This is a genomic window from Curtobacterium sp. MCBA15_016, assembly GCF_001865105.1.
Lineage (GTDB): Bacteria > Actinomycetota > Actinomycetes > Actinomycetales > Microbacteriaceae > Curtobacterium.
In genome coordinates this window covers 7,347-63,020 of the sequence record NZ_MJGR01000017.1, presented here as the reverse complement: position 1 = coordinate 63,020, position 55,674 = coordinate 7,347, and the positions used below count along the sequence as shown (strand labels likewise).

Below are 55,674 nucleotides of genomic sequence, written 5' to 3'. Positions count from 1 at the left end.
CGGTGCGGGTCCGACCCGCACCGCGCCTCCCGTCCGTCCGTACGTCCAGAGCCGGACCCGCGTCGCGCGCGCAGCCACCGGTCAGAGCGCGGCGATCTCCTCGTCCCGCAGCCCGATGCTGCGGAGGTACCCGTCCACCGAGCCCCACCGCCGCTCGACGCGCTCGATGACCGTCGTCATGATCTCCGGCACGCAGCGGTGGCCGATCGCCGTCGCCACGGGGTCCGTGCTGGCGGCGCGCTCGGCGGCGAACCGCTCGACGAGCCCGGCGGCGCTGGCCGCGTAGTCGGCACCGACGGCGTCGAGGTCGGCACCCCAGTGCCGGGCGAGCAGAGCGCTCACGATGCCGGTCCGGTCCTTGCCCGCGGCGCAGCAGACGAGCACGTCGCCGTCCGCGGTGGCGATCGTCCGCAGCGCCGCGGCGATGCCGGAGCGGTGCCGGTCGAGCCAGTCGGTGTACTGGTCATCGAGCTGGACGGCCTCGGCGGCGGACTCGATCGCCGAGGCCGGGTCGAAGAGCGGCACGGAGCGGTAGGCGGGCGTGGCGGCGAGCGGGTGCGGCACCGCGTCCGTCTCGTCCACGCGGCGCAGGTCGACCACGGCGGCGAGGCCCGCCGGGTACGCGGCGGGAGCGACCGGGTCGGTGTTCGCCCGGTACACCGTGCGTCGGCGGCCGTGCTGGAGGCCGGGTCCCCCGACCTCGCGGAGGTTCGTGAGCGTGTTCGACGTCGTCGTCATGGCTCCACTCTGCCGGACGCGGGACGTCGGGCGCGTCCGCCGGCCGCGCGCCCGCCGTCGCGCCGCGTGCCCGGGCGCCCGGGCGCCTGCCGCGCCGCACAACCAAAGTCACCCCGAACCACGCGATCGCACGGTTCGGGGTGACTTCCGTTGTGCGAACCCGCGCCGCACCTCCGGCGCGCCCCACCCCGGCGCCGCGCCACGCGCGCCGGCGCCGCCCACGCGCCACTCGCGCCCCGCGCCCCGCACACGACGACGGGCCCCGCGCTGCTGTGTGCGCGGGGCCCGTCGTGACGGTGTGGCAGCGAGCTACCGGACGGAGACCGGGGTCTCGTCGCGCTCCTCGTAGAGGACGTAGCCCTCTTCGCCGTGGACCGCGGTGTCGATGCCGGCGACCTCGTCCTCGGTCTTCACACGGAAGCCCATCGTCTTCTCGATGATCCAGCCGATGACGAAGGCGAGGATGAACGAGTAGAGACCGACCACGCCGGCAGCGGCGGCCTGCTTGCCGAGCTGCGTGAACGAGCCCGAGTAGATCAGGCCGGTGTCGTTGGCGAAGAAGCCGAGGTACAGCGTGCCGACGATGCCGCCGACCAGGTGGACGCCGACGACGTCGAGCGAGTCGTCGAAGCCGAGACGGTACTTCCAGTCGATCGCGAAGCAGCAGATGATGCCCGCGAGGAAGCCGAGCAGGATGCCCCAGCCCGGGGTGAGCGCGGCGCACGCCGGGGTGATGGCGACGAGGCCGGTGACGGCGCCCGACGCGGCACCGATCGAGGTGGCCTTGCCGTCCTTGAGCTTCTCGACGAGCAGCCAACCGAGGATCGCGGCGGCCGGGGCGGCGAGGGTGTTGACCCAGGCGATCGCGGCGATGCCGTCCGCGGCGCCCTCGGAGCCGGCGTTGAAGCCGAACCAGCCGAACCACAGGATCGCGGCACCGAGGAGCACGAAGGGCGGGTTGTGCGGCTTGTGCGCACCCTTGGCGAAGCCGACGCGCTTGCCGAGGACGATCGCCAGCGCGAGACCCGCGGCACCGGCGTTGATGTGGACCGCGGTGCCACCGGCGAAGTCGATGACGCCCCAGGTCGCCGCCCAGCCGGACGTGAGGTTGAAGACCCACGAGGCGACCGGGAAGTAGACGACCGTGACCCAGACGCCGGCGAAGACCATCCACGCGCCGAACTTGGCACGGTCGGCGATCGCACCGGAGATGAGGGCGACCGTGATGATCGCGAAGGTCGCCTGGAAGCCGACGAACGCCATCGAGGGGTACGCGGCGTTGATCGTCGAGGCCTTGGCCTCCTCGAACGCCTGCCCGAGGCCGATCTGGTTCCAGTCGATGCTGAAGAAGCCGACGACACCGGACACCGCCGTGCCGTCACCGTGGTTCGCGAAGGCGATGGCGTAGCCGTAGACGACCCAGAGGACGCTCACGAGCGCGATCGCCCCGAAGGACATCATCATCATGCTGATGACGGACTTGGCCTTCACCAGACCGCCGTAGAAGAAGGCCAGGCCGGGTGTCATGAACAACACCAGCGCCGCCATGACCAACACGAACGTCGTGTTGCCCTGATCAAGCATCTGTTCACCTCTCGATTGCACCAGCGGCTCTTGGTCCGCGTCGGGTGTCACCGAGTCTGGCGAGGCGAGGTTTCACGAGGGAGCACGAAGTGTTTCGCGGGTGTAACGCGACGGCCCGGTGTGTAAACGTCGTGTTTCGTCCGTCGGGCAGTCCCCTGGACGGGGGCCACGAGTTCTCCCGGTCCGTCCGGACGGTGTCCGACAGCCGTCGCGGAACGGAGCCTGGAGGCGCGGCGCGGCAGGGCACCGGCTCCTCGCGACCGGCAGGCGGCTCAGTCCACGGCGCGGGTCAGCGCCACGACGCGGCTCGCCGCACGCAGGTACTTCTTGCGGTACCCACCGTCGAGCATCGACTCGGGGTACACCTGGTCGAGCGGGGTGCCCGACGCCACGATCCGGACCTGCGCGTCGTACAGCCGGTCCACCAGCGCGACCCACCGGAGCGCATCGGTCTGGTCGGTGAAGGGCTGCACGTCGGTGAGGCCGACGGCGTCGAGGTCCTCGACCATCGCGACGTACTTCGACGGGTGCACGGACGCGAGGTGCCCGACCACCGCCCGGAAGTCGTCGAGCGTGACGCGTCCGCCGGGGAGTCCCGCGGCGACGTCGGCCACCACGCCTGCCGACTCGTCGACCGCACGCCGGCGGAAGTCGAGCCCGTCGATGCGCATGGTGTCGAACCGGTCGGACATCGCCTGGATCTCGCGCAGGAAGTCCTGGGCCGCGAAGCGCCCCTCGCCGAGGGCACCCGGCGGCGTGTTCGAGGTGGCGGCGAACCGGGTGCCGGTCTCGGTGAGCTCCTTGATGAGGCGCGTCATCACCATCGTGTCACCGGGGTCGTCGAGCTCGAACTCGTCGATGCACACCAGCGCCGTCCCGCGCAGCAGGTCGACGGTGCCCTGGAACCCGAGGGCCCCGACGAGCGCCGTGTACTCGATGAAGGTGCCGAACGTCTTCCGACCGGTCGCGGCGTGGTAGGCGGCGGCGAGCAGGTGGGTCTTGCCGACGCCGAACCCGCCGTCGAGGTAGACGCCAGACTTCACGGTCGACTCCGCCACGGGCTTCCGGCGACCGAACAGCCCACGGCGAGGCTGGTCGGCGGGACCGGCGGCGACGAAGGCCTCGACCGCGTCGCGGACCGCCGCCTGCGAGGGGTACTCCGCGTCGGGTCGGTAGGAGGCGAACGACGCGTCCGCGAACTGGGGCGGCGGGACCAGCGACGCAGCCATCTGCTGCGGGGTCACCTGCGGGTCGCGGTCGACGAGGTGTTCAGGCGCGGTGTTCGCTGACAATCGGGGCAGTCCTTCGGGAAGCATGTCGTGGGGTGTCACGTTGCGTCAGGAGCACGGCACGCCCGCGTACCGTTGCCCACAGGCACCGACGACCGATCCTAGTCCGGTGCCGGATGACCACCTGGAGGTAGCCCACCATGACCGCACCGGTCGACACGTCCGAGAAGTTCACCGCCTACGCCCACCCGGAGCGGCTCGTCTCCACCGAGTGGCTGCAGGAACACCTGGACGCCGGCACCCCGGACCTGGTCGTCGTCGAGTCCGACGAGGACGTCCTGCTCTACGAGACGGGCCACGTCCCCGGTGCCGTGAAGATCGACTGGCACACCGACCTCAACGACCCGGTGCTCCGCGACTACATCGACGGCGAGGCCTTCGCCGAACTGCTCGGCAGCAAGGGCATCGGCCGCGAGACCACCGTGGTGATCTACGGCGACAAGAACAACTGGTGGGCCGCCTACGCCCTCTGGGTCTTCTCGCTGTTCGGGCACGAGGACGTCCGTCTCCTCGACGGCGGCCGGGCGAAGTGGATCGCCGAGGACCGCGCGCTCACCACCGACCAGACCGTGGTCACGCCGGTCGAGTACCCCGTCGTCGACCGGATCGACACCGAGATCCGCGCCTACAAGGACGACGTGCTCGCCCACCTCGGCAAGCCGCTGATCGACGTCCGCAGCGCCCCGGAGTACGCCGGCGACCGCACCACCGCGCCGGACTACCCGGAGGAGGGCGCCCTCCGCGCCGGCCACGTCCCCACCGCCGTGAACATCCCGTGGGCCACCGCCGCGGCACCGGACGGCACCTTCAAGACCCGCGAGGAGCTCGACGCGATCTACCGCGACGGCGCCGGCATCGGCGACGCGGACGAGGTCATCGCCTACTGCCGCATCGGCGAGCGGTCGAGCCACACCTGGTTCGTCCTGCAGCACCTGCTCGGGTACGAGAACGTCCGCAACTACGACGGCTCGTGGACCGAGTGGGGCAGCGCGGTCCGCGTCCCGATCGCCGTCGGCACCGAACCGGGTACGATCACCGACCGATGACCGACGCACTCCCCCAGTCCCTCGCCGAGATCCGCGACGACTTCCTCGAACTCTCCCAGCAGGACCGCCTGCAGCTGCTCCTCGAGTTCTCGAACGAGCTCCCGGCGCTTCCCGAGCGCCTGCAGGGGCACGAGGACGAGCTCGAACGCGTCGAGGAGTGCCAGTCCCCCGTCTTCATCACGGTCACCGTGGGTGCGGACGGCGACGCGCCCGGCATCGTCCGGATGCACGCCACGGCGCCGCGCGAGGCACCGACCACGCGGGGCTTCGCGTCGATCCTCGCCCAGGGACTGTCCGGCCTGACCGCCGAGCAGGTGCTCGCCGTGCCGGCGGACTACCCGCTGACGATCGGGCTGAGCGAGGCGGTCAGCCCGCTGCGGATCCGCGGCATGGTCGGGATGCTGGGTCGGGTGCAGCGGCAGGTGCAGGCGCAGGCCGCGGTCGCGTAGACGTCACCACACGTTGACGGGAGGCGCGGTGCCAGCTGGCACCGCGCCTCCCGTCCGTCTGTGGATGCGTCTACCGCGCGTTGGCCGCGCCGTCTCGCTGGACCACCTCGGTCAGCCACGCGAGGATGCGGGCGTCGAACCAGTCGGCGTCGTGGTTCCAGAGCTTGGTGTGCCGGGCGGTCGTCTGCACCTCGAGCCGCACGATGTCGGGCCGGGCCTCGGCGAGGGCGTGCGACGCAGAGGACGGGACGAACCCGTCGTCGTCGCTGTGCATGAGCAGGATCGGCACGTGCAGCTCGTCGGCCCGCGCGACCATGTCGAGCTGCCGCAGGTCGACCGGCTGCCGCAGGCCCGTGAGCCGGTGCAGGACCGGGGTGCGGAGGAGGCGCTGCGCGACCTTCCGGACCGGCCGCGGCAGGCGGAGCAGCTGGCTCTGCGACTTGAGCACCGCGTGCCAGTCGACCACCGGCGACTCGAGCACGACACCGTCCACGAGGTCCGCGAACGCCGAGCGGACCAGGGTCTGCAGCACGACCGCGCCGCCCATCGACCAGCCCATCAGGACGACGCTCGATGCGCCCTGCCCGGCGAGCCAGCGGAGGACCGCGTCGATGTCCTCCCACTCGGTGCTGCCGAGGCCGTAGCGGCCGTCGACGCTCCGCGGGGCGACGCCGTCGTTGCGCCAGCTCGCCAGCACCACGGAGTACCCCGCCGCCCGGAAGACCGGCACCGCGCGGATCGTCTCGGCGCGGGTCACCCCACGACCGTGCACGAGGACGGCCCACGGCGCGTCCGGGTCGTCGGCGCGGACCACCCAGGCGGGTGCGGGGCCGTTCGGGGTGGGGACGTCGATGTCCTCGACCGGGACGTCCAGCTCGCCCGGGGTCAGGTAGAACCAGCCGCCCCACCGACCCCGGCGGGCCGCGGTGGGGTCGCCGGCGTCGATCGCGATGATGCGGCGGGTGACGGTCGTGTCGGTGGTGCCGAGGACCTCGCCGACGCGCATGTGCCCGGTCCCGCCGCCGAACCAGAGGCTGTAGCGGCCCTGCAGTTCGGTGTCCGCGGTGCGCTCGAGCGTCACCGTCCGCCGCACGGGGTCGACGGCGTGGATCGGGACGCGTTCGGTGCGCTTGCGGTCGGGGGTGACCACCGCTCGGGCCACCGCCGCGACGAACCCGCCGATCACCGCGGTGGTGACGGCGGCCGCTGCGATGCCCGCTCCCAGTGCGACGAACCCGGCCGATCGTGCGGTCTCCTGGACGACGTCCTCGGCGGGTCGCGCGGATCGGGACATGGTCCGGAGCCTAGTCTGCATTCGTGTCCGAAACCCGAGAGCCCGACGCCTTCGCGCGGCTCCGTGCGTTCGTGGCGTCCGGCGGCGCGCGCGCCGAGACGACCGTCACCGAGATCCCCTCGCCGTCGCGCATCGCCCCGTTCTCGATCGCCCTGGCGGCGGACGTCTCGGGCGCGGCGCACGGCATCGACTCCGACCTCGGGACGGGCCGGTTCATCGCCCTGCACGACCCGGACGAACCCGAGGGCTGGGGCGGGTCGTTCCGCATCGTGACCTTCGCCCAGGCACCGCTCGAACCCGAGATCGGTGTCGACGAGTTCGTCGCCGACGTGACGTGGAGCTGGCTCGTCGACGCCCTCGCCGCGCACGGTGCGACCTACGACCACGCCTCGGGCACGGCGACCAAGATCATCTCCCGCGGCTACGGCGACCTCGCGGCGCAGGGCGACGGGGCGCAGCTCGAACTGCGCGCCTCGTGGACCCCGCGCGGGGACGACCTCACCGCACACGTCGAGGCGTGGGAGGAGATCGTGGCGATGCTCGCCGGTCTCCCGCCCGCGTCGGACGGCGTGACCCTGTTGGCCCCGAGGAGGCTCGCACGTGACTGACCCCGCATCTCCGGCCGGGGCGTCGCCCGCTGTCCCGTCGGCGTCGCCGGCTGTTCCGCCGTCGGCTGCTCCGTCCGCGGCGTCGCCGGCGTTCGAGGCGTCGCACGACGCGGTCCACGTGATCGCCTCGCGCGAGGAGTACCTCGACGCCGTCGCCGCCATCGCGGCGGGCCACGGCCCGGTCGCCGTCGACGCCGAGCGCGCGAGCGGCTACCGGTACTCGCAGCGGGCGTACCTCATCCAGGTGTTCCGCCGCGGTGCCGGCGCGTTCCTCTTCGACCCGATCCCGATCGGCGACTTCTCCGAGCTCCAGGACGCGATCGTCGACGAGGAGTGGCTCTTCCACGCCGCGTCGCAGGACCTCCCCTGCCTGCAGGAGGTCGGCCTCGTCCCGACCCGCATCTTCGACACCGAGCTCGGTGCCCGCATCGCCGGGTTCCCCCGGGTCGGCCTCGGTGCCGTCGTGGAGCAGCTGCTCGGGATCACGCTCGCGAAGGCCCACTCCGCCGCGGACTGGTCGACCCGGCCGCTCCCGCAGTCGTGGTTGGTGTACGCGGCACTCGACGTCGAGCTGCTCCCCGACCTCCGTGACGCGCTCGCGGCGAAGCTCGACGAGGCGGGCAAGACCCGCATCGCCGAAGAGGAGTTCGCCGCCGTCCTGACACGGGCGCCGAAGCCGCCGAAGGCCGAGCCGTGGCGCCGCCTGTCCGGCATGCACGCCCTCCGTGGCTCCAGGGCGCTCGCGATCGCCCGATCGCTCTGGACCGCACGCGACGCCTACGCCCGCGAAGCCGACATCGCGCCGGGTCGCACCATCCCGGACTCGGCGATCGTCGCGGCCGCGGCGGCGAACCCGGCCTCGAAGGGCGAACTGAGCGGGGTGAAGGCCTTCACGGGTCGTGCCAGCCGGTCCGAGCTCGACCGCTGGTGGGCCGCCGTCGACGAGGGCCGCACGACCGAGGACCTCCCACGGCTCCGCGGCACCGGCGAGGCCACGCTGCCGCCGCCCCGAGCCTGGGCCGACCGCAACCCGGCAGCCGACCGCCGGTACAAGGCTGCGCGGGCCGCCGTGGTGCAGCGTGCCGAGGAGCTCGACCTGCCCGTCGAGAACCTGCTCACGCCGGACACCCTCCGCACGGTGTCGTGGGAGCCGCCGATGCCGATCGCCACCGAGACCGTCGGTGCCGTGCTCGCCGCGCACGACGCCCGCCCCTGGCAGGTCGAGGAGACGGCGTCGATCATCGCGCACGCCTTTGTCGCTGCTGCACAGGAGCCTGCTGCCGAGAGCAACACCGAGTCGTAGGAACGCCCCAACGGGCATGCGTCCGCACAGGCTCGGGGCATAGCGTCGCTGGTGCACGCCGGGTCGGGCCCGGCCGGGCGGGGCGGGACGCGCCCAGCCTGATCAACGAGGATCTGGAGGCCCAGATTGCCAAAGGCAGCAGACGTCGTCTTCGTCGACGGAGTTCGGACGCCGTTCGGACGAGCCGGGGAGAAGGGGGTGTTCTGGAAGACCCGCGCGGATGACCTCGCGGTGCACGCGATGCGCGGACTCCTCGACCGGAACGCCTCGTTGGACGGAGCCGCGGTGGACGACGTCGCCGTGGCGGCCACCACGCAGCAGGGCGACCAGGGGCTCACCCTCGGCCGGACGGTCGGGATGCTCGCCGGACTCCCGAAGACCGTCCCCGGGTACGCGATCGACCGCATGTGCGCCGGTGCCATGACGAGCGTGACCACCCTCGCCGGCGCCATCGCGTTCGGCGCGGCCGACGTCGCCATCGCCGGCGGTGTCGAGCACATGGGGCGCCACCCGATGGGCTTCAACTCCGACCCGAACCCGCGCTTCATCGCCGAGCGCATGGTCAACGGCGACGCGCTCGTGATGGGCAAGACCGCCGAGCGCCTGCACGACCGCTTCCCCGCGATCACCAAGGACCGCACGGACGCCTACGCCGTCCAGTCCCAGCAGCGCTACGCCGCCGCGTGGGCCGCCGGCAAGCTCCAGCCGGACCTGGTGCCGGTCGAGGTGAACACCGGCGAGGGCTGGGACATCGTCTCCAGTGACGAGCCGCCCCGCCCCGGCACCACGCTCGAGGCCCTGGCAGCGCTGAAGACGCCGTTCCGCTCGCACGGACGCATCACCGCCGGCAACGCGGCAGGCCTGAACGACGGCGCCACCATGAGCCTGCTCGCCTCCGCCGACGCGGCGAAGCAGCACGGACTGCCGACGAAGATGCGCATGGTCTCGTTCGCGTTCGCGGGCGTCGACCCCGAGGTGATGGGCATCGGGCCGGTGCCCGCGACCGACAAGGCGCTGGCGAAGGCCGGGCTGTCGATCGACGACATCGGGCTGTTCGAGATCAACGAGGCGTTCGCCGTCCAGGTGCTCGCCTTCCTCGACAACTACGGGATCGCCCAGGACTCGACGAACGTGAACGCCTGGGGCGGCGCGATCGCCGTGGGGCACCCGCTCGCCTCGAGCGGCGTCCGCCTGATGACCCAGCTCGCTGCCCAGTTCGCCGAGCGCCCGGACGTCCGGTACGGCATCACGACGATGTGCATCGGGCTCGGCCAGGGCGGCACCGTCATCTGGGAGAACCCGAACTTCAGCAAGTCCGCGGCACGGAAGGCGGCGTGACCATGACCATCGTCGACAACGACCAGCTCCTCGCCCTCAGCGAGGACGAGGTGGTCACGCACTCGTACCTGAAGCACGTCGCGCTGCCGTCCGGTGGCACGCTCGCGCTCATCACGCTCGACAACGGCAAGGACTACAAGCGACCGTCGACCCTCGGGCCGCGCACGCTGCACGAGCTCTCCGGGGTCCTCGACACCCTGCGGACCGAAGCGTCCGCCGGGACGATCCAGGCCGTGGCGATCACCGGCAAGGAGTACTGCTTCGCCGCCGGTGCCGACCTCTCGCAGGCCGCCTCGGTGCCGTCGCGGGACGTCGCCCACGACCTGGCCGCCCTCGGACACGCCACGCTCCGGAAGCTCTCCGACCTCGGCGTCCCCTCCTTCGCGCTCATCAACGGGATCGCGCTCGGCGGTGGCCTCGAGATCGGGCTGCACTGCACGTACCGGGCGTTCTCGTCGGCCGCGCAGGGCATCGGGCTCCCCGAGGTCTTCCTCGGCATCATCCCCGGGTGGGGCGGCGCGACGCTGCTCCCCCGCCTGATCGGCCCCGAGAAGGCGCTCCGCGTCATCGTCGAGAACCCGCTGAAGAACAACCGCCTGATGGACGGTCCGGCCGCGGTCGAGCTCGGCATCGGCGACGCGCTCATCCCCTCGGTCACCTTCCTGCCGTCCGCGGTGGCGTGGATCGACGGCGTCGTGTCCGGTCGCACCAAGGTCGTGCGGAAGAACGAGCCCGGCATGATCGAGAAGGCCGCGTGGGGCACCGTCGTCAAGGTCGCCCGCAGCCAGGTCGCATCGAAGATCGGCACGGTCCCGAAGTCGCCGTTCCGGGCGCTCGACCTCGTCGCCGCGGCGAAGTCCGGCTCGCTCGACGAGCGGTTCGCCGACGAGGACGACGCCCTGGCCGACCTCATCTCGGGCGACCAGTTCGCCGCGTCGATGTACGCGTTCGACCTCGTGCAGAAGCGCGCGAAGAAGCCGGTGGGCGCCCCCGCGGACGTCTCGCCGCGCCCCGTCACGAAGGTCGGCGTCCTGGGCGCAGGCCTGATGGCGTCCCAGTTCGCGCTGCTCTTCGCCCGACGCCTCGGCGTCCCGGTCGTCATCACCGACGTGGACCAGTCCCGCGTCGACGCCGGCGTGGAGCGCATCCGCGGCGAGGTGGACAAGCTCCTCGACAAGGGCCGGGTCTCCCCCGACGACGCGAACCGCATCAAGGCGCTCGTGTCCGGGTCGGTGTCCTACGACGCCTTCGCGGACGCCGACTGGGTCATCGAGGCCGTCTTCGAGGAGATGAGCGTCAAGCAGGAGGTCTTCCGGAAGATCGAGCAGGTCATCGCTCCGGACGCGATCCTCGCCACGAACACCTCGTCGCTGTCGGTGTCCGAGATGGGCTCCGTGCTGTCCGACCCATCGCGACTCGTCGGGTTCCACTTCTTCAACCCCGTCGCCGTGATGCCGCTGCTCGAGGTCGTGCGCACCGCCTCGACCTCCGACGAGACCCTCGCCACGGCCCTCGCCGTCGCGAAGACCCTCAAGAAGACCGCGATCATCACGGCCGACCAGCCGGGCTTCGTCGTGAACCGGGTGCTCGCCCGTGTCCTCGGCGAGGCGATGCGCGGCGTCGAGGAGGGCACGTCGTTCGACGTCGTCGCCCAGGGCGCTGCGCCGCTCGGCCTGCCGATGTCCCCGTTCGAGCTGCTCGAGCTCGTCGGCCTGCCGGTCGGCGCGCACGTGCTCGACTCGCACCACGCCGCCTGGCCGGAGCGCTTCTACCCGGGTGACGGCCTGAAGAAGATCGCCGAGTTCGGGCACATCCTGACCCGCGACAAGAAGGGCACCGCGACCGGGTACGACCCCGCTGCCGTGAAGCTCGTCGCACCATCGAAGAAGGACGCGAGGCCGGTCGACGCTGCCGAGATGCAGCGCCGCTTCGAGGACGCCCTCGCCGACGAGCTGCACCGCATGCTCGAGGACGAGGTCGTCCAGCACGTCGAGGAGATCGACCTCGGGCTCATCCTCGGCGCGGGCTACCCGTTCCAGGCCGGTGGCATCAGCCCGTACCTCGACCGTTCCGGTGCGTCCGAGCGGGTCTTCGGCGGGGCGTTCCACGAGCCGCTGATCGTCGGGCCGGCCTCGCGCTAGCTGCGGCCGCTCGGCTCCGCACAACCGAAGTCACCCCGAACCACGGCGATCCGTGGTTCGGGGTGACTTGCGTTGTGCGGCGTACGGTCGAACCATGGCACAGGAGTGGTGGGCACCGAGGACGACCGGGCACCCCAGCGTCGTCGTGCCCGTGCCGCTTGACGAGGTCCCGGAGCTGCTCGACCGCGCCGTGCACGCCGTCCCGGGAGCAGCGGCGATGGAGATCCGTCCGGACGGAGCCGTCATCGGCCGCCGGACCTCGTTCGCCGTCCGCGCCGAGAACATCGTCATGACGTTCTCGCGCGAGGGGCCGACGTCCTCGCGCGTGGAGATCATCCGCGAGGGCCGCGACGGCCTGACGTACGGCCAGGTCCGCTGGGTGACGCCGATGGCCCGCGCGATCCTGCGCGAGCTCGTGTCCGCGGCGGCGGAGCCGCCCGCGCCGCACTGACCCCGCGCGCCCGTGCCGCGCCCGCACAACGAAAGTCACCCCGAACCACGGCGATCCGCGGTTCGGGGTGACTTGCGTTGTGCGGCGGCCGACCGAACCGCGCGCCGCCGGACCGGGCCGCGCCGCCGGGCCGGGCCACGACCGGCGCGCGGCGCCCGCGCCGCTCAGCGGTCGGCGGACTCCCGGGAGCGCGACGCCGCCCGCGCCGGCTTCGCCTGCGGCAGCTTCGTCCCGACGACCTGGTCGATGACGTCCCGGGCGATCGCCTGCGCGGTCAGCCCCACGTCCTCGAGGATCTGGGACCGCGACGCGTGGTCGATGAACGCGTCCGGCAGCCCGAGCTCGTTCACCCCGGTGTCGACACCCGCAGCGCGCAGGTCCTGCCGCAGCCGTGTCCCGACGCCACCGACCCGCACCCCGTCCTCGAGCGTGATCACGAGCCGGTGGTCACGCGACAGGTCGATGAGCGACGCCGGGATCGGCACCACCCACCGCGGGTCGACGACCGTCACGCCGATGCCCTGGGACTCGAGCAGCGCCGCCGCGTCGAGCGCCACCGGCACCATCGAGCCCACGGCGACGAACAGGACGTCGGGCTCCTGGTCGGACGACGGCGACCGCAGCACGTCCACCCCGTCCGGGAGTCGATGCTCCGCGACGATGTCCGGCCCGACCTGTCCCTTCGACCAGCGCAGCACGGTCGGTGCGTCGTCGACGGCGACGGCCTCACGGAACTCCTCGCGCAGGGTCGCGGCGTCACGGGGTGCGGCGATCCGGATCCCGGGCACGACCTGCAGCAATGCGAGGTCCCACATGCCGTGGTGCGACGGCCCGTCCGGCCCGGTGATGCCCGCGCGGTCGAGCACGAAGGTGACGCCGGCCCGGTGCAGCGCGACGTCCATGAGCACCTGGTCGAACGCCCGGTTCAGGAACGTCGCGTACAGCGCCACGACGGGGTGCAGGCCGCCGAACGCGAGTCCGGCCGCGGTCGTCACGGCGTGCTGCTCGGCGATCCCGACGTCGATCACGCGCGAGGGGTGCTGTTCCTGGAAGAGGTGCAGCCCGGTCGGTCGGAGCATCGCCGCGGTGATCGCCACGATCTTCTCGTCCGACGCACCGACCTCCGCCAGCGTCGAGGCGAACACCGAGGTCCACGACGGCCCCGACGACACGTCGAGCGACTCGCCGGTCTCCGGGTCGATGTGCCCGACCGCGTGGAACTGGTCGGCCTGGTCGCGCAGCGCGGGCTCGAACCCGTGCCCCTTCTCGGTGATGGCGTGCACGATCGTCGGCGCGCCGTAGGCCTTCGCCTGGCGGAGTGCAGCCTCCATCGCCCGCTGGTCGTGCCCGTTCACCGGCCCGATGTACTTGATGTCGAGGTTCGAGTAGAGCGCCTCGTTGTTCGTGAACCGCGAGAGGAACCCGTGCAGCCCGCCGCGCATCCCGCGGTAGAGCGCCCGCCCGGGTGCACCGAACCGCGCCGCCGCGGCCTGGGACTTCTCGAACAGCGCCCGGTACTCGCGGCGCGTGCGCACCGAGCTGAGGAACCGCGCCATGCCACCGATGGTCGGCGCGTAGGAGCGCCCGTTGTCGTTGACGACGATGACGAGTCGACGGTCGTTGCCGTCGGAGATGTTGTTGAGGGCCTCCCACGTCATCCCGCCGGTGAGCGCGCCGTCGCCGACGACCGCGACCACGGTCCGGTCGGCCTGGCCGGTCTGCACGAACGCGCGCGAGATGCCGTCCGCCCAGGACAGCGACGAGGACGCGTGCGACGACTCCACGATGTCGTGCTCCGACTCGCTCCGCTGCGGGTACCCGGCGAGGCCGCCCCGCTCGCGCAGCCGCGAGAAGTCCTGCCGCCCGGTGACGAGCTTGTGCACGTACGACTGGTGCCCGGTGTCGAAGACGAACGGGTCGTGCGGCGAGTCGAACACCCGGTGCATGGCCAGCGTGAGCTCGACGACGCCGAGGTTCGGGCCGAGGTGGCCGCCGGTCTTCGCGACCTCGGCGACGAGGAAGCGTCGGATCTCGGCGGCGAGGTCCGTCATCTGCGCGTCGGAGAGACGCTTCAGGTCGCGCGGCGACGTGATGCTCGAGAGCAGACTCACGGGCGCTCCTTTCGTGGGGCTGTCGGCCCACTCTATGCGCGTGACCCGACAACGGACGGGTGCGTCAGACGAGCGACCGCAGCACGTACTGCAGGATGCCGCCGTTGCGGTAGTAGTCCGCCTCACCCGGGGTGTCGATGCGGACGACCGCGTCGAACTCGATCGTCTCCTTGCCGGCGGGCGAGTGCTCGCTCGGCGCAGCCGTGACGTGCACCGTCTTGGGCGTGCGGCCCTCGTTCAGCTCGGTCAGGCCGGAGATCGAGACGACCTCGGTGCCGTCGAGCCCGAGGGACTCGACCGACTCGCCGACGGGGAACTGCAGCGGCACGACGCCCATGCCGATGAGGTTCGAGCGGTGGATGCGCTCGAAGCTCTCGGTGATGACCGCGCGGACGCCGAGCAGGTTCGTGCCCTTCGCCGCCCAGTCGCGGGACGAACCGGAGCCGTACTCCTTGCCACCGAAGATGACGAGCGGGATGCCCTGCTCCTGGTAGTGCTGCGAGGCGTCGTAGATGAACGACTGCGCACCGTCCGGCGTCGTGAAGTCGCGGGTGTAGCCGCCCTCCACGCCGTCGAGGAGCTGGTTGCGGAGGCGGATGTTCGCGAACGTGCCGCGGATCATGACCTCGTGGTTGCCGCGACGCGAGCCGTAGGAGTTGAAGTCCTTGCGGTCGACACCGTGCTCGGCGAGGTACTTGCCCGCCGGGCTGTCGGCCTTGATCGACCCGGCCGGCGAGATGTGGTCGGTCGTGACCGAGTCGCCGAGCTTCGCGAGCACCCGGGCGCCGGAGATGTCCGACACCGCGTCGGGCTGCATGGTCATGCCCTCGAAGTACGGGGGCTTCCGCACGTAGGTCGACTCGGTGTCCCACTCGAACGTGTCGCCCGTCGGGGTCGGCAGGTTCTTCCAGCGGTCGTCGCCCTCGAACACGGAGCCGTACTCGTGGGTGAACATCTCGGTGTCGATCGACGCGTCGATGACCTGCTGGACCTCGACCGCGTCGGGCCAGATGTCCTGCAGGAAGACGTCCTTGCCGTCCTGGTCCTGCCCGAGGGCGTCCTTGTCGAAGTCGAAGTGCATCGACCCGGCGAGGGCGTACGCGATGACCAGCGGCGGGGACGCCAGGTAGTTCATCTTCACGTCGGGGTTGATGCGCCCCTCGAAGTTGCGGTTGCCCGAGAGCACCGCGGTGACGGCGAGGTCGTTGTCCTGCACGGCCTGCGAGATCTCCTCCGGCAGCGGGCCCGAGTTGCCGATGCAGGTGGTGCAGCCGTAGCCGACCGTGTAGAAGCCGAGCTGCTCGAGGTAGGTCGTGAGACCGGCCTTCTCGTAGTAGTCCGTGACGACCTTCGACCCCGGCGCGAGCGTGGTCTTGACCCACGGCTTCGCGGTGAGGCCCTTCTTCGCGGCGTTCCGGGCGAGGATGCCGGCGGCCATCATGACCGACGGGTTCGACGTGTTCGTGCACGACGTGATCGCGGCGATCGCGACGGCACCGTGGTCGATCGTGAACGGGTCGGCCCCGTCCATCGCGACCTTCGTCGGCTGCGAGGCCGTCGACGGGGCGCTCGAGACGTACACGTGCTCGTGCAGCGCGGTGTCCTCGTTCGTGGAACCGGCGGCGATCGGGTCGGAGGCCGGGAAGGTCTCCTCCACCGCATCGTCGAGGTCGGTCTGCTCGCTCGGCGTCGTGTAGTTGCCGAGGTCGACCTCGAACTGGGTCTTCGCCTTCGAGAGCTCGATGCGGTCCTGGGGGCGCTTCGGGCCGGAGATCGAGGGGACGACCGTCGAGAGGTCGAGCTCCATGTACTCGGAGTAGTTCGGCTCGACCGCCGCGTCGTGCCAGAGGCCCTGGGTCTTGGCGTAGGCCTCGACGAGGGCGATCTGGTCCTCGGAGCGGCCGGTGAGGCGGAGGTAGTCGAGCGTCACGTCGTCGACCGGGAACATCGCCGCCGTGGAGCCGAACTCCGGCGACATGTTGCCGATGGTGGCGCGGTTCGCGAGCGGGACCTCGCCGACGCCCTCGCCGTAGAACTCGACGAACTTGCCGACGACGCCGTGCTTGCGGAGCTCCTGCGTGATGGTGAGCACCACGTCCGTCGCGGTCACGCCGGCCGGGATCGACCCGGACAGCTTGAAGCCGACGACCTTCGGGATGAGCATCGACACCGGCTGGCCGAGCATCGCCGCCTCGGCCTCGATGCCGCCGACGCCCCAGCCGAGCACGCCGAGCCCGTTCACCATCGTGGTGTGCGAGTCGGTGCCGACGAGGGTGTCCGGGTAGGCGTAGGTCTCGCCGTCGAAGTCACGCGTGTAGGTGACCTTCGCCAGGTACTCGATGTTGACCTGGTGCACGATGCCGGTTCCGGGCGGGACGACCTTGAAGTCCTCGAACGCGGTCTGGCCCCAGCGGAGGAACTGGTAGCGCTCACCGTTCCGCTCGTACTCGAGGTCGGTGTTGCGCTGGAGTGCGTCCTCGCGACCGAAGAGGTCGGCGATGACGGAGTGGTCGATGACCATCTCGGCCGGCGACAGCGGGTTGATCTTGTTCGGGTCGCCGCCGATCTCGGCCATCGCCTCGCGCATGGTGGCGAGGTCGACGATGCACGGGACGCCGGTGAAGTCCTGCATGACCACGCGGGCCGGCGAGAACTGGATCTCGGTGTCCGGCTCGGCGTCGGGCTGCCACGACCCGAGGGCGCGGATCTGGTCCTCGGTGACGTTCTTGCCGTCCTCGGTGCGGAGGAGGTTCTCGAGCAGCACCTTCAGGCTGTACGGGAGCTTCTCGTGCCCGGGCACCGTGTCGATCCGGTGGATCGCGTAGTCGACACCCCCAACCGACAGCGTGTCCTTCGAGCCGAAGCTGTTGACTGCAGCCACTGTGCCGCCTCCCTGGTTGATCGGTGTGCCCCCATCCAAGCGGGGCGCGAGGCGTCCCACCAGCAAGGCAAACCTAAACCCGCCAGCCCGGGAAGGGCTGCGGGGAATTATCTCGATGTCGAGACAACTCTACACCCGGGTGGCGTCACCCTCGCGCTTGAACACCGTCCGGACGAGCAGCCAGGTCACCCAGAGCAGGGCGGCGTAGAGCGGGACGCCCGTGATGAGCTTGATGCCGGCGAGCAGTTCCACCTGGGCGGTCAGGTACAGCGGCACCTCGATGAGGAGCCGGATCGCGAAGAGTCCGACCCAGAGCCAGGTCGCCACGGTGAGCACGCGGCGCTTCGCCGGGTCGCGACGCCAGTCCTGCGGGGTGCCGTCCTCGTTCGGCGGGAGCAGGAACCCGACGACCAGGCCGATGAGCGGCTGCCGGATGGCCAGCGTCACGAGCAGCCCGACGAGCCACACGGCGTTGATGACGATCCCGGGGATGAAGTTGCTCTCGGCCCGCCCGGTGATGAGCGCGAGGCCGGCGGAGATCGCCACGCCGAGGATCCCCGCGAGGCTCATCACGAGCGACTGGCGCTGCAGCAGGCGGAGCACCACGAACACGACGCCGATCGCGACCGGGATCAGGACGCTCGGGACGACCTCCTTCGTGATCGCGTAGACCACGAGGAACGCGAGCCCGGGCAGGACGGACTCGACGAGGCCGCGCACGCCGCCGATGGCCGCGACGAGGGCGTGCCCCGACGGCGCCTCGCCCGGAGCGACCTTGCCGAGCCCGGTGTTGGCGACGGCGGCACGCATCTGGTCGCTGAACGAGGGCAGCGCGTCGGGCGCGTCCGCCTCGGGACGGGTGGTGTCGTCGTGGTCCGGCACCGTGTCTCCTGGTTCGGGTCGCCGGTCAGATGGCCGACTGCGTCGACTTCGGCATGTGGAGCGGGATGAGGTCGCGCGGCGGCATCGGGGTGGTCCCGCGGACCACGACGACGCTGCGGAACAGGTCCTCGATCTCGGCGGCGTCGTCGGGCTGCTCGGCGGCCTTGCCGGCGATCACACCGCGCAGGAACCAGCGCGGGCCGTCGACGCCGATGAACCGCGCGGGGCGGGCCCCGTCGGTGACGCCCGTGCCGTCGGAGACGACCGGGACCTGGGCGCGGAGTTCGGGGCCGAACGGACCGTCGACCTCGGACACGATGCCGCCCTGGCGCTCGATCTGCTCGGCGATCTGGGCGCGGATCTCGTGCCAGAGCCCGGTGGAGCGGGGTGCGGCGAACGGCTGCACCTGCAGCGTGGACTCGTCGTAGTCGAGCCCGACCGCGACGACGCGCTGCGAGCCCTCCTCCACCTCGAGCCGCAGGTGGAGCCCCTCGCGCGGGAGGACCTTCACACCGCCGAGGTCGACGTACGGACGGACCAGGTTCGCCTCGGTCTCGTCGTGCGGGCCGCTCTCGGCACGGTCCTCGGGCGCGGACTTGTCGGTCGGCGCGACGGCGTCCACCTCGTCGAGGTCGGCGTCGGCGTCGATCGCGATGTCGACCTCCGGCGTCGTCTCGGCCACCTCGACCTCGTCGGCGACGGCGTCCGCCACCTCGACCTCGTCACGCTTGCGTCGGCCGAACTTCATGCGCGCGTTCCTTCCTGAGCGTTGTCCGCGGCGCCGCTGACGGCACCGCTCCGGTCACCGTAGCCCGACGAGCCGAACCCGCCCTGGCCGCGGACGCTGTCGGGCAGCTCGTCGACGCGGGTGAACGACACGCGCGGGACCGGCATGACGATCATCTGGGCGATGCGGTCGCCGACGTGCACCTCGTGCGCGGCGGCCTGGTCGGTGTTGAGCAGCGCGACCTTGATCTCGCCGCGGTAGCCGGCGTCGACGGTGCCGGGGGCGTTCACGATCGTGATGCCGTGCTTGGCGGCGAGACCGCTGCGCGGGACCACGAACGCGGCGTACCCGTCCGGCAGCGCGATCTTCAGGCCCGTGCCCACGAGCCGACGCTCGCCGGGCTGCAGGACGAACGCCTCGGTCGAGACGAGGTCCGCACCGGCGTCACCGGGGTGGGCGTATCCGGGAGCGTTCTCCCCGGTCCAGAGCACGTCGACTGGTTCGGTCACGTGTCGAGGGTAGTGCAGACCGTGACCGTTCCGTGACCTGCCCGGACTCGTGGTCGAATGGTGTCGTGACCCTGTACCGCGAACGACTGTGGGCTCCGCCCGTCCTCTACCTGGCGACGGCGCTCGTCATCCCCGCCAGCCTCCTCGTGTTCCTGCCGATCAGCGTGCTCGCCGGCGTCCTCGTGGCGGTCGGCATGTACCTCGGCGTGCTCGTGCTGCTCTGGGCGCTGGCTCCGACCATCGAGGTCACGGAGACCGAGTTCCGCGCCGGTCGGGCGCACCTCCCGCGGACGCTCGTGGGCGAGGTCGAGGGCTACGAGGGCGCCGAGGCCACCACGCAGCGCGGGCCGAAGCTCGACGCCCGCGCCTGGACGCTCTTCCGCGGCTACGTGCGCGGCGTCGTCAAGGTCGAGGTGCAGGACCCCGCGGACCCGACGCCCTACTGGCTGGTCAGCGTCCGCAACCCGTCGGCCGTCGTCGCCGCCCTGCGGTCCTGAGTCCCCACCTGCGATCCAGGAGGCGCGGTGCGGGCCCGACCCGCGCCTCCTGTCCGGCACGGCGCACGTCTGCCCGCCCGGCGCACGCAGAACGGCCCGTCACCTCGCGGTGACGGGCCGTTCTGGTTTCGTGCGTTCCCTAGAGCGCCGCGCACTCCGCGCAGACCGGGCCGAGCTTCGACTCGTGGTCGAGCTGCGAGCGGTGCTTCACGAGGAAGCACTCGACGCAGGTGAACTCGTCGACCTGGGGCGGGAGCACGACGACGTCGAGGTCGACGTCGCTGAGGTCCTGTCCGGCGAGCTCGAAGCTGCCGGGGTTGTCGGAATCATCGTCGACGACCCCCGACATCTTGTCGGGAACGCGCTCCTTGAGGGCCTCGATCGACTCCGAGTCGGAGTTGTCGTCGGTCTTCCGGGGGGCGTCGTAATCGGTGGCCATGCCCATCCATTTCTCGTATCGAGAGGTCGTCGCCGGTGATCGGCGGCGACAGTTTGCACCACGTCTCGCCAGAGCGCAAACCGAAGTCTCCGGCGGGTCGTTCTGGCGCTGCAACCCGTGTGCCCGCCCGTCCATTCCCGCTGTCCGGAAACGCTCGCACGGGAGTCCACGGCACGCCCGTGCGCCTCCGCGGGATCGGGTCCGGACGGCTGCATACTCACGGGGTACGAGGCACGACCGTACGCGACGCTCGGAAGGCGGAACCATGCAAGACGTGAGAGTCATCGGGGTGGAGTCCGGGGCACTCCTGCTCGCGACCGACGGCGGGACCGAGTTCCGACTGCCCGTCACCTCGTCGCTGCCCGGTCAGGTCCGGCAGGCGAACCCCGAGTCCGGTCCGCACAAGCGCGTGTCCCCCAAGGACGTGCAGGCGCGGATCCGCGGCGGTGCCGACGCCGCCGAGGTCGCCCTGGCGCTCGACGTCGACGTCGAGTACGTGCGGCGCTTCGAGGGCCCCGTCCTCGCCGAGCGTGCTTTCATCCTCGACGCCGCGCACCGCGTGCCGGTCACCCCGGTCGACGACGAGTCGCCCGACACCTTCGGCGAGGCGATCACCGCCAAGCTCGAGGCGGGCGAGGCCAGCGGGATCGCCTGGGCGTCGTGGAAGCACGTCGAGAGCGGCTGGCAGGTCCGCGTGCACTACACCGCCGCAGAGGTCGAGCACGACGCCCAGTGGCGCTTCGACCCGAAGACGTCGACGCTGACGCCCGACAACGGCGACGCGCACCGGCTCTCCCACACCGAGGACGAGGGCATCGCGCCGCGCCTCCGTGCGGTCGAGAACGACCACCAGGACACCGACGGGACGCGGTTCGACTCCGGCGCGTTCCGGGTTGACGAACCCGACGAGGACGTCACGAACCCCGAGGTGCAGGAGCGTCCGCTCCGCGCGCCGCTCCCCCGCATCGGAGCCGCCGTCGAGGAACGCGCCCCCGGCAACGAGACCGCCGACCTGCTCGAGGCGCTCCGCCGCCGCCGTGGCGAGCGCGAGGCCGCGGCCTTCGGCGAACAGCCGCAGGACGACGGACGACGGACCTCGATCAGCGTCGTCGACATCCCGCTGCAGGGGTTCGAGGACTCGTCGGACACCGCGCCGCAGCCGGACGCCCGACCCACCTCCGCCCCCGAGGCCGAGGCCGGGCGGCAGGACCGGAAGAAGCGGAACCGACGGTCGATGCCGAGCTGGGACGAGATCGTCTTCGGGACCCGGCCGGACGACGACCCGGCCTGATCCCCGGGCGCCATCGGGCTCGTGCTACTGCGCGAACGCCCCGGCGAGGCGCAGCGGCACCATGGTCTCCTCGTCGGTCATCGCCCCGTGCTGGCCGATCATCCGCTTCGGTGACTCGCCGTCGCGCAGGGCCCGGTCGTCGTTGAACGCCCAGGACCCCCGTGCCACGAGCACGACGTCCCCGATGCGCGGGACGACCTCGTCCGAGACGGCGCCGAACCAGCCGGCGGCGATCGCCTCGTCACGGCTCGCGACGGACGCCTTCTTGCCGTAGCGTGCCCGGAACTGCCCGACGAGGGAGCGGACGTCGGTGCCCGGTGCGACCGTGAACTGCCTGCAGCGCGGGTCGCCGGCGACCCCCACGACGTCGGTCAGCAGGAGCGGGTCGAGCGCGATGTTCGCGTGGTCGGGGACGTCGAGCACGCCGTGGTCGGCCGTCACGACGATCCCGACGTCGGCGGCGGCACGGCCCTCGAGCCGAGCGAGTTCGCCGTCGAGGAGTTCGAGCGCCGCGGTCCACCGGTCGGACTGCCAGCCGTGCTTGTGCCCGATCGAGTCGAGCTCCGGGACGTAGAGGTACACGAGTGAGCGACCCGTCGCGGTCTCGGCGAGGGCGGCGTCGACGCGCTGCGGGATCGAGTCGGCCGGGACGTAGCGCGCCCCGCCGAGGACGTTGGCGGTCATCCCCGAGGAGCGGTACCGGGCGGGTCCGACCACCACGGGGTCGACGCCGAGCGCCGGCGCCTCGGTGAACAGCGTGCGGGCGAGGAACCAGTCGGTCGGGACCTCGTCGTCCCAGCCGCTCAGCAGGTTCATCACCCGGCCGGTGTCGGGGTTCCAGCCGCTGTACCCGACCACGCCGTGGGTGCCGGGCGACCGACCGGTGGTCAGTGTGCTCAGTGCGGCCGCCGTCGTCGTCGGGAAGCCGCTGCGCAGTCGCTTCTTGCTGGCGGCGAGCCAGCGGGCGTGTCCAGCGCGCGCTGCCAGCGCGCCGGCACCGAGGCCGTCGACCAGCACGACGATCGCGGAACGGGCGGGGCGGAGGGTGATCCGCGCCTCCAGTCCGGTGGAACGCAACCAGGCGTCGTCCGCAGCGCCGAGCGCGACGAGGCAACTCGGGAAGACGTCGGCGAGGTTCGCGGTGGCGTCGGGGGCCGTCGGTACGCTTGTTCCCATCTCCCCCAGTCTCGCAGAAGGGTGCCATGGCACGCACGGAAGCAGTCGGCCTGCCCGACGGTGAACGCATCGAGGACGTCGACGTGTCCGAGGAGATGCAGGGCTCCTTCCTCGAGTACGCGTACTCCGTCATCTACTCACGGGCACTCCCCGACGCACGCGACGGCCTGAAGCCCGTGCAGCGGCGCATCCTCTACCAGATGGCCGAGATGGGGCTCCGGCCCGACCGCGGCCACGTGAAGAGCGCCCGCGTCACCGGCGAGGTGATGGGCAAGCTGCACCCGCACGGCGACGGCGCGATCTACGACGCCCTCGTGCGCATGGCGCAGCCGTTCACGATGCGCGTGCCGCTCGTCGACGGACACGGCAACTTCGGCTCGCTCGACGACGGTCCCGCGGCCGCCCGGTACACCGAGGCCCGCCTCGCCGAACCGTCGATGGCCATGACCGAGGGCCTGGGCGAGGACGTCGTCGACTTCGTCCCGAACTACGACAACCAGATCATGCAGCCGGGCGTGCTGCCCGCGGCGTTCCCGAACCTGCTCGTCAACGGCGCGTCGGGCATCGCGGTCGGCATGGCGACGAACATGGCGCCGCACAACCTCGGCGAGGTGGTCGAGGCCGCGAAGCACCTGCTCATGAACCCGCAGGCGACGCTCGACGAACTGATGGAGTTCGTGCCGGGCCCCGACCTGCCCTCCGGCGGCACCATCGTCGGGCTCTCCGGCGTGCGCGACGCCTACGCCAGCGGTCGCGGCTCGTTCCGGACGCGCGCGAAGGTGAGCGTCGAGAACCTCACCCCGCGCAAGGTCGGCCTCGTGGTCACCGAGCTGCCGTACCTGGTCGGCCCGGAGCGCGTGATCGAGAAGATCAAGGACGGCGTCCAGTCGAAGAAGCTCGTCGGCATCTCCGACGTGAACGACCTGACCGACCGCAACCACGGGCTCCGGCTCGTCATCGGCATCAAGAGCGGCTTCAACCCGACCGCGGTGCTCGAGCAGCTGTACAAGCACACCCCGCTCGAGGACGGCTTCGGCATCAACAACGTCGCGCTGGTCGGCGGATCGCCCAAGACCCTCGGGCTGCACGAGCTGCTCGACGTCTACGTGCAGCACCGGCTCTCGGTCGTCACACGTCGGTCGCAGTACCGCCTCGCGCGCAAGAAGGAGCGACTGCACCTGGTCGAGGGGCTGCTCATCGCGATCCTCGACATCGACGAGGTCATCGAGGTCATCCGCTCCTCGGACGACTCCGAGGCGGCGCGCTCCCGCCTGCAGACGGTGTTCGACCTGTCCGAGGTGCAGGCCGAGTACATCCTCGAACTGCGGCTCCGGCGCCTGACGAAGTTCTCACGCCTCGAGCTCGAGGGCGAGCGCGACCAGCTGCTCGCCGACATCGCCGCGCTCGAGGAACTGCTCGCGTCCGACGAGCGGCTCCGTGCCCAGGTCGCGCTCGAGCTCACCGAGGTGTCCGACCGGTTCGCGACGCCGCGCCGGACCCTGCTCACCGAGGCCGACGCCCCGGTCAAGGGTGGTCGCAAGGCCGCGGTCGACCCGGAGTCCCTGCAGATCGCCGACTCGCCGTGCCGCGTGCTGCTCTCGACCACCGGGCGGCTCATCCGCGTCGACATCCCGACGTCCGAGCTCGGCATCGTCCGGGTGCCGAAGCGGTCCAAGCACGACGCCGTCCGCTCGTCGATCGTCAGTTCGGTCCGCGGGCAGGTCGGGGCGCTCACCTCGACCGGGCGCGTGATCCGGCTCTCCCCCGTCGACGTCCCCGCCGTGCCGCCAGCCGCGGTCCGGCTCGACGCCGGCGTCCGCGTGACGGACTTCCTCGGCATCGCCCGCGGCGAGACCGTGGTCGCCCTCGTCGACCTCTCCGGCGCCTCGTCGGACTCGCTCGCCATCGGCACCGTGCAGGGCGTCGTGAAGCGCGTCGTGCCCGGAGCCTGGCCGGACAAGCCCGAGTTCCCCGCGATCGGGCTGAAGCCCGGCGACGCGGTCGTCGGTGCCGCCCAGGCGCCCGAGTCGGACGACCTGGTGTTCATCACCTCGAACGCGCAGCTGCTGCGGTTCCCCGCGTCCGGCGTCCGTGCGCAGGGCCTCCCCGCCGGTGGAGTCGCCGGCGTGGCCCTCGCCGCGGGTGCCTCGGCGATCTGGTTCGGATCCGTCGCCCGCTCCGACGACGCCGTGGTCGCGACCGTCTCGGCGTCGTCCTCGGCCCTGCCCGGCACCGACACCGGCCGCGCCAAGGTCTCGGCCCTGTCGGAGTTCCCGGCGAAGGGCCGTGCGACCCAGGGTGTGCGGGCGCACGCGTTCCTCAAGGGCGAGGACGGCCTGACGGTGGCGTGGGCGGGCATCGCTCCCCCGCACGCGGTCGGGTCGGACGGCGCTGCCCGGACGCTGCCGGACTGGCTGTCGAAGCGCGACGGGTCGGGGGCGCCGCTCGACGCCGTGATCGACTCGATCGGTGGGAGTGCGGCGGCGCTCGACGGCACCGCCGGCGAGGCGTAGGCGCGCGGCGCGGCGCGCCGGCGGCGACTTTTCGCGCCAGCCGACAGTTCACGGGGCCCTCGCCCCGTGAGCTGTCGCCCAGCGCGTGAGCACGCGGCCGCGCCGCGGCGGACGCCGAGACTCGGCCCCGCGGACAGTCCTCGCGCCGCCGCGGCGCGAAACCGTCCGCCCAGCCGAGACTCGCCCTCGCGCGGCCGCGCCGGCGGCGGCTTTTCGCGCCAGGCGACAGTTCACGGGGCCCTCGCCGCGTGAACTGTCGCTCACCGCGTGAGCACGCGGACGGGAGGCGCGGGACGGCCCCGCACCGCGCCTCCCGTCCGACCATGGGGACGACCACCGCCCCGACCACCCGACCGCGCTGCGAACTCACGCGGCTGGCGACACGTCACGGCGCCAGCGCCGCGTGACGTGTCGCCAGGCGCGTGAGGTCGCGCCGCACGGCGGCGCCGAGACTCGGCCTCGCGGACAGAACTCGCGCCGCCGCCGCGCGAAACTGTCCGCTGAGGCGAGACTCGGCGGCGCCGCGCGCGGCGCGCGCCGCGCGCGCAGCGCGCCGCCGCCTACGCGTCGATACGGTCGCGGTCGAGGCCCTCGCCGGCGAGGATGAACTCCTTGCGCGGCGCCACGTCGTTGCCCATGAGCAGCTCGAAGACCTTCGCAGCACCCTCGGCATCGGTGATGTTCACCCGGCGCAGCGTCCGGTGCGTGCGGTCCATCGTGGTCTCCGCCAGCTGGTCGGCGTCCATCTCGCCGAGACCCTTGTACCGCTGGATCGGCTCCTGGTACTTCTTGCCCTGCTTCTCGAGCTTCTTCAGCACGGCCTGCAGCTCGGCCTCGGAGTACGTGTACAGCGTGTCGTTCGCCTTGCCGCGGTTCACCACGACGACCCGGTGCAGCGGCGGCACGGCGGCGAACACCCGACCCTGCTCGATCATCGGCCGCATGTACCGGAAGAACAGCGTGAGCAGGAGCGTCCGGATGTGGGCGCCGTCGACGTCGGCGTCGGACATGATGATGACCTTGCCGTAGCGGGCCTGGTCGATCTCGAACGTCCGGCCGGAGCCGGCGCCGATGACCTGGATGATCGAGGCGCACTCGGCGTTCGAGAGCATGTCCGAGACGGACGCCTTCTGCACGTTGAGGATCTTGCCGCGGATCGGCAGCAGCGCCTGGTACTCGCTGTTCCGCGCGAGCTTGGCGGTGCCGAGCGCGGAGTCGCCCTCGACGATGAAGAGCTCGGTGCCCTCGGCGTCCTGCTTGCGGCAGTCGGCGAGCTTCGTCGGCAGCGAGGAGTTCTCGAGCGCGTTCTTCCGGCGCTGGGTCTCCTTGTGCGCCCGGGCCGAGATGCGCGTCTTCATCTCGGCGACGACCTTCTCGAGCAGGGTCGCTGCCTGGGCCTTCTCGGTGCGCTGCGTCGACGTGAGGATCTCGGTGAGGCGCTTCGACACGACCTGGTCGACGATCTTCCGGACCGCCGGGGTGCCGAGGACCTCCTTCGTCTGACCTTCGAACTGCGGCTCGGGCAGGCGGACGGTGAGCACCGCGGTCATGCCGGCGAGCACGTCGTCCTTCTCGAGCTTGTCCTGCCCGACCTTGAGCTTGCGGGCGTTCGCCTCGACCTGGGCGCGCACGGCCTTGACCACGCCGGACTCGAAGCCGGCCTGGTGCGTGCCGCCCTTCGGAGTCGCGATGATGTTGACGAAGCTGCGGAACACCGTCTCGTAGCCACTGCCCCATCGCAGCGCGAGGTCGACCTCGCATTCGCGCGACACCGAGGTCGACACCATGTGGCCCTTGTCGTCGAGCATCGGCACGGTCTCGGTGAAGGTGCCGGTCCCCTGGATGCGCCAGACGTCGGTGACGGCGGAGTCGAGGGCGAGGTGCTCGACGAACTCACCGATCCCGCCCTCGTACCGGAAGCGCTCGACGACGGGACCGGGCTCGACAGGAGTGCCCGTGGCCTCCGCCCGCGCGGCCGCTGCCTCGATCGAGGCGGGCCGCGCATCGGTGATGGTGATGCCGAGCCCTGGCACGAGGAAGGCCGTCTGGCGCGCCCGGCTGACGAGGTCGCTGGTGCTGAACTTCGCGTCGGAGGTGAAGATCTGCCGGTCGGCCCAGTACCGCACGCGGGACCCGGTCACGCCCTTCTTCACCTTGCCCGCGACGCGCAATTCGCTGCCGGAGGTGAAGGGGGTGAACGGCGCGTCCGGCCCGTCGCCGGCGAACGTGCCCGGCTCACCGCGGTGGAACGACATCGCGTAGGTCTTGCCGCCGCGGTCGACCTCGACGTCGAGGCGCTCCGACAGCGCGTTCACGACCGAGGCACCGACACCGTGCAGCCCACCGGACGCGGCGTACGACCCGGACCCGAACTTGCCACCGGCGTGGAGCTTCGTGAACACCACCTCGACCCCGGTCAGACCGGTCTTCGGCTCGACGTCGACGGGGATGCCACGAGCGGTGTCGCGGACCTCGACCGAACCGTCGGGGTGCAGCAGCACGCCGATCTCGTCACCGTGCCCGGCGAGGGCTTCGTCGACGGAGTTGTCGATGATCTCCCACAGGCAGTGCATGAGCCCGCGGGAGTCCGTCGACCCGATGTACATGCCCGGACGCTTGCGGACCGCCTCGAGCCCTTCGAGGACGGAGAGATGGCGTGCAGAGTAGTCGGAGCTCACCTTCCGATGCTAGCGATCCGCACCGACACCACCGCGCGGACACTCGGACTGGGGACAGCCGATCCGCGCTGAGCGAAACGGGCGATCACAATGCGCCACTCTCAGGCATCACGTGTTGAAATAGGTGGACCAAGCCGCACCACCTGCGATCCGTGAGGAGCACAGCAATGACCCAGACCGTGCAGGACCTCTCCATCGACGAAGTCAGCAGCCACCAGCTCACCGCTGCCGACCGTTGCGACAGCTGCGGCGCGCAGGCGTACATCCGGGCCACCATGGCCAGCGGTGAGCTGTACTTCTGTGCGCACCACGGCGCCGAGTTCAAGGACAAGCTCGCGGCGACCGCCATCGAGTGGCACGACGAGAGCAGCCGACTCTACGAGTCGAAGTAGCGCGCACAGACGCGAGCGCTGAACACACAGGAGGCGCGGTGCCAGCTGGCACCGCGCCTCCTGTCTGTCTGCGGGTCGGGTCAAGCGATCCGCTTGAACGCCTTGTCGACGTAGCGGTCGACGGTTGCCCGCGCTTCGCGCGCGTAGCGGTCGATCGACGCGGTGCGCTCCGGGTCCGGTGCGTACTCGCGGCCGAGCCGAGCGGTGGCCGCGGCGAGGACGCCGTCGGTCAGCTGCGGGTTGAGCGGCAGGATCGGCCCCTGCGTGTGCGTGCCGAAGGAGTTGCCGACGATCGCGCCCTCGACCGGGGCGCCCGCCTGGTTGCCGCCGCCGGAGACGACGTCGGCGAACGGACGGACACCGGCACCGAGCTCGATGCGCGTCGCGTGGTCCTCGAAGCCGGCGAGGCGCGACGGGGCTCCGGGGAGCAGCGGGTACGCGGTCTCGAGCACGAAGTAGTTCACCCGACGCTCGGCGCCGCGGACGGCACGCGCGTCGAAGACCCCGAAGCCGGTCACGGGAGCACCGTCCGTCGGCACGACCTCGGTCGTGGCGAGGTCGAACCCGCCGCCGACGGCCACCACGGGCACCCCGGCAGCGGCGAAGTCGCGGAGCGGAGCACCGATGCGTGCGATGTCGTCACCGAGCGACCGCATCGCGCTGAGCGGTCCGTTGCCGATCACGACGACGTCCGCCGCGGCGGGGAGCTCGTCACCCGGCGCGTACTCGAGCACCTCGGTGGCGATGTCCGCGGCTGCGGCACGACGGACCAGGGCCGCCACGTTGCCACGGTCGCCCGAGACGCCCATCTGGCGGGGGTAGACGTGCAGGATGGTCAGCCGGTCGGCCGTCATGCGGTCTTCTCCATGTCCGGGTGGCCGAGGGCCTTGCGGGCGATCATCATGATCTCGTAGTTGACGATGAAGTTCTTCGTCCCGGAGGTCGTCGAACCGAGCTGCTCCATCTGCTTGATCGCGGCCTCGACGTCGGGCTCGACCCGGCCGATGCGGACACCGGCGTGCTCGAGGGCGATCGCGATCTGCCAGGCCTTGTCGCCGGAGACGACGTCGACGTGGTCGAGCTTCGAGAAGTCGATGTCGTAGATCCAGGAGATGTCCGGCGTGCCCTCGTCGATCGCCATGAGCACCTGTTCGGGGTGGTCCGGCAGGGCGTCGAGGTTGAGCTGGAGGCTCGCGGCGTTCTTGAACATCGTGAACTCGGCGGACTCGCCCGCGATGGGGAGTCGCTCACCGCGTCCGTACGCCGGCTTCATCGTGCCGAAGGCCGTCGTCACGGCGTCGGCGCGGAACTGCGCACCGAGTGCGGCACTCGCCGTCGCGGTGGCCGCTGCCGCGTCGACGGCGTAGTGCAGCCCGCGAGCCGGCAGGCGGACGGGGATCTCGGCACCGTCGAAGCGGATGGTCGCTCCGTCGCCGGTGTTCACCACGACCTCGGCGTCGGCCACGTTCGGCACGGCGTCCTGCCGGTCGAAGTCGTCGGCGTTCTGCAGGCCGTTCGGCGCGGCGGCGACGACCTCGGCGCTGGCACCGAAGCGCAGCACGCGCTGGCCGTCCGTGCCGACGTACGCGTCGAGGAACTGGTCGTCACGGTTGGTGATGACGTTCGCGGTCGACAGGGCCGCGGTGTCGAGCATCATCGTCGCGACGCGTTCGGTCTCGAAGAACCGGTAGAGCTGGTCGACCTGGACGTTGAGCATCGTCACGGTGGACGGCGACAGGATCCCGGCGAGCTCGACCGCGAAGGCCTCGTCCACCTCGAGGATGCCGATGTCCGCCTTGAGCTTGCCGGTCAGCGACACCTCGGACAGCAGCGCCGAGGCGATGCCCTGCGGCAGGTTCGCCCCGGACGGGTTCGTGAAGACCCGCAGCCCGTGCGCCCGCACGATGTCGGAGATCATGTGGGTCGTCGTCGACTTGCCGTTCGAACCGAGCACGAAGACGACGCCGTTCGGGAACTGCGCGGTGACGTGCTGGAGGAAGTTCGGCACCAGCTTGAGCACGATGTACCCGGGGTAGGCGGACCCCCCGCCCCGCGCACGTGCGAGGGCGCGGAGGATCCGCCCGACGAGGATCGGGATGACGAAGCGCATCGGCCTACTCGAGGTAGTCGCGCAGCGACTGCGACCGCGACGGGTGGCGGAGCTTCGCCATCGTCTTGGACTCGATCTGACGGATGCGCTCACGCGTCACGCCGAAGGTGTCACCGATCTGGTCGAGCGTCTTCGGCTGGCCGTCCCCGAGACCGAAGCGCATGCGGATGACGCCCGCCTCACGCTCGGAGAGGGAGTCGAGCAGGCTCTCGAGCTGCTTCTGCAGCATCGTGAACCCGACGGCGTCGGCCGGGACGACCGCCTCGGTGTCCTCGATCAGGTCGCCGAACTCCGAGTCGCCGTCCTCACCCAGCGGGGTGTGGAGCGAGATGGGCTCGCGGCCGTACTTCTGCACCTCGACGACCTTCTCCGGGGTCATGTCGAGCTCGCGGGCGAGCTCTTCCGGAGTGGGTTCGCGACCGAGGTCCTGCAGCATCTGGCGCTGGACGCGGGCCAGCTTGTTGATGACCTCGACCATGTGGACCGGGATGCGGATCGTGCGGGCCTGGTCGGCCATGGCACGGGTGATCGCCTGACGGATCCACCAGGTGGCGTAGGTCGAGAACTTGAAGCCCTTGGTGTAGTCGAACTTCTCAACCGCACGGATCAGGCCCAGGTTGCCTTCCTGGATGAGGTCGAGGAACTGCATGCCGCGGCCGGTGTAGCGCTTGGCGAGCGACACGACCAGGCGGAGGTTCGCGCCGAGCAGGTGCGACTTCGCGCGCTGACCGTCACGGGCGACCCAGCGCAGCTCGCGCTCTTCCGGCTTCGAGAGCCCGGTCGAGTGCTGCAGCTTGTCCTCGGCGAACAGGCCGGCCTCGATGCGCATCGCGAGCTCGACCTCCTGCTCGGCGTTGAGGAGGGCGACCTTGCCGATCTGCTTGAGGTAGTCCTTCACCGGGTCGGCGGTGGCACCGGTGATCGTCGTGGAGTAGACCGGCGCCTCGTCGTCGTCGGACTGCGAGATGACGAGCGCACCCGCGGCGACCGCTGCTGCGGCGTCCGGCTTGGTGTCCTTCTCGTCGGTCTCGGTGTCGGCGTCGTCGGTCGCGTCGGCCTCGGCGACCGGGGTCTCCTCGTCGATGTCCTCGTCGTCGTCGGCCTTCTTCTTCGCCTTCGGGGCGGCCTTCTTCGGGGCGGCCTTCTTGGCGGTGGTCTTGGTGGCGCGCTTCTTCGGCGCGGCCGTCCCCTCGGCTTCCGCAGCGCTCTCTGCTGCGGTGCCCTCGGGCTCGGTGTCCTTCGTGGGATCGATCGTCGTGCTCCGGGCAGCCATGCGATCACCTCTCTCGTCGTGCCACGTTCGTGGGGTCGTGGCCTCCCTCGCCGCCCAGGGCCTGCGCCGCGGTCTCCCGCGTCATCAGGTCCTACCGTTCCGGGCAGCACTAGGACCCATGTCAAGTCCCCCGGTTTCTGCGGCGCACTGGAGTGCTCCGAGACACAGGAGGCCCGAACGGGTCCGCGTTCATTATTGCACGCTCCGCTTCCGCAGGCGCGCAACGAGTGCAACCCAGAGCGGCCCCACCCGTATTCCGTCCTGGGCGTGCAGCACCCGGCGCGTGCGACGACGGGCGTGCAGCAGCATCACGACGCCGATCCCGACCACGACGTACTGCACGGTGAGGGCCAGCCGGAAGTTCGTCCACGCGAACACGGTCTGCCCCGACGCCGACGACGCGAGGTCGAGGATCGTGCCGATCAGGAACATCATCACGAACGCGGCGAGGAACCCGCCGACGTTGACCACGCCGTTCGCCGACCCGAGGGAGCCGACGGGGTTGAAGGACCGCGCGAAGTCGAACCCGATGAGCGACCCCGGCCCGCCGATCCCCATCACGACGACGAGCACGATCAGCAGCCACGTGGGCGGCTGCCCGGGCCACACGAGCACGGCGGTCCACACCACCGCGAGGGCGACGACGATCCCGAGCACGAGGTTCGACCGCCGCAGCGGGAACCGGGCGCAGAGCACGCCGAGCACCGGCCCGACGACGAACCCGGTGACGACGATCACGGTGAGGAAGCCGGCCGCCTCGGACGGGGAGTACCCCAGCCCGCGCAGCATCGGGACTCCCCAGAGCAGCGAGAAGACCGTTCCGGAGGACTGCGTGACGTAGTGGGACCAGAAGCCGAGCTGGGTACCGGGACGCCGCAGCGCGTGCCCGAAGGTGTGGAACGCGCCCCGCCAGGTGTGCGGCAGCGGGATCGTGTCGGTGCGCACCGGCACCGGGCCGTTCCGGACGAAGACGAACGCCAGCACGAGCCCGACGGCGCTCGCGGCCGCGGCGACGCCGAACGCCGGCGACCACCCGGCGGTGTGCAGCAGCACGGCGAAGGGGAACGCCGACAGGATCTGCCCGACCTGGCCGAGGTTTCCGGTCCACTGCGAGATCTGCGGCAGGATCGGCCCGCTGAACCACATCGGCACGAGGCGGATCACGGAGATGAAGGTCATCGCGTCCCCGGCGCCGACGAGGACACGCCCCGCGATCGCCGGCCCGATGGTGGGCGACACCGCCACCACGGCCTGGCCGGCGACGAGCAGCGCTGCCCCCAGCAGCACGAGTCGGCGCGGCCCGACGCGGTCGAGGGCGATCCCCACCGGGATCTGGAGTCCGGCGTAGACGGCGATCTGCACCACCGCGAGCGTCGACAGCACCGCCGCCGACACCGCGAAGCGGTCTTGCGCGTCGACCCCGGAGACCCCGAGCGAGGACCGCTGCACGACCGCGAGGACGTACGCCAGCACCGCGACGCCCCACACGAGGAAGGCGCGGCGGGAGTTCACGTCACCAGGCTAGCGGGGGCGGCACCGCCGCCGGGACGGGCTGTGGAGAACGTGACGAGCGGGGCGGACGGGTGTCGCGCCTCCCGTCCGACGGTCCAGGAGGCGCGACCCGCCTCCGCCACGTCGGTGCGGCTGATCGGTACGGCTAGTCGCCGCTCGCGTCGCCGTCGGTGCGGCGGTCCGCCAGGAAGCGTTCCAGCTCCGCGGCGATCGCGTCTGCGGTGGGGACCTGCCCGTCGACGCCGGTGAGCGGCGAGGCGATCGGGTTGCCCTCCATGTAGGTGTCGTGCCGTTCCTCGAGCACCCCGACCAGACGCTGCAGCTCCTCGTTGCCGGCGACCTGCTCGTCGACGCGGGTGCGGAACTCGCGTCCTTCTTCGCGCAGCTCGTCGGAGGGGAAGATGAGGCCGGTGGCGGCGGAGATGCCGGAGAGCGCCGCGACGGCGGCGTCCGGGAACTCGGTGTCGGACAGGTAGTGCGGGACGAGCAGGACGAGTCCGGTGACCTGTTCGCCGAGCTCGGACAGCCGGTGCTCGACGAGGTGCAGGACGTTCGCGGGCGCTTGGGTCTCGGGCTTCCAGACGCTCATCTGCTCGACGAGGTCGGCGCGCGTGCCGGAGACGGTGAGGCTGATCGGGCGCGTGTGCGGAACGGGCATCGGGATCGACTGGACCCAGGTGGTGTCGGCGACCCGGAGCTGGGCGGCGAGGTCGGTGACCGCGCGGACGAACCGGTTCCACTGGAAGTCCGGCTCGTACCCGGAGAGGAAGAGGAACGGCTGGCCGATCTCGTCGCGCACGAGGTGCAGCCGGAGCCGCGGGGGCTCGACGGCGGCAATGTGGTCGTGCTCGAAGGTGATCACCGGGCGGCGTGCACGCCAGTCGAGCAGGACGTCCGGGTCGAACTCGGCGACGAGCTCCGTCTCGAGGTCGTCCAGGACGGCGGTCGTCACCTGCGCCACGGCCGAGCCGGCGTCGGCGAACCCGGTGAGTCCGGCGACCAGGTGCAGCCCCTCGGGGACGGACGGCGCGTCCTCGGCGAAGGTGTAGAGCTCCTCGGGGTGGTTCACCGTCCCCATGCTAGGCGGGGAGCCGGTGTCCCCCGGTGCCGGGCGGCCACGCCGACAGCGAACACCTGCTGGATAGGGTTGGGGCATGGTCCGACCGACGCTCTCCACTGACTCCTCCGCTCCCGCCTCGATCTCCGCCGACGTCCTCGTGCTCGGTGTCCGGCCCGGGTCCGACGGCGCTCCCGCGACCATCGCGACGCCCGCCACGACGCCGTTCTCCGCGCTCGACGGCATCGACCTCGCTGCCATCGGTGCGACCGGTGCGAAGGACCAGCTGGTGCGCATCCCCGCCGTCGGTGTCGACGCGCAGGGCATCGCGCTCATCGGGCTCGGCTCCGGCACCGACGCAGCGGCACTCCGCTCGGCCGCCGGCAGCGCGGTCCGCCAGCTCCCCCTCGCGTCGTCGATCGTCCTCGCGCTGCCGACCGACACGACCGAGCTCGTCGACGCCGCGCTCGAGGGCGCCGCGCTCGGTGCCTACTCGTTCACCCGACACAAGGGCGCCGGCACGACCGGTCCTGCCCGCGGGGACCAGCAGGTGACCGTGCTGGCACCCTCCGCCGCGGCCGACGCCACCGTCCGCCCGGCGATCGTCGGCGACGCCGCCACGCTCGTGCGCGACCTCGTCAACACCGCTGCCGGTGACCTCGGCCCGGCGGACGTCGCCGACGTCGCACGTGCGCAGGCCGAGGGGCTCCCCCTCACCGTCGAGGTCCTCGACGAGACCGCGCTCGAGGAGCAGGGCTTCGGCGGCATCCTCGGTGTCGGTCGCGGCTCGGAGCGCCCGCCGCGGCTCGTCGTCGTCCGGTACGCGCCGGAGTCCGCGACGAAGCACCTCGCACTCGTCGGCAAGGGCATCACGTTCGACTCGGGTGGTCTCTCGCTCAAGCCGGCCGCCTCCATGCTCGGCATGAAGACCGACATGACGGGTGCCGCCACCGTCCTCGCCGCGACCGTCGCCGCCGCGCGTCTCGGACTCGACGTCCGCGTCACGGCGTGGCTGTGCCTGGCGGAGAACATGCCCTCCGGCTCGGCCACGCGCCCCGGCGACGTCCTCACGCTGAAGAACGGCAAGACCGTCGAGGTCACGAACACCGACGCCGAGGGCCGACTCGTGCTGGGTGACGGCATGGCCGCCGCGTCGCTCGAGCAGCCCGACGCCATCGTCGACGTCGCGACGCTGACCGGGGCGCAGGTCGTCGCGCTCGGCGACCGCACCACCGGGCTCATGGGCAGCGACGACCTCGTCGCGCAGGTCCGCGCGGTCGCCGGGGCCGTGGCGGAGCCGATCTGGCCGATGCCGCTCCCCGAGGAGCTCGACGCCCGACTCGCGAGCGAGGTCGCCGACATGGTCAACGCCACCGTCGGCAACCCGGCGGGCGGCATGCTGCTCGCGGGCAAGTTCCTCGAGCGCTTCGTCGGCGAGGGCATCCCGTGGGCGCACCTCGACATCGCCGGTCCGTCGGAGAACAAGGGCGGCGGCTACGGGTGGCTCGGCAAGGGCGCGACCGGCGCCATGGTCCGGACGCTCATCTCGCTCGCAGAAGAGCTCCAGGCCAAGTAGTAGGTTTGACTCCGGCGGGACGGCGCGCTCGACGCGCCCCCGCCGGAAACCAACGGGACGGGACCGGAACCATGCGGTCCGACCGTCGGACGCCGCCGCCGCGGTGTCCAGTGGGGCCCGATCGGTCCCGACACGCACGAGGGAGTTGCACCAGGTGACGGAACAGACTTACGACGTCGTGGTCCTCGGTGGCGGCAGTGGTGGCTACGCCGCTGCGCTCCGGGCCGCCGAGCTCGGCATGAGCGTCGCGCTCATCGAGGGAGACAAGCTCGGGGGGACGTGTCTGCACCGCGGCTGCATCCCGACGAAGGCGCTGCTGCACGCGGCCGAGGTCGCCGACGCGACGCGCGACGCCGAGAAGTACGGCGTCATCGCCGAGTTCGCCGGTGTCGAGGTCCCGAAGGTCATCGAGTACCAGCAGGGCGTCATCTCGTCGAAGTACAAGGGCCTCCAGGGGCTCATCAAGGCGCGCGGGATCACCGTCGTCGAGGGCTGGGGCCGCCTCACCTCGCAGAACACCGTGCAGGTCGGCGACCAGACCGTGACCGGCAAGAACATCGTGCTCGCGACCGGCTCCTACTCGAAGTCGCTCCCCGGCCTCGAGATCGGTGGTCGCGTGATCACCTCCGAGACCGCCCTGCGCATGGACTACGTGCCGAACAAGGTCGTCATCCTCGGTGGTGGCGTCATCGGCGTCGAGTTCGCCAGCGTCTGGAAGTCCTTCGGTGCCGAGGTGACGATCGTCGAGGCGCTCCCCCACCTCGTCCCGGCCGAGGACGAGTCGATGTCGAAGCAGCTCGAGCGTGCGTTCCGCAAGCGCGGCATCGAGTTCTCGCTCGGTGTCCGGTTCCAGGGCGTCGAACAGCACGAGAACGGCGTGGTCGTCACGCTCGAGGACGGCAAGACCTTCGACGGCGACATCCTGCTCGTCGCGGTCGGCCGTGGCCCCGTGACGCAGAACGTCGGCTACGACGAGGTCGGCGTCGCGATGGATCGCGGGTTCGTCACCACGAACGAGCGCCTCGCCACGAACATCCCGAACGTGTACGCCGTCGGCGACATCGTTCCGGGCCTGCAGCTCGCGCACCGCGGCTTCCAGCAGGGCATCTTCGTCGCCGAGGAGATCGCCGGGCTCAACCCGGTCATCATCGAGGACAAGAACATCCCGAAGATCACGTACTCCGACCCCGAGGTCGCATCGGTCGGTCTCTCGCAGGCCAAGGCCGAGGAGCAGTACGGCGCCGACAAGGTGGACTCGTACGAGTACAACCTCGCCGGCAACGGCAAGAGCCACATCATCGGCACGTCCGGTTCGGTCAAGGTCGTCCGTGTGGTCGACGGCCCCGTCGTCGGCGTCAGCATGATCGGCGCCCGGGTCGGCGAGCTCATCGGCGAGGCACAGCTCGCCGTGAACTGGGAGGCCTACCCCGAGGACGTCGCGCCGCTCGTCCACGCGCACCCGACGCAGAACGAGGCACTCGGCGAGGCCTTCCTGCACCTCGCGGGCAAGCCGCTGCACGCACTGTGAACACCATGACCACCACCACGAACCACCCCTGCGAAGAGGAGTCCACCCGATGAGCGAATCCGTCAACCTCCCGGCGCTCGGCGAGAGCGTCACCGAGGGCACGGTGACCCGATGGCTGAAGAACGTCGGTGACCGGGTCGAGGTCGACGAGCCGCTGCTCGAGGTCTCGACCGACAAGGTCGACACCGAGATCCCGTCGCCGATCGCCGGCGTCGTGGAGGAGATCCTCGTGCAGGAGGACGAGACCGTCGAGGTCGGCACCGCGCTGGTGAAGATCGGCGACGGGTCGTCCGACGGTGGTTCCTCCGACGGCGGCTCCACCGAGTCGGACGAGTCCTCGAACGAGGCCGCCGCCGACGCCGAGGAGCCCGAGGCAGCCCCGAGCACCGAGCAGGAGTCCGAGACCCCTGCCCCGGAGCCGACCGAGCCCGAGCCGGCCCCCGCCGGTCAGACGCAGCCCGCTGCGCCGCAGGCCCCGGCAGCACCGCCCGCCGCCGCCCCGGTGCCGCAGGCCGCTCCGGTCCCGCCGCCCGCCGCTGCCCCGCCGGCAGCGGTCCCGGCTCCGGCTGCCGCTCCGGCTCCGGCTGCCGCCTCGGGTGGCTCGGCCGCCAGCGCCTCGGTGCCGAACCCGACGCAGGACGCCTCGGCCTCCGGCTACGTCACCCCGCTCGTGCGCAAGCTCGCGAACGAGCAGGGTGTCGACCTCTCGACCGTCACCGGCTCCGGTGTCGGCGGACGCATCCGCAAGGAAGACGTCCTCGCCGCTGCCGAAGCCGCTGCGAAGGCCCCGGCCGCCGGTGGTTCCGCCGCTGCGGCCCCGTCCGGCCCCTTCGTCGCCGAGGTGTCGCCGCTGCGTGGCACCCGCGAGAAGATGACCCGCCTCCGCAAGGTCGTCGCCGAGCGCGCCGTGCAGTCGATGACCTCGACCGCGCAGCTCACCAGCGTCGTCGAGGTGGACGTGACCAAGGTCGCGCAGTTCCGTGACGCGCACAAGGCCGAGTTCCTCGAGAAGACCGGTTCGAAGCTCTCCTTCATGCCGTTCTTCGCCCTCGCGGCGTCCGAGGCGCTCAAGGCGCACCCGAAGATCAACTCGACCGTCGAGGGCGAGGAGATCGTCTACCCGGAGACCGAGAACGTCTCGATCGCGGTGGACACCGAGCGCGGCCTGCTCACCCCGGTGATCAAGGACGCGGCGTCGCTGAACCTGGCGCAGTTCTCGCAGTCGATCGCGGACCTCGCCGAGCGCACCCGCAACAACCAGCTCAAGCCGGACGAGCTCGCGGGTGGCACGTTCACGCTGACGAACACCGGTTCGCGTGGCGCGCTGTTCGACACCCCCGTGGTGTTCCTGCCGCAGTCGGCGATCCTCGGCACGGGCATCGTGACGAAGCGTCCGGCGGTCGTGAAGGTCGACGGGCAAGAGGCCATCGCGATCCGTTCGTTCGTCTACCTCGCGCTGTCGTACGACCACCGCATCATCGACGGCGCCGACGCGTCGCGCTACCTCGTCGCGGTGAAGAACCGCCTCGAGGAGGGCAACTTCGGCCCGAACCTCGGGTACTGAGCCCAGCGCTCGTCGTACTCCGGACGGCCCCGATCCCACTGTGGATCGGGGCCGTTCCCCGTTTCTGGCGTGTTCAGCCGATCGTGAAGGCCACCGCCGCGGTCAGCCCCGCCGCGACCACCATCCCCACCAGCGCTCGTCGGAGCGGCAGCCGTCTCCCACCGCCGATCGGGAGGCCGTGCTCGACGACCCCGCGCAGCGCCGTCTCGAGGGAACCAGCCGGCCCCGGTGGCATCGACGTGCGCTCGGGCAACCCGACGAGCAGGTCGTCCGACGGCCGTTCCCAGCGGATCGGGCGCGGCGCCGCGGCGGCCCGGACCACCGCCAGCGCCGCACGCAGCGCCGTCGTGTCGCCGTCGAGGGCCTCGGCGAGAGCGCCATCGACGGCCGGACGGTCCGGCGCACCTGCCTCGGTCCGCTCCCACACCAGCCGGGCCGCGAGGACCAGGACCCTCGCGCCGCTCTGGTCGGACCGACGGACGCCGTCCGACCCGGGTGGCCGGTCGCACAGCACGACCGCACCGGCATCGTCCACCAGGACGTCGTCGAGCCCCGCGGAGCCGATCTGGACCGCGCCGGACCGTTCGGTCACTGCGAGCTCGAGCATCGGCACGGTGAGCGTCACGGCGACACCGGTGGTCGGCGTGCCGAGGGTGTCGAGTGCCGCGGACAGCACCGTCCCCGCGGGACGGAGGACGTCGACGGCGAGCCGTCCGTCCGCCAGCCGGCCGACGCCGACGACCGGGACGAGGTGCCGCGCCGAGGGATCCGGGGCGACGGCGGCGCGGTCGGCGAACCAGGCGAGCAACGGCTGCTCGTCGTCCACCGCGTGCCACCGGACGTGATCGGAGAGCGTCTGCATCCGGACAGCCTGGCCGGGCCCGCCCAGCCTCCGGCGGACGGGACGCCGTCCTGTGGAGAACGCTGTTCGCCCACAGCCAGAGCATCGACGGTCCTCGGAAGTCGGGACAGGCCGTATCCTGGTCGCATGGCACGCAGCAGTTCTCAAGGTACGACGGCGAAGGAGCCGGGTCGTCTCAAGCAGATGTACCAGGTCTTCACGATGACCCGTCGGGCGGACCCGAGCTCCGTCTGGTGGTTCGCCCTGGCGTTCGTCGTCCCGGTGGTGCTGGGCGTCCTGCTCGCCCTGCTGCTGCCCGGGCAGAACTGGCTCGCGATCATCCTCTGGATCGTGGCCGGCGTGCTGCTGGGTGTACTGCTCTTCCTGATCGTCCTCGGTCGGCTGGCCGAACGTGCCGCCTACTCGCAGATCGAGGGGCAGCCCGGTGCCGTGGGTGCCGTGCTGTCGAACTCGCTCCGCCGTCAGTGGCGCTCGAGCGAGATGCCGGTCGCGGTGCACGGTCGTTCGCAGGCCGCTGTCTACCGGGCCGTCGGCACCCCGGGTGTCGTGCTCATCACCGAGGGCCAGCGCGGCAACCTCAACCGCCAGGTCGACGAGGAGCGCCGCAAGGTCCAGCGCATCGTCCCGAACGTCCCGGTGCACGTCGTGCACGTGGCCAGCGGCAAGGACGGCGACGGTGACGACTCCGTGACGCTGCACAAGCTCCCCCGTGCGATGAACAAGTTCAAGAAGGCGCTCAACCGCAACGAGGTCCTGGCGGTCGCGAACCGGCTCGACTCCCTCACGCAGAGCCCGGCCGCGGCGATCCCGAAGGGGATGGACCCGATGCGGGCCCGCGCGGGACGTCCGCGCTGACGGACTCCCCCACAGACGACGAACGCCCCCGACCGTGCCAGGTCGGGGGCGTTCTGCGTCGGCGGGCCGCGTGGCGGGGTGGGCGGTGGCGCGGTGGGGTCAGCGGCGTCGCGCAGTACGGCTCTCGCCTGTCGGTGCGAGGTCGACCACGCGGTGCGGGCTCGAAGTGCGGCACCGAGTGGGCAACTTCATGCCCGGCGAAGCACCTCGCACCGTGCAGCGCGGGTCCCGTGCGCTGGCGGTCCGAACGTCGGCGATGGGTCGATCGCGCACCGTGCGAGGTTCGGCGCACCGTGGGACGGGCGCCTGCTCGCACGGAGGACGGAACCTCGCACCGTGCTGCGCCGCGCTCTCACGCCGCCCGCTCCGCGCCGCTGCGCGCTCAGCGCCCCGCGCCGCCGCGCTCTCGCGCCGCCCGCGCCACGCGCTCCGCGCCGCAGCCCCCTCAGCGCCGCACCAACACCGTCCCCGCGATCCGGTCGTGCGCCCCACGGCTGTCGCGGTCGATGATCAGCGCCGGCACGACCAGGCACAGCAGTACCGTCCGCACCACCGGTCGCCACACCCCGACGTACCCGCCACGCATCGGCACCACCCGGAGCCCGACGCACACGTGCCCGAACGACCCCGACAGCAGGCAGATGAACAGGATCTGCAGCACGGCGAAGATCGCGATCTGGATCCACGAATGCGCGATGTCCCCCGATCCGTTCACGGGCGACCACACACCGGTCACGTACGCCACGAGGTCGGCCAGCGCACCGTCGATCAGCAGGGCCACGATCCGGCGGCCGATCCGCCCGACGCTGCGGGGCCCCTCTTCCGGCAGACCGAGGTCCTTGCCCGGCCAGCCGTCGGGATGCCCCGATCCCCCGGAGGACGACGCGGACGACGAACTGGTGCTGCGGGCCATCGTCCCAGCGTAGGCGAACGGGTCGACGTAACACGCACGAAACAATCCAGTCATGTCCGGGAAACTCGGTGTCAATAGCCTCGTCGAAGGGTGCCGAGATGGACCCTCCGACATCACCCAACCCATTGGAGATCGGCCCACATGTTCAGCGATTCCTCCGAGGTCCTGGCCTTCATCAAGGACACCGACGTCAAGTTCCTCGACATCCGGTTCACGGACCTGCCGGGTGTGCAGCAGCACTTCAACATCCCGGCCTCCACCGTCGACGAGGACTTCTTCTCGGTCGGCCAGCTCTTCGACGGCTCCTCGATCCGCGGCTTCGCGTCGATCCACGAGTCCGACATGCAGCTCATCCCCGACGTGACGACGGCGTACATCGACCAGTTCCGCGCCGAGCGCACGCTGATCATGATCTTCGACATCTACAACCCGCGGAACGGCGAGATCTACGGCCGTGACCCGCGTCAGGTCGCCAAGAAGGCGGAGAAGTACCTCGCGTCGACGGGCATCGCGGACACCGCGTTCTTCGCCCCCGAGGCCGAGTTCTACATCTTCGACGACGTGCGCTACTCGGTCACCCAGAACAAGTCGTTCTACTCGGTCGACTCCGAGGAAGGCGCCTGGAACACCGGTCGCGAGGAAGAGGGCGGCAACCTCGCCAACAAGACCCCCTACAAGGGCGGCTACTTCCCCGTGTCGCCGGTCGACAAGACGGCCGACCTCCGCGACGACATCACCCTCAAGCTGATCGAGGCGGGCTTCGAGCTCGAGCGCTCGCACCACGAGGTGGGCACCGGCGGCCAGCAGGAGATCAACTACAAGTTCGACACGATGGTCCACGCCGCGGACGACATCCTGAAGTTCAAGTACATCGTCAAGAACACCGCCGACCAGTGGGGCAAGGTCGCCACGTTCATGCCGAAGCCGCTCTTCGGTGACAACGGTTCGGGCATGCACACCCACCAGTCCCTCTGGAGCGACGGCAAGCCGCTGTTCTACGACGAGAACGGCTACGGCGGCCTGTCCGACCTCGCCCGCTGGTACATCGGTGGCATCCTCAAGCACGCCCCGGCGCTGCTCGCCTTCACGAACCCGTCGATCAACTCGTACCACCGTCTGGTGAAGGGCTTCGAGGCCCCGGTCAACCTGGTCTACTCGGCCGGTAACCGCTCCGCCGCGATCCGCATCCCGATCACGGGCACGAACCCCAAGGCCAAGCGCATCGAGTTCCGCGCGCCGGACGCCTCGGGCAACCCGTACCTCGCGTTCGCCGCGCAGCTGATGGCGGGCCTCGACGGCATCCAGAACCGCATCGAGCCGCACGAGCCGGTCGACAAGGACCTCTACGAGCTCCCGCCGGAAGAGGCGAAGGGCATCCCCCAGGTCCCCGGCTCCCTCGACGAGGCGCTCGAGGCGCTCGAGGCGGACCACGAGTTCCTCACGAAGGGCAACGTCTTCACCGAGGACCTCATCCAGACCTGGATCGACTACAAGCGCGAGAACGAGATCCTCCCGCTCGCGCAGCGCCCGCACCCGTTCGAGTACGAGCTCTACTTCGGCGTCTGACACGCACCGCACCACGAACGCCCCCGCACCGGTTCTCCGGTGCGGGGGCGTTCCGCTGTGTCTCGGCGGCGGACCCGGCCACCGGGTGCGAACGTGCCTGCCTGGAGGCGCGGCGCACGCCCGGCGGGCCGGCACCGCGCCTCCAGGCGGTCGCCTCGCACGTTCCTTCCCACGACACGCGCGCTGCCATGACGAATCGGGCGTACCTGGTCGGAACTTCCGACCAGGTACGCCCGTTTCGACCAGGTGCGCCCGAACGCGCCGGGCACACGAGAACGGGGCCCGTGCCGCCCCGGCACAGACCCCGCTTCGCGTCCGGGTGACTACCGCGCGGTGGCCACCGCGTCGTTCGTCCCCGCAGCGACGCTCACGGGTGCACCCGTGACCGGAGTGGGCCGTCCCAGGGAACGGACGGTCCAACCCGCCTTGACCCAGTCGGCGACCGGGAGGCAGTTGCGGGCGTCGATCACCGTACGACGCCCCACGATCGAGGCGAGCGCCGCGGGATCGGCGGCGATGACCTCGTCCCACTCGGTGAGGACGAGCACGACGTCGGCGTCCTCGATCGCACCCTCCATCGACGACGAGTAGGTGAGCGTCGGGAAGGAGCGGCGGGCGGTCTCCATCGCCTCCGGGTCCCACAGGGTGACCTGGGCGCCGCGGAGGTGCAGCGCAGCGGCGACGTTGAGCGCCGGCGAGTCGCGGACGTCGTCGGTGAGGGGCTTGAACGCCGCCCCGACCACGGCCACGCGACGGTTCAGCACGGAGCCGCCGAGCGCGTCGATCGTCATGTCGATGACGCGCTCGCGCTGCCCCATGTTGATCTCGTCGACCTGCTGCATGAGCCCGACGACACGACCGGCACCGAGCTCGTTCGCGCGGTGCATGAGCGCCCGGATGTCCTTCGGCAGGCAACCACCGCCGAAGCCGAGGCCGGCGTTCAGGAACTTCCGGCCGATGCGGGCGTCGTGCCCGAGGGCGTCGGCCAGGGTGGACACGTCCGCACCGGTGATCGCGCACATCTCGGAGATCGCGTTGATGAACGAGATCTTCGTGGCGAGGAACGCGTTCGCGCTGACCTTGACGAGCTCCGCCGTGGCGAGGTCGGTCGTGATGACCGGGGTGCCCTCGGCGATGGGTGCGGCGTAGACCTCGCGGATCACGGCGTCGGCCGACGCGGAGGCACCGCCCCAGACGAGCCGGTCCGGGTGCAGCGTGTCGTCGACGGCCTTGCCCTCGCGCAGGAACTCCGGGTTCCAGATGAGCTCGGCGTCGATGCCCGACGGGGTGAACTCGCGGACGATGCCGCGGAGCCGCTCGGCCGTTCCCACCGGGACCGTCGACTTGCCGACGATGAGGCCGGGGTGCGTGAGGTTCTCGGCGACACCGCGGGTGGCGTTCTCGACGTAGGTGAGGTTCGCGGCGTGCGACCCGGCGCGCTGCGGCGTCCCGACGCAGACGAAGTGGACGTCGGCCGCGGCCACGGCCTCGGGCAGCGACGCCGTGAAGCGGAGCTTGCCGCTCGCGACGTGCTTCGTGATGAGCTCCGGCAGGCCGGGCTCGTAGAACGGGACCTCGCCGGCCGACAGGGCCGCGAGCTTGGCGGGATCGACGTCCACGCCGATGGTCTCGAAGCCCATCTCGGCCATGGCGGCCGCGTGGGTGGCACCGAGGTAGCCGGTGCCGATGACGCTGATGACGGGTGCCGGACGGGAGTCTGCGGTCTTCTTCTGAGCGGTCACTGCTTGACCTCCTGCAGGTCGTAGTCGGTGTCGGTGCGCGAGATGCCGGCCACGAAGGCCTGGAGGCTGTCGGCGCGGGAGTTGAGTCGCCAGTCGTTCGTGGTGCGGACGCCGTCCACGACCGTGGTCGCGGTCTCGCTGAAGTACGAGAAGCCGATGACGTCGTCGTTGGCCGGTTCCGCGAGGCCGTCGAAGAGCGAGGTGATCCACTTCGCCTTCTGCCCGTTGGTCACGCTCGTCCCGGTCTCGGTCGCACCGATCTCACTGAGGAGGATCTTCTTGTCCGGTGCGATCTGGCGGAGCTGGGCGAGGGTCTTGCCGAACGTGTTGTCGAAGGTCGGCGACTCGGAGGCGGTGCGGTAGTACCCGCTCATGCCGACCCAGTCGACGTACTTCGACTCCGGGTAGTACTCACGCAGGTAGTCGAACTGCATGTACTTGTCGTTGCCGAGCTTGTCGATGCGGCTCGGCGCCCAGTTCCAGATGACGTACTTGTTCGCGCCGCTGGCCTGGAAGACGTCGTGCACGTGCTGCCACATCGCCACGTAGGACCCGGCCGCGTTCTGCTGCGCCGTCCCCTCGGACCAGTTGTACCAAGAGCCGTTCATCTCGTGGTCGAGCCGGATGACCATCGGCTGCCCGTTCGCCGCGAGGGCCTTCGCGTACTTCGTGAGGTAGGCGTCGAACTTGCCCGAGACGATGTCCTCGTTCGTGTACCCGGGGACGTACTTCGCGTCGTTGCCCGTCTTGGCGGGTGCGGACTCCCAGGTCATGAGCGGCAGGCGGCCGTTCGCCCACGCGCGCTGGACGGCGGTGGCGTTGAAGTCCTGGTCGAAGCCCTGGAAGAAGCCGACCATGTTCGTGGCCTTGCCCACCTGCTGCGAGACCTCGTCGTACTCCGCCCAGTTGAAGGGGGACTGCGCGGTGTAGAGGCCGTACCAGCGAGCCGGCTGCGCCATGATCTGCGCCTTGGTGGGGACGGAGATCGGGGTCGTGCCGGGGTCCTTCGAGGGGCCGCCGTTCGGGTTCGTGACGCCGTGGTTGCCGGAACCGTTGCCGGAGCCACCGGAGCCACCGGAGCCGCTGCCCGAACCGGAGCCACCGGAGCCACTGCCGGAACCGGAGCCGCCGGACCCGCCGGAACCGTCGCCCGACCCTCCCGAACCCGACGCGCCGTCACCGGACCGCGCCCCGGCGGCCTTGGCGGCCCCGAGGTCCGACTGCAGCGACGCGATCTGCGCCTTGAGCTCGGCGATCTGGTCGGCACGCGAGCCGGACTGCGCGGTCGAGGAGTCGAGCTTGCCCTCGAGCGCCCAGATCTTCTCCTGGGCGGCCGTGAGCTTCGTCTGGAGCTCGGCCGCCGAGATCTTCTTCTTCGGCGGCGTCACACCGAGCGCCTGGTGGACCGCGGTGGACACCGAGCCCGCCGGGGACACCCAGACGTTCCAGGTGATGAGTCCGAGGACGAGGACGATGGCGGTGGTCCCGACCGCGGTGAGTCGTGCGTGCTTGCTGGACTGGGCCCACCAGGCACCTGAGGAGCGGATGAGGTCAGACAATGAGGAAGGCCTCCAGGGCGAAGATCGCGAAGCCGATGCAGTACGGGATCGCGGCGTACGGGTTGTACCGACGGACGCGTGCCGGGGCGGGGGCCGCCGCGGTCGCCGACTGCGACTGCGCTGCAGTGGCTGCCGAGCGGCGGGTCGCGAGCACCGTCGCGGTGGAGTTGGTGGTGGCGTCCGGGCCGAACAGGTCGTCGAACGCCCGGTCCACGGCGCGCTGGTCGTCGCCGTAGCCGGCTCCACCGGCCGGGGCCGGGGCCGCCGCGTCGATCGGGCTCACCGGGGTCTGGGTGGCGACGGCCGAGGGCTGCACCGCGTCCGCGGGGTCCTCCTCCATCGGTCCACCGGCGTACGCACCGGCACGGGTCCCCCAGCCGGACGCGTGCGCCAGGCGGAAGAAGCCGATGAGCCGGATCGGCATGAGGAAGAACGTCGACACGATGATGAACATCGGCAGGCGGAAGAAGTCGCTCGGCTTCTCGGCGAGGTGCCGCATCTGCCGGATCGCCATGCTGAGCACCGACGAGACGACCATGAGGGCGGCGACGTAGACGAAGCCGGTCGAGAAGCCGTACTGCTGCAGGATCCCCTGGTAGAGGTTCTCGCCCTGCCCGGTGAAGGCGCGGTAGATCCAGCCGGCGATCACGCCGAACAGCATGAACGGCAGGATGATGTCGGTGAGGAAGAACACCGCGAGGATCGGCGCGTGGCCGAGCATCCACGGGAGCATCCGGAGCGTGTTGTACTGCGAACCACGGGCCCAGCGGAGCTGCTGCTTGAACAGCTTCTTCACCTGCAGCGGAGCGTCCGTGTAGACCAGCGACGTGTACTGGTAGACGGTCCGGTACCCCTCCTTGAGCGTGAGGTTCGTCAGGGTCCGGTCGTCGGACACCTCGAGGAACACGCCCATGAACTTCTCGTGCATGAAGCGGTCCATGACGCGCACGAGGATGTCGCGGCGGAAGGCGATCGTGCGCCCGGGCAGGCAGCCGATCTGGCCGAGGACGCTCTGCGCAGGCATCGAGTACAGCGCGCGGGAGTTCTCCAGCCAGTCCGCCCAGCGGGTGATCCAGCTGCGGGTCGGCTCGAGGATGCGCTGGCGCGTCGTCACGCCACCGACCGAGGCGTCCGCGAACGGCTTGAGCAGCTCGTCGAGGGTGCCGGGCGTCCACACCGTGTCCGAGTCGACGAGCACGGTGATGTCGCCGTTGGACATCTCGGTGCCGACCTTGACGGCGTTGCGCTTGCCCGGGATGGGCGTGTGCGTCCAGCGGACGAGTGGGGCGAACTCGTCACAGACCGCTTCGAGGGCCTCGTTGCGGGCGCCGTTGATGACGACGATGATCTCGCCGGGACGCTGCTCGACCATGCGGCCGATGACGTCGCGGAAGAGGTCGAGCGGTTCGTCCACGACGGGGACGACGACGCTCGTGGTGCCGGTGTAGGTGCCGGTGTAGGGGCGGTAGCGGGCGGACAGGATGACCTTGAGCAGCCAGAGCAACCAGATCACCGCGGAGTACACGGCGAACAGGTAGAACTCGGGGTGCCCTTCGACCATCTGCCTGATCTGCAGAATGAAGGTGAACATCGATCCCTGCTTCAACGTTCGAGGTGGAGATTCCGCGTCGTTGGGGAATCAGGGCCGGTTCGGGTGACCCCATTGATGCAGAACCGTGACCCGGTGCGCAACGCGACCCCCGACCGGGGGCGTTACGGGCACGTTACGGGGTACACCACGGTCCCCCTCCGCGTGTGGTCATCGTGTCCGCACTGGTGCTGACAGCACTCCGGTGGACCGCGTTCACCCTGCCACTCACCCTGTGCGGGTGGTGGACGGCCCAGGAGGCGCGGCTCGGCTCTCAGCGGAAGCCCTGTTCAGGTCATGGTCGCCGGGCGTGCCGCGAGCTGCTCCGGCCGTCGCCTCGCGTCGACGTGGCCAGCTGGATCACGTCCCGGTAACGGACGCCGGAGTTCGACCGGCCGGGGTACAGGCAGATGTCGAACGGGGGACGCCGCACGTTACGGGGAATTCACTTCCGAGGACGTGTCAACTCGCTGCGAAACACGTCGGTCCGGGCGTGTCGCGACGGGCCTCAGGCGCCGTAGAACTCGCGCTCGAAGACCTGACGTGCCCGGCGGGTGACCCCGAGGTAGTCCTCCTCGAGTTCCGAGGCGGACCCCGGCGGGTACTCCATCAGGCGTGCGATGCCCTCGAGCTGCACCCGGTCGACGGGCAGCACGTCGGTGGTCTTGCCCGACCAGAGCACGAGCGCGCTCCGGGTCCGCGAGGCGAAGCGCCAGGCGGCACCGAGACGCTCGGCGTCGTCGGGGGTGACGAGTCCGGCGTCGCGGGCGGCGTCGAGCGCCTCGAGCGTGGACGTCGTCCGGAGGCCGGGGATCGTCAGCGCGTGCTGCAGCTGGAGGAGCTGGACGAACCACTCCACGTCGCTCAGGGAACCGCGGCCGAGCTTGAGGTGCCGGGCCGGGTCCGCACCGCGCGGGAGGCGTTCGGACTCGACGCGGGCCTTGATGCGTCGGACCTCGCGCACCTGCTGGTCGTCGATGCGCTCCGGGTAGCGCGTGCGGTCGGCGAGGTGCTCGAAGGCCCGCAGGAGCTGCGCGTCCCCGACCGCCCCGCGGGCGCGGAGCAACGCCTGGGCCTCCCACGTGAGCGACCAGCGGGCGTAGTACGCGCCGTAGGAGTCGAGCGTGCGCACCACGGGGCCGTTCTTGCCCTCGGGGCGGAGGTCGATGTCGAGGTCGAGAGGGTGGATCGCGTCGTCGGTCAACCGGGCGAGCTCCCGCACGATGGTCTGCGCCGCTCGCGAAGCCTGCTCCGACGGGACGTCCTCGGTCGCCCGGTACACGTAGAGGACGTCGGCGTCCGAGCCGAAGCCGAGCTCACGGCCGCCGTACCGCCCCATCGCGATGACGCCGAACTCCAGGCCTGCCGGGGCGTCCCGTCGCGCGAGCGTGAGGGCACCGGCCAGCGTCGACTCCGTGACGTCGCTCAACGCCGGGCCGAGGGCATCGACGTCGAGGTGGCCGAGCACGGCGGCCATGCCGAGCCGGAGCGTCTCACGCCGGCGGGCGGACCGGACCAGGGCGGCCGCGCCGTCCACGTCGTCCCCGTGCCGTGCCGTCGTCGCCGTGACCTCGGCGAGCAGCGACTCGATCGGCCGGGGGCGCAGCAGCGCCTCCGGTTCGTCGAGCCAGGCCACCGCCTCGGGGAAGCGTTCGAGCAGCCCGGACAGGAACGCCGACTCCGAGAGCACGGTGGTGAGCGAGTGCGCCGCGCCGGAGGAGTCCCGGAGCATGCGGAGGAACCAGCTCGACTCCCCCAGGGTGTCGCTCAGCCGGCGGAAGGCCAGGAGCGCCCGGTCCGGTGCCGGTCCCTCGGCCATCCAGCGCAGGAGCACCGGCAGGAGGTTCCGCTGGATCGCCGCCCGGCGGCTCGTGCCCTGCGTCAGTGCCCGGATGTGGCCGAGTGCCCCGGCGGGGTCCGCGAAGCCGATCGCGCCGAGCCGGTCGACCGCCTGGTCGCTGGTGAGCACGATGTCGCCGTCGCTCGCGGCCACCGCGGACAGGAGCGGTCGGTAGAACAGGCGCTCGTGCAGGCCGCGGACCTCGAGCTTCACGGCGCGCCACCGTGTCTCGAGCGCCGCAGCGGACCGTGCGAGACCGCTCGACCGGGCGAGCACCCGGAGCTCGTCCTCGTCGGAGGGCATCAGGTGGGTGCGCTGCAGGCGGCGGAGCTGGATGCGGTGCTCGAGCAGGCGGAGCAGGGCGTAGTCCGGCCCGAAGCGGGCGGCCTCGGCACGGCCGACGTAGCCGGCGTCGGTGAGCGCGTCCATCGCCTCAAGCGTGGACCGGACCCGCACGGTCTCGTCGTCGCGGCCGTGCACGAGCTGCAGCAGCTGCACGGTGAACTCGACGTCGCGCAGACCGCCCGGCCCGAGCTTGAGCTGCCGGTCGACCTCGTCGTCGGGGATGTTGTCGGTGACCCGCTGCCGCATGCGCTGCACGGACTCGACGAACCCCGGTCGCTGCGCCGACGTCCACACGAAGTCGGCGACCGCGGTGGCGTAGCGCTCCCCCAGGTCGACCGACCCGGCGATCGGCCGCGCCTTGAGCAGGGCCTGGAACTCCCACTCCTTCGCCCAGCGCTCGTAGTACGCCACGTGGGAGTCGAGCGTCCGGACGAGCGCGCCGTCCTTGCCCTCCGGCCGGAGGTTCGCGTCGACCTCCCACAGCGCCGGTTCGGCCGCGAGGTCGGTGATGGCGTGCGTGGCCGCGATCGCCAGCCGCGTGGCGATGAGCACGGCGCGGTCGGTCCCCACGCCCGTGCCCGCTTCGTCGTCGCGGGTGGGTTCGGTGACGAAGATGACGTCGACGTCGCTGACGTAGTTGAGTTCGCGCGCCCCGGCCTTGCCCATCCCGATGACGGCGAGCGGTGTCGCCTCGACGTCGGCCGCGGGGAACGGGACCTCGCGCCGGGCGACGTCCACCGCGGCCTCGAGCGCGGCACCGGCGAGGTCGGCCAGCCCGGCCGCGACGGCGGGGAAGGCCTCGGTCGGCGCGGCGTTCAGGACGTCGAACAGCGCGATCTGGGCCAGGTGCCGGCGGTAGCGCACCCGGAGCCGGAGCCGGGCGTCCTCGCCCGTGGCACCGTCGATCGCGGCGAGCAACGAGTCGGTGTACTCCTGCTGCGACCACGGCGCCGTCACGGGCGCCAGGAGCAGGTCGATCTCCGCCGGACGGCGGTGCAGGAACTCGCCGAGCCCGACCGACGCCCCGAGGAGTCGCACGAGCCGTTCGGTGGCGGCGTCGTCCGCGAGGACCGGACGCAGTTCGTCCGGCGCGCGCTCGAGCAGCCGCTCGAGCGCGCGGAGTGCGCCGTCCGGATCGGCCGTGGACTCCCACAGTGCCGGGGACCCGCTCACCGGCACCTGCAGGTCGGGGCCGAACCGCGCCTCCAGGTCGGCGATGCGTTCCAGGCTCTCCGACAGCTCCGCGAAGCCCAGGCGGGCCAACTCGGAACGCGACGTCGTCGTCCGACCGGTCATGTGGTGCGTGCCCCCGGTGCCGTCAGAGCGCGCCGAGGTTCGTGTCGAGCTCGAACGGCGTGACCTGGTCGCGGTAGGCCTTCCACTCCTGGCGCTTGTTCAGCAGCACGAAGTTGAAGACCTGCTCGCCGAGCGTCTCCGCCACGAGTTCCGAGTCCTCCATGAGGCTCAGCGCGTGGTCGAGGCTCGCCGGCAGCTGGCTGTAGCCGAGGGCACGGCGCTCGGAGTCGGACAGGCTCCAGACGTTGTCCTCGGCCTCCGGCGGGAGCTCGTAGCCCTCGTCGATGCCCTTGAGCCCCGCGGCCAGCAGCAGCGAGTACGCGAGGTACGGGTTCGCCGCCGAGTCGATGCCGCGGTACTCGATGCGGGCGGACTGGCCCTTGTTCGGCTTGTACAGCGGGACGCGCACGAGGGCCGAGCGGTTGTTGTGGCCCCAGGTGACGAACGACGGGGCCTCGTCACCGCCCCAGAGGCGCTTGTACGAGTTCACGAACTGGTTCGTGACGGCGGTGATCTCCGGCGCGTGCTTGAGGACACCGGCGATGAAGTGCTTCGCCGTGTCGGACAGCTGGTACTGACCACCCGCCTCGTAGAAGGCGTTCTGGTCGCCCTCGAACAGCGACACGTGCGTGTGCATGCCCGAGCCCGGCTGGCCGGAGATCGGCTTCGGCATGAACGTCGCGTAGACGCCCTGCTCGATCGCGACCTCTTTCACGACGGTGCGGAACGTCATGATGTTGTCCGCCATCGTCAGTGCGTCGGCGTAGCGGAGGTCGATCTCGTTCTGGCCGGGGCCGGCCTCGTGGTGGGAGAACTCCACCGAGATGCCGAGGTCCTCGAGCATCCGGACGGACCGGCGACGGAAGTCGTGCGCGCTGCCGCCGGGGACGTTGTCGAAGTAGCCGGCACGGTCGACGGGCTGCGGACCGCCGTCCTTCCAGTCGCGGCTCTTCAGCAGGTAGAACTCGATCTCGGGGTGCGTGTAGAACGTGAAGCCGCGTTCGCTCGCCTTCGCCAGCGTGCGCTTGAGCACGTTGCGCGGGTCGGCGACGGCGGGCTGGCCGTCCGGCGTCGTGATGTCGCAGAACATCCGCGCGGTCGGGTCGATCTCGCCGCGCCACGGGAGGATCTGGAACGTCGACGGGTCCGGGTGGGCCAGGACGTCCGCCTCGTACGAGCGCGTGAGACCCTCGATCGCGGAGCCGTCGAACCCGATGCCCTCGGCGAACGCGCCCTCGACCTCGGCCGGGGCGATCGCCACGGACTTCAGGGTCCCGATGACGTCCGTGAACCAGAGTCGGATGAACTTGATGCCCCGCTCCTCGATGGTGCGGAGCACGAAGTCCGTCTGCTTGTCCATTGACGCCCTTTCCGTGGTGCAGCTGGTCCAGCTGGGAGTCTCAGCCTATTGGTCTTCGTCGTCCCAACGCTCGTTGTTCGCCTTGATCCGGTCCAGGGCGTGTTGCGCGTCCTCACGCGAGGCGAACGGGCCGATCCGGTCGCGCTGCGGCGACTGCGGGCCCTGCTCGACGGCGTGCGTCTTCTCGTTGAACCACCACTGGGACTCGATGCGTTCGTCACTCATGCCGCCACCGTACCCAGGTGGGACGGCGGCGGTGCGGGCGGGCCGCGCCCCGCGCGCTGGGTGACCGCCTGGAGGCGCGGCTGGCGTCCGTCGGGCCGGCACCGCGCCTCCAGGCGGTCGCGTCCGCGCCCCGCGGCGAGGTTTCGCGCTGGGCGACAGTTCACGGGCCCCACGACGCGTGAGGTGTCGTTGAGCGCGTGAGGACGGAACTGTTCCCCGCGCACCGGCCGCGTCCGCGCGACACGCGGCCCCGGCTAGAGTGGTCCGCATGCCCCGGGACGAACACGGACACCTGACCGCCGGCCGCATCTCCCCGCTGCGGTCCGTCCCGAAGGAGATCGAGCGTCCGGAGTACGTCGGCAAGGCCGAGCCGCACGAGCACGGACTCGGCGACACGTACACCCCGGACGAGGTCGAGCGGATCCGGACCGCCGGGCGCATCGCCTCCCAGGCCATCGACGCCGTCGGCGCGGCGATCCGCCCCGGTGTCACGACGGACGAGCTCGACCGGATCGGCCACGAGTTCGTCGTCGCGCACGGCGCCTACCCCTCGACGCTCGGCTACCGCGGCTACCCGAAGTCCCTCTGCTCGAGCCTCAACGAGGTCATCTGCCACGGCATCCCCGACGACACCGTCCTGCAGGAGGGCGACCTCGTCAACATCGACATCACCGCCTACAAGGACGGGATGCACGGCGACACGAACCGCACCTTCATCGTCGGGCAGGCGTCGCAGGAGGTCGAGGACCTCGTGACCCGCACGCGACTCGCCCTCGAGCGCGGCATCAAGGCCGTCGCCCCGGGCCGGCAGGTGAACGTCATCGGCCGCGCCATCGAGGCGTACGCGAAGCGCTTCGGCTACGGCGTCGTCCGCGACTACACCGGCCACGGCGTCGGGCGGGCGTTCCACTCCGGGCTGATCATCCCCCACTACGACGCACCGCGCTTCGACGACGTCATGGTGCCCGGCATGGTCTTCACGATCGAGCCGATGCTCACGCTCGGCGGCATCGACGCCGACATCTGGGCCGACGACTGGACCGTCTCCACCCGGGACAAGTCGTGGACCGCACAGTTCGAACACACCCTCGTCGTCACCGAGCGCGGCGCGGAACTCCTCACGGTCTCCTGACCTCCACATCGAAAGGCTCCTCATGACCTCCCTCGCAGTCGGCGTCGACATCGGCGGTACGGGCATCAAGGGCGCGATCGTCGACGTCTCCACCGGCGAACTCACCACCGACCGGATCAAGAAGGCCACGCCCGAGGGCGGGAAGCCGCACGACATCGTCGCCGTGGCCGCGTCCATCCTCGACGAGCTCGCTCCGGCGTCGGACGTGCCCGTCGGGGTCTGCTTCCCGGCGATCGTCCGCGACGGCAAGACCATGTCCGCGGCGAACGTGTCGAAGAAGTGGATCGGATTCGAGGCCGAGGCGCTCTTCGAGAAGGAGCTCGGCCGCTCCATCCACTTCGTCAACGACGCCGACGCAGCCGGGTACGCCGAGCAGCAGTTCGGTGCGGCGAAGGGCAAGGACGGCCTGGTCGTCGTCACGACGCTCGGCACCGGCATCGGCACGGCGCTCATCAACGACGGCGTGCTCATCGTGAACTCGGAACTCGGGCACCTCGAGATCGACGGGCACGACGCCGAGTCCCGCGCCTCGTTCGCTGCGAAGGAGCGCGACGACCTGTCGTGGAAGCACTGGGCGAAGCGGCTGCAGAAGTACTACTCCACGCTCGAGGCCCTGCTCTCCCCGGAGCTCTTCGTCGTCGGCGGCGGGGTGTCGAAGCAGTACGAGGAGTTCCTGCCGCTGCTCGACCTGCAGGCGGACATCATCCCGGCGACGCTCCGGAACAACGCGGGCATCATCGGCGCCGCGACGCTGGCCGCGCGGAGCGCCTGACGCCCCGCCTCGCCGCCGTCGCGGCCTCGCCGCGGATCGAACCACGAATCCGACATCGAACCGGTTCACGCCGCTGGTTCGATGTCGGTTCCGTGGTTCGGCGTGACCCGGTGCCCGGTAGACTCGTGCTCGCGAATGGGTCGGTGAGACGGTCGCGTCACTCCCCCGGGAGTGCCGAGGAACGTCCGGGCTCCACAGAGCAGGGCGGTGGGTAACACCCACCCGGAGCAATCCGCGAGACAGTGCCACAGAAAGCAGACCGCCGGCGGCGACGTCGGTAAGGGTGAAACGGTGGTGTAAGAGACCACCAGGGGTCCGGGTGACCGGATCCGCTCGGTAAACCTCGCCCGGAGCAAGGTCAGACAGAGGACGCTGAGGCTGCTCGCCGAGTCCTCGGGTAGACCGCTGGAGGCCGACGGCAACGTCGGTCCGAGAGAGATGGCCGTCACCGCCGCGCGAGCGGCGGGACAGAACCCGGCGTACGGCCGGCCCATTCGCACCCCACGCTCGGCGCGCAAGCGCGGCGCGCGCGCCGACCGCGGCACTGTGCGAGGTTCCGTGCTCCGTGCGACGCCAGCGCCCTCGCACACTGCGCGAGACCCCGCACACTGCGCCCACGTGCGACGTGACGCGACCAGCGCACGCACACGACGGACGGGAGG

43 protein-coding genes and 1 other RNA gene are annotated in these 55,674 nt (G+C 71.0%); 19 read left to right on the top strand and 25 right to left on the bottom strand.

Going from position 1 to position 55,674, the window contains the following annotated elements; translation table 11 throughout:
- Positions 1–81: 81 nt before the first annotated feature.
- The 3 genes from BIV03_RS07855 to zapE form a co-directional block, all read right to left on the bottom strand.
- The gene (locus BIV03_RS07855) at positions 82–738 is read right to left on the bottom strand and encodes a tyrosine-protein phosphatase (protein WP_071295262.1); all 657 of its coding nucleotides are present in this window, start codon (positions 736–738) and stop codon (positions 82–84) included.
- Between the two features lie 309 nt (positions 739–1,047).
- Entirely contained in the window at positions 1,048–2,322 is a 1,275-nt protein-coding gene (locus BIV03_RS07850) for an ammonium transporter (protein ID WP_070418818.1), read from the bottom strand.
- A gap of 272 nt (positions 2,323–2,594) precedes the next feature.
- Positions 2,595–3,614 (bottom strand): cell division protein ZapE, encoded by a 1,020-nt coding sequence (gene zapE / locus BIV03_RS07845; protein ID WP_254790795.1) that lies wholly within the window; start codon positions 3,612–3,614, stop codon positions 2,595–2,597.
- A gap of 137 nt (positions 3,615–3,751) precedes the next feature.
- Between zapE and BIV03_RS07840 the strand changes: the two genes are divergently transcribed.
- Entirely contained in the window at positions 3,752–4,657 is a 906-nt protein-coding gene (locus BIV03_RS07840) for a sulfurtransferase (RefSeq protein WP_071295260.1), read from the top strand.
- Positions 4,654–5,106: a SufE family protein gene (locus BIV03_RS07835; protein ID WP_071295259.1), complete on the top strand. Its 453-nt coding sequence runs from the start codon at positions 4,654–4,656 to the stop codon at positions 5,104–5,106. Before BIV03_RS07840 ends, BIV03_RS07835 begins: the two co-directional genes overlap by 4 nt.
- A 70-nt stretch (positions 5,107–5,176) precedes the next feature.
- On the opposite strand, the gene BIV03_RS07830 is transcribed toward BIV03_RS07835, so the two are convergent.
- Positions 5,177–6,400, bottom strand: a complete 1,224-nt coding sequence (locus BIV03_RS07830; RefSeq protein ID WP_071295258.1) for an alpha/beta fold hydrolase — start codon at positions 6,398–6,400, stop codon at positions 5,177–5,179.
- Between the two features lie 71 nt (positions 6,401–6,471).
- On the opposite strand from BIV03_RS07830, the gene BIV03_RS07825 reads away from it, so the two are divergent.
- The 5 genes from BIV03_RS07825 (at position 6,472) to BIV03_RS07805 (ending at position 12,241) form a co-directional block, all read left to right on the top strand.
- Positions 6,472–7,008, top strand: coding sequence for a DUF3000 domain-containing protein (locus BIV03_RS07825; RefSeq protein WP_229086611.1), 537 nt, complete (start codon positions 6,472–6,474; stop codon positions 7,006–7,008).
- Between the two features lie 118 nt (positions 7,009–7,126).
- Positions 7,127–8,311, top strand: a complete 1,185-nt coding sequence (locus BIV03_RS07820; RefSeq protein ID WP_071295257.1) for an HRDC domain-containing protein — start codon at positions 7,127–7,129, stop codon at positions 8,309–8,311.
- 126 nt (positions 8,312–8,437) lie between these two features.
- Positions 8,438–9,649 carry a thiolase family protein gene (locus BIV03_RS07815; protein ID WP_070418811.1) on the top strand — a complete coding sequence of 404 codons (1,212 nt, stop codon included), beginning with the start codon at positions 8,438–8,440 and terminating at the stop codon, positions 9,647–9,649.
- 2 nt (positions 9,650–9,651) lie between these two features.
- A complete protein-coding gene (locus BIV03_RS07810; RefSeq protein ID WP_071295256.1) occupies positions 9,652–11,790 on the top strand; it encodes a 3-hydroxyacyl-CoA dehydrogenase NAD-binding domain-containing protein in 2,139 nt (712 codons plus the stop codon).
- A gap of 94 nt (positions 11,791–11,884) precedes the next feature.
- On the top strand, positions 11,885–12,241 hold the full coding sequence (locus tag BIV03_RS07805) for a hypothetical protein (RefSeq protein ID WP_071295255.1): 357 nt from the start codon (positions 11,885–11,887) through the stop codon (positions 12,239–12,241).
- 164 nt (positions 12,242–12,405) lie between these two features.
- Here the strand turns inward: BIV03_RS07805 and dxs are convergent, their stop codons facing one another.
- The 5 genes from dxs to dut form a co-directional block, all read right to left on the bottom strand.
- Complete coding sequence (gene dxs, locus BIV03_RS07800) at positions 12,406–14,352, bottom strand: 1-deoxy-D-xylulose-5-phosphate synthase (protein ID WP_071295254.1); 1,947 nt, start codon at positions 14,350–14,352, stop codon at positions 12,406–12,408.
- Between the two features lie 64 nt (positions 14,353–14,416).
- On the bottom strand, positions 14,417–17,233 hold the full coding sequence (acnA, locus tag BIV03_RS07795; protein WP_071295253.1) for an aconitate hydratase AcnA: 2,817 nt from the start codon (positions 17,231–17,233) through the stop codon (positions 14,417–14,419).
- A 129-nt stretch (positions 17,234–17,362) separates the two neighbouring features.
- Complete coding sequence (locus BIV03_RS07790) at positions 17,363–18,115, bottom strand: DUF3159 domain-containing protein (protein WP_070418806.1); 753 nt, start codon at positions 18,113–18,115, stop codon at positions 17,363–17,365.
- A gap of 25 nt (positions 18,116–18,140) precedes the next feature.
- Positions 18,141–18,863 carry a DUF3710 domain-containing protein gene (locus BIV03_RS07785; protein WP_229086592.1) on the bottom strand — a complete coding sequence of 241 codons (723 nt, stop codon included), beginning with the start codon at positions 18,861–18,863 and terminating at the stop codon, positions 18,141–18,143.
- Positions 18,860–19,351, bottom strand: a complete 492-nt coding sequence (dut, locus tag BIV03_RS07780) for a dUTP diphosphatase (RefSeq protein ID WP_070418805.1) — start codon at positions 19,349–19,351, stop codon at positions 18,860–18,862. The genes BIV03_RS07785 and dut overlap by 4 nt, the downstream gene beginning before the upstream one ends.
- 65 nt (positions 19,352–19,416) lie before the next feature.
- Between dut and BIV03_RS07775 the strand changes: the two genes are divergently transcribed.
- Positions 19,417–19,848, top strand: coding sequence for a DUF3093 domain-containing protein (locus BIV03_RS07775; protein ID WP_070418804.1), 432 nt, complete (start codon positions 19,417–19,419; stop codon positions 19,846–19,848).
- A gap of 139 nt (positions 19,849–19,987) precedes the next feature.
- On the opposite strand, the gene BIV03_RS07770 is transcribed toward BIV03_RS07775, so the two are convergent.
- Positions 19,988–20,287, bottom strand: coding sequence for a DUF4193 domain-containing protein (locus tag BIV03_RS07770; RefSeq protein WP_031263038.1), 300 nt, complete (start codon positions 20,285–20,287; stop codon positions 19,988–19,990).
- Positions 20,288–20,552: 265 nt separating this feature from the next.
- Between BIV03_RS07770 and sepH the strand changes: the two genes are divergently transcribed.
- Positions 20,553–21,578: a septation protein SepH gene (gene sepH / locus BIV03_RS07765; RefSeq protein WP_070418803.1), complete on the top strand. Its 1,026-nt coding sequence runs from the start codon at positions 20,553–20,555 to the stop codon at positions 21,576–21,578.
- Between the two features lie 24 nt (positions 21,579–21,602).
- Here sepH and BIV03_RS07760 read toward each other — a convergent pair whose 3' ends face one another.
- Positions 21,603–22,754, bottom strand: coding sequence for an alkaline phosphatase family protein (locus tag BIV03_RS07760; protein WP_071295252.1), 1,152 nt, complete (start codon positions 22,752–22,754; stop codon positions 21,603–21,605).
- A gap of 26 nt (positions 22,755–22,780) precedes the next feature.
- On the opposite strand from BIV03_RS07760, the gene BIV03_RS07755 reads away from it, so the two are divergent.
- Positions 22,781–25,267, top strand: coding sequence for a DNA topoisomerase (ATP-hydrolyzing) subunit A (locus BIV03_RS07755; protein ID WP_071295251.1), 2,487 nt, complete (start codon positions 22,781–22,783; stop codon positions 25,265–25,267).
- Between the two features lie 560 nt (positions 25,268–25,827).
- On the opposite strand, the gene BIV03_RS07750 is transcribed toward BIV03_RS07755, so the two are convergent.
- Entirely contained in the window at positions 25,828–27,945 is a 2,118-nt protein-coding gene (locus BIV03_RS07750; RefSeq protein ID WP_071295250.1) for a type IIA DNA topoisomerase subunit B, read from the bottom strand.
- A 167-nt stretch (positions 27,946–28,112) separates the two neighbouring features.
- Here BIV03_RS07750 and BIV03_RS07745 point away from each other — a divergent pair, with 167 nt between their 5' ends.
- Positions 28,113–28,337, top strand: a complete 225-nt coding sequence (locus tag BIV03_RS07745) for a hypothetical protein (protein WP_070418799.1) — start codon at positions 28,113–28,115, stop codon at positions 28,335–28,337.
- An 80-nt stretch (positions 28,338–28,417) separates the two neighbouring features.
- On the opposite strand, the gene BIV03_RS07740 is transcribed toward BIV03_RS07745, so the two are convergent.
- From BIV03_RS07740 to BIV03_RS07720, 5 genes are all read right to left on the bottom strand, one after another.
- Entirely contained in the window at positions 28,418–29,191 is a 774-nt protein-coding gene (locus tag BIV03_RS07740) for a type 1 glutamine amidotransferase (protein WP_071295249.1), read from the bottom strand.
- Positions 29,188–30,447 carry a MurT ligase domain-containing protein gene (locus BIV03_RS07735; RefSeq protein WP_070418797.1) on the bottom strand — a complete coding sequence of 420 codons (1,260 nt, stop codon included), beginning with the start codon at positions 30,445–30,447 and terminating at the stop codon, positions 29,188–29,190. Before BIV03_RS07735 ends, BIV03_RS07740 begins: the two co-directional genes overlap by 4 nt.
- Positions 30,448–30,451: 4 nt before the next feature.
- Positions 30,452–31,720, bottom strand: coding sequence for an RNA polymerase sigma factor (locus tag BIV03_RS07730; protein WP_070418796.1), 1,269 nt, complete (start codon positions 31,718–31,720; stop codon positions 30,452–30,454).
- A 192-nt stretch (positions 31,721–31,912) separates the two neighbouring features.
- Positions 31,913–33,232: a nitrate/nitrite transporter gene (locus tag BIV03_RS07725; protein WP_071295248.1), complete on the bottom strand. Its 1,320-nt coding sequence runs from the start codon at positions 33,230–33,232 to the stop codon at positions 31,913–31,915.
- 145 nt (positions 33,233–33,377) lie between these two features.
- The gene (locus tag BIV03_RS07720; protein ID WP_070418794.1) at positions 33,378–34,310 is read right to left on the bottom strand and encodes a proteasome assembly chaperone family protein; all 933 of its coding nucleotides are present in this window, start codon (positions 34,308–34,310) and stop codon (positions 33,378–33,380) included.
- 76 nt (positions 34,311–34,386) lie between these two features.
- Between BIV03_RS07720 and BIV03_RS07715 the strand changes: the two genes are divergently transcribed.
- The 3 genes from BIV03_RS07715 to sucB all read left to right on the top strand — a co-directional run bounded on the left by BIV03_RS07715 (position 34,387) and on the right by sucB (position 38,957).
- Positions 34,387–35,865, top strand: a complete 1,479-nt coding sequence (locus BIV03_RS07715; RefSeq protein WP_071295247.1) for a leucyl aminopeptidase — start codon at positions 34,387–34,389, stop codon at positions 35,863–35,865.
- 154 nt (positions 35,866–36,019) lie between these two features.
- Positions 36,020–37,393, top strand: coding sequence for a dihydrolipoyl dehydrogenase (gene lpdA, locus BIV03_RS07710; protein WP_070418792.1), 1,374 nt, complete (start codon positions 36,020–36,022; stop codon positions 37,391–37,393).
- A 49-nt stretch (positions 37,394–37,442) separates the two neighbouring features.
- Positions 37,443–38,957, top strand: a complete 1,515-nt coding sequence (sucB, locus tag BIV03_RS07705) for a 2-oxoglutarate dehydrogenase, E2 component, dihydrolipoamide succinyltransferase (protein WP_071295246.1) — start codon at positions 37,443–37,445, stop codon at positions 38,955–38,957.
- A gap of 73 nt (positions 38,958–39,030) precedes the next feature.
- Here the strand turns inward: sucB and BIV03_RS07700 are convergent, their stop codons facing one another.
- Complete coding sequence (locus BIV03_RS07700) at positions 39,031–39,819, bottom strand: hypothetical protein (protein WP_071295245.1); 789 nt, start codon at positions 39,817–39,819, stop codon at positions 39,031–39,033.
- Positions 39,820–39,945: 126 nt separating this feature from the next.
- Between BIV03_RS07700 and BIV03_RS07695 the strand changes: the two genes are divergently transcribed.
- A complete protein-coding gene (locus tag BIV03_RS07695; RefSeq protein ID WP_071295244.1) occupies positions 39,946–40,674 on the top strand; it encodes a DUF4191 family protein in 729 nt (242 codons plus the stop codon).
- A gap of 445 nt (positions 40,675–41,119) precedes the next feature.
- Here the strand turns inward: BIV03_RS07695 and BIV03_RS07690 are convergent, their stop codons facing one another.
- Positions 41,120–41,587, bottom strand: coding sequence for an RDD family protein (locus BIV03_RS07690; RefSeq protein ID WP_070418788.1), 468 nt, complete (start codon positions 41,585–41,587; stop codon positions 41,120–41,122).
- Positions 41,588–41,728: 141 nt separating this feature from the next.
- Between BIV03_RS07690 and glnA (BIV03_RS07685) the strand changes: the two genes are divergently transcribed.
- Positions 41,729–43,153, top strand: coding sequence for a type I glutamate--ammonia ligase (gene glnA, locus BIV03_RS07685; protein WP_070418787.1), 1,425 nt, complete (start codon positions 41,729–41,731; stop codon positions 43,151–43,153).
- Between the two features lie 323 nt (positions 43,154–43,476).
- On the opposite strand, the gene BIV03_RS07680 is transcribed toward glnA (BIV03_RS07685), so the two are convergent.
- The 6 genes from BIV03_RS07680 to BIV03_RS07655 form a co-directional block, all read right to left on the bottom strand.
- Complete coding sequence (locus BIV03_RS07680; protein WP_070418786.1) at positions 43,477–44,895, bottom strand: UDP-glucose/GDP-mannose dehydrogenase family protein; 1,419 nt, start codon at positions 44,893–44,895, stop codon at positions 43,477–43,479.
- The gene (locus tag BIV03_RS07675) at positions 44,892–46,454 is read right to left on the bottom strand and encodes a glycoside hydrolase family 26 protein (RefSeq protein ID WP_071295243.1); all 1,563 of its coding nucleotides are present in this window, start codon (positions 46,452–46,454) and stop codon (positions 44,892–44,894) included. The genes BIV03_RS07680 and BIV03_RS07675 overlap by 4 nt, the downstream gene beginning before the upstream one ends.
- Entirely contained in the window at positions 46,447–48,045 is a 1,599-nt protein-coding gene (locus BIV03_RS07670) for a glycosyltransferase family 2 protein (protein WP_070418784.1), read from the bottom strand. Before BIV03_RS07670 ends, BIV03_RS07675 begins: the two co-directional genes overlap by 8 nt.
- 505 nt (positions 48,046–48,550) lie before the next feature.
- Entirely contained in the window at positions 48,551–51,523 is a 2,973-nt protein-coding gene (locus BIV03_RS07665) for a bifunctional [glutamine synthetase] adenylyltransferase/[glutamine synthetase]-adenylyl-L-tyrosine phosphorylase (RefSeq protein WP_071295242.1), read from the bottom strand.
- A gap of 22 nt (positions 51,524–51,545) precedes the next feature.
- Positions 51,546–52,883, bottom strand: a complete 1,338-nt coding sequence (glnA, locus tag BIV03_RS07660; RefSeq protein WP_070418782.1) for a type I glutamate--ammonia ligase — start codon at positions 52,881–52,883, stop codon at positions 51,546–51,548.
- Positions 52,884–52,928: 45 nt separating this feature from the next.
- Positions 52,929–53,108: an SPOR domain-containing protein gene (locus BIV03_RS07655; protein WP_071295241.1), complete on the bottom strand. Its 180-nt coding sequence runs from the start codon at positions 53,106–53,108 to the stop codon at positions 52,929–52,931.
- 268 nt (positions 53,109–53,376) lie between these two features.
- On the opposite strand from BIV03_RS07655, the gene map reads away from it, so the two are divergent.
- The 3 genes from map to rnpB all read left to right on the top strand — a co-directional run bounded on the left by map (position 53,377) and on the right by rnpB (position 55,509).
- On the top strand, positions 53,377–54,240 hold the full coding sequence (map, locus tag BIV03_RS07650) for a type I methionyl aminopeptidase (RefSeq protein ID WP_071295240.1): 864 nt from the start codon (positions 53,377–53,379) through the stop codon (positions 54,238–54,240).
- A gap of 22 nt (positions 54,241–54,262) precedes the next feature.
- Positions 54,263–55,012 carry a polyphosphate--glucose phosphotransferase gene (ppgK, locus tag BIV03_RS07645; protein ID WP_071295239.1) on the top strand — a complete coding sequence of 250 codons (750 nt, stop codon included), beginning with the start codon at positions 54,263–54,265 and terminating at the stop codon, positions 55,010–55,012.
- Between the two features lie 136 nt (positions 55,013–55,148).
- Positions 55,149–55,509, top strand: an RNA gene (gene rnpB, locus BIV03_RS07640) — RNase P RNA component class A.
- The last annotated feature ends 165 nt before the right edge of the window (positions 55,510–55,674 follow it).

Excerpts from the sequence above, each read along its gene's own strand:
- glnA (WP_070418787.1), top strand. The coding sequence starts at position 41,729 with ATGTTCAGCGATTCCTCCGAGGTCCTGGCCTTCATCAAGGACACCGAC.
- BIV03_RS07715 (WP_071295247.1), top strand. The coding sequence starts at position 34,387 with ATGGTCCGACCGACGCTCTCCACTGACTCCTCCGCTCCCGCCTCGATC.
- BIV03_RS07720 (WP_070418794.1), bottom strand. The coding sequence starts at position 34,310 with ATGGGGACGGTGAACCACCCCGAGGAGCTCTACACCTTCGCCGAGGAC.
- sepH (WP_070418803.1), top strand. The coding sequence starts at position 20,553 with ATGCAAGACGTGAGAGTCATCGGGGTGGAGTCCGGGGCACTCCTGCTC.
- BIV03_RS07745 (WP_070418799.1), top strand. The coding sequence starts at position 28,113 with ATGACCCAGACCGTGCAGGACCTCTCCATCGACGAAGTCAGCAGCCAC.
- glnA (WP_070418782.1), bottom strand. The coding sequence starts at position 52,883 with ATGGACAAGCAGACGGACTTCGTGCTCCGCACCATCGAGGAGCGGGGC.
- BIV03_RS07700 (WP_071295245.1), bottom strand. The coding sequence starts at position 39,819 with ATGCAGACGCTCTCCGATCACGTCCGGTGGCACGCGGTGGACGACGAG.
- BIV03_RS07805 (WP_071295255.1), top strand. The coding sequence starts at position 11,885 with ATGGCACAGGAGTGGTGGGCACCGAGGACGACCGGGCACCCCAGCGTC.
- BIV03_RS07670 (WP_070418784.1), bottom strand. The coding sequence starts at position 48,045 with ATGTTCACCTTCATTCTGCAGATCAGGCAGATGGTCGAAGGGCACCCC.
- BIV03_RS07835 (WP_071295259.1), top strand. The coding sequence starts at position 4,654 with ATGACCGACGCACTCCCCCAGTCCCTCGCCGAGATCCGCGACGACTTC.
- BIV03_RS07665 (WP_071295242.1), bottom strand. The coding sequence starts at position 51,523 with ATGACCGGTCGGACGACGACGTCGCGTTCCGAGTTGGCCCGCCTGGGC.
- BIV03_RS07810 (WP_071295256.1), top strand. The coding sequence starts at position 9,652 with ATGACCATCGTCGACAACGACCAGCTCCTCGCCCTCAGCGAGGACGAG.
- BIV03_RS07735 (WP_070418797.1), bottom strand. The coding sequence starts at position 30,447 with ATGCGCTTCGTCATCCCGATCCTCGTCGGGCGGATCCTCCGCGCCCTC.
- map (WP_071295240.1), top strand. The coding sequence starts at position 53,377 with ATGCCCCGGGACGAACACGGACACCTGACCGCCGGCCGCATCTCCCCG.
- BIV03_RS07850 (WP_070418818.1), bottom strand. The coding sequence starts at position 2,322 with ATGCTTGATCAGGGCAACACGACGTTCGTGTTGGTCATGGCGGCGCTG.
- BIV03_RS07655 (WP_071295241.1), bottom strand. The coding sequence starts at position 53,108 with ATGAGTGACGAACGCATCGAGTCCCAGTGGTGGTTCAACGAGAAGACG.
- BIV03_RS07760 (WP_071295252.1), bottom strand. The coding sequence starts at position 22,754 with ATGGGAACAAGCGTACCGACGGCCCCCGACGCCACCGCGAACCTCGCC.
- BIV03_RS07695 (WP_071295244.1), top strand. The coding sequence starts at position 39,946 with ATGGCACGCAGCAGTTCTCAAGGTACGACGGCGAAGGAGCCGGGTCGT.
- ppgK (WP_071295239.1), top strand. The coding sequence starts at position 54,263 with ATGACCTCCCTCGCAGTCGGCGTCGACATCGGCGGTACGGGCATCAAG.
- BIV03_RS07740 (WP_071295249.1), bottom strand. The coding sequence starts at position 29,191 with ATGACGGCCGACCGGCTGACCATCCTGCACGTCTACCCCCGCCAGATG.
- sucB (WP_071295246.1), top strand. The coding sequence starts at position 37,443 with ATGAGCGAATCCGTCAACCTCCCGGCGCTCGGCGAGAGCGTCACCGAG.
- BIV03_RS07830 (WP_071295258.1), bottom strand. The coding sequence starts at position 6,400 with ATGTCCCGATCCGCGCGACCCGCCGAGGACGTCGTCCAGGAGACCGCA.
- BIV03_RS07770 (WP_031263038.1), bottom strand. The coding sequence starts at position 20,287 with ATGGCCACCGATTACGACGCCCCCCGGAAGACCGACGACAACTCCGAC.
- BIV03_RS07785 (WP_229086592.1), bottom strand. The coding sequence starts at position 18,863 with ATGAAGTTCGGCCGACGCAAGCGTGACGAGGTCGAGGTGGCGGACGCC.
- BIV03_RS07690 (WP_070418788.1), bottom strand. The coding sequence starts at position 41,587 with ATGGCCCGCAGCACCAGTTCGTCGTCCGCGTCGTCCTCCGGGGGATCG.
- BIV03_RS07855 (WP_071295262.1), bottom strand. The coding sequence starts at position 738 with ATGACGACGACGTCGAACACGCTCACGAACCTCCGCGAGGTCGGGGGA.
- BIV03_RS07840 (WP_071295260.1), top strand. The coding sequence starts at position 3,752 with ATGACCGCACCGGTCGACACGTCCGAGAAGTTCACCGCCTACGCCCAC.
- BIV03_RS07755 (WP_071295251.1), top strand. The coding sequence starts at position 22,781 with ATGGCACGCACGGAAGCAGTCGGCCTGCCCGACGGTGAACGCATCGAG.
- BIV03_RS07730 (WP_070418796.1), bottom strand. The coding sequence starts at position 31,720 with ATGGCTGCCCGGAGCACGACGATCGATCCCACGAAGGACACCGAGCCC.